Below are 57,671 nucleotides of genomic sequence, written 5' to 3'. Positions count from 1 at the left end.
GCGCAGGCCGCCCGTGTACGTCAGGTGGGACAGGTCGTCCCGGGACCATGCGGTGCCGTTCCAGCTGAGTGAGATGGGGGTGCCTTCGGTGGCGCCGTACAGGCCGTGTTCGCCCACGGCCCAGGCGAGGCCGGGCCCGGCGGCGGCCACGGACGCCAGGTGGGCGGCGGGCTCCCCGCCGGGTGCGGCGACCTCCTGCCAGCTGCCCGCCGCGGCGGCGGGACGGGCGGCGGCGGTGCCGGACAGGGGCACGGACAGGGCGGCCCCCGTGCCGGCCGCTGTCAGCCCGCAGGCCAGGCCACGGACAAAGACGCGTCTTCGCATGAGAAGAGCCTTCCTGTGCGGGGAGGGGTTCACGGTGCGTGAGATTCGGGGTGCGCGCCGAGGTGTGCAACACCCTGAACCGGGTGCCGTGCGGCGTCAATGCACGCGGATGCGTGTTTTCGCCCTGGTCCGGACCAACTACCGCCCGGTAGCCGGGAGTTGTCGCCCCGGATCTTTGCCGAATCCTCATATGGCGGGCGTGTGAACTGGGGGTAAATGTCGCTCTTTTGACTGGCAAGGCGCCCAATTCAATTGTTGACACGGAGAGTTGGTCTAGTCCATTTTGGTGATCCGGCATGGAGCCGTGCCGCCGGAAGAACAACCGAACCTTGGAGCACCACATGCCAGCGAGCGACCGCTACCTCCATCGCGCCCCCTCCGACGTCCCGTACTTCAGCTCGGACGGTGAGACGTACCTGGCGCAGACCCAGCTGCGCGACCTGCGCAAGACCCGGCCCCTGCGCGTGCTCTCCGAGGAGGACTTCGCCTTCTGGCAGACGTACGGCTACGTCGTCGTGAAGCAGGCGATCTCGTCCGAGGCCGCGAAGGACCTCCTCGACTTCGCCTGGGAGTTCCAGGGCCTGGACCGCGGCCGCCCGGAGACCTGGTACGAGGAGCGCGAGTTCCGCTCGGACCTCGACCGCGAGCTGCACGTCTACGGCTTCGTCGAGGCCTACCACCACCAGCTGATCTGGGACAGCCGCCAGACGCAGCGGGTCTACGACGCGTTCGTCGACGTATGGGACTGCGAAGAGCTCTGGGTGACCCTGGACCGGCTCAACCTCAACCCGCCCAACGTCAAGAACCGCTCCCGCTCGCTGATCGCGCCCACCGAGCGCGGCTTCGACATCAACCTCCACTGGGACGTCGACACCACCCTCGGCGTGCTGCCCCAGCGCGTACAGGGCATCATCGCGCTTGACGACACCCGTCACGACCACGGCGGCTTCCAGTGCTGCCCCGAGCTGTTCCGGCAGTTCGACCGGTGGAAGGCGCTCCAGCCCGACGACCGCGACCCCATACGCCCCGCGATAGACCGCGACGAGATGCCCGTCGTACGGCCGGAACTCGAAGCCGGCGACCTGCTGATCTGGAACGGCCTGCTGGCGCACGGCGTGGCCCCCAACACCTCGAAGGACGGCGTCCGGGCGGTCCAGTACCTCTCGATGATGCCCGCCCTGGAGACCCACGACGAGCTCCGCCGCTCCCGCGTCGACTCCTGGAGCAACCTCTCCACACCGGACTGGAACGCCACGCTCCTCGGCGACGCCCACAAGCACGAGTCGCTGCGGTACGGCACCGCCGCCCTCAACGACCTGGGAGCCAAGCTGCTCGGCCTCAAGTCCTGGAACGGGGAAGCCGCATGCGACGCATCTGCCTGACGCTCCCCACCAACCGGGCCTGCCCGCAGACCATCGCGGCGATCGGCGAGGAAGCGGCGTACGCCGCCGCCCACTTCGACGTCGAGGCGCACCTGCTGATCCTGGACTCCTCCGACCCGGACACCTTCGCCGAGCACAGCCGGGCCGTGCGCGCACTGCCGGACGTGCCGCGCGTCGTCGTGCACCACCTGGACGAGGCGGCACAGCGCGACTTCCTGCGCCGGGTGATCGGCGCGGCCGACGTCGCCAAGCCGGAGCTGCTCCTCGACCTGATGCTCCCGGCCGGCCTCTCCTACGGCGCCTGCACCAACCGCGCCTTCCTCGTCGCCGCCGCGCTGGGCTGCGAGTCCGTCCACCGCAGGGACTCCGACAGCCGCTACCAGACCGTCGACGGCAAGCCCGTCTTCCCCGTGCACCACGAGCTCATGTCGCTGGGCAAGACCGCGGCGCAGGCGGCGCACGGCGTCACCGAGAGCGCTCTCGAACCCCGCCACGCGGACAAGCGCGTGGCGATGGTCGGCAGCTCCTTCGTGGGGGAACTCTCCGTCGACATCGGCGAGATCCACCGCCTCGACCCCGAGGTGTACTACGACGTGGTCAGCCTCTGGGCGCCCGACCACTGGACCGAGGCCGAGAAGCGGGACCTGGTCGACGAATCCTTCCGCGGAGCGGGCTCCGACACGTTCGACCGCGACCACGCGCTGCTGACCCTCGTCGACCCGATGCGCGTCGACATGTGCAACATCAGCTTCCACGACGTGCACGAGCGCGTACCGCTGCCACCGGCCACCGACACCATCGGCAGCGACTACTTCCTCATCCACCTGGTCCACGACGCCGCCCTGCCCGGCGTCCTGCACAACCGCAACATCGTCAACTACTACACCCCGGAACGCAGGACCGACGCCGGCTTCCTCGCGTACCAGACGCGCTTCGCGAAGTTCTTCCTGTCGATGCTCTACTTCAACCACATCTACGAGCGGATGGGCGCGGCGGGCGAGGCGCTGCTCGACGACCGCGGACACGTCCGCGCCTCCGCCATCGCCGGGTTCGCCCGCGAGAGCACCGCGCTCGACCGGGCCGGGAACGTCCGGCGGCTCGACCGCCTGGACACCGCCTACCGCCGGCTCGGCGGCCGGTACGCGGAGTTCGCCGACCACCTGGCCGCGCGCCGTGAACGCCTGCTGGACGAGGCGCGCGGCGACATCGAGGACTTCGCCCTGCTGACCGAGGCGTGGGAAGCCCTGGTGGGTGCCAGCAGGGACGCCGGCCCCCTCCTGACGGCGGGAACGGCGGGAACGGCGGGACACCCGGCGTGAGCACGACGACGTACGACAGCGGCCCGCTCCTGGACGCCCTCGCGGCCGCCGCCGAGGACCGGATCGTCTTCGACCTGCCCGGCATCGAGGAACGCTACGACGCCCTGTGCCGCGAACTCCCCGACGTGGCCGTCCGCTTCGCGATGAAGGCCTGCCCGGTGGACGAGGTCCTCGCCCGCCTGGCGCGGCGCGGCTGCGGCGTCGACGCGGCCAGCCCCAAGGAGGTGGAGCAGGCGCTCGCGGCGGGCGTGCCGATCAGCAGGATGCACTACGGCAACACCGTCAAGTCCGACCGGAACATCGCCGACGCGTTCCGGCTCGGCATCAGGGACTTCGCCACCGACAGCCTGGAGGACGTCCGGGCGGTCGCCGAACACGCCCCGGGCAGCCGGGTGTTCTGCCGGCTCGCGACCACCGGCGAAGGCGCGCTCTGGGGGCTCAGCAACAAATACGGCTGCTCGCCCGACGACGCCCTCACGATCCTGGAGACGGCGCGCGACCTGGGGCTCACGCCCGCCGGTCTCTCCGTGCACGTCGGCTCCCAGCAGATGACGGCCGACGCCTGGCACGGCGCCGTCGACCGCATCGCCGATGTGCTGGCGGCCCTCGCCCGGCGCGGGATCTCCCTGGACCACGTCAACCTCGGCGGCGGGCTGCCCGCGCTCGGCTACCGCGACAAGCACGGCAGGCCCCTCGACCCGCCGCTGGACAAGATCTTCGCCGTCATCCGCGAGGGCATGGCACACCTGGCCGGGATACCCGGCCACCGGCTCCGCTTCGTCATCGAACCGGGGCGCCACCTCACCGCCGACCACGGTGCCATCCGCGCGCACGTGTCCCGGCTCGCCGCCCGCCGCGGTCCCGACGGAGAGCGCCAGTACTGGCTGTACCTGAGCTGCGGCAAGTTCAACGGCCTCTACGAAATGGACCAGTTGCAGTACCGCCTGGTCTTCCCCTCGCACCGCGACGCCGAGTCCGTCCCCGCCGTCATCGCGGGACCCACCTGCGACAGCGACGACGCCTACTCGCACGAGGACGGACTCGTCCCGGTGCCCAGGGAGCTCGCCTCCGGCGACCCGGTCTGGGTGCTCTCCTGCGGCGCGTACGCGACCAGCTACATGACGCAGGGTTTCAACGGCTTCAGCCCGCTCCCGTACACCTGGATCGACGGCGAGGCCGCATGACCGAGGAGATACACGTCCGCCCCGTCGCCGACGGCGACTGGGACGGCATCGTAGCGCTGGAGGCCGGCGCCTACACGCCCCTCGGCCTGTCGGAGGGGCGGGCCGCGCTGGAGTCCCGGGTGCGGGCCTCGCCGGAGACCTGCTTCGCGGTGGACCTCGGGCGGCGCCTCGCGGGCTACCTGCTCGCGCTGCCCTATCCGGAGTCCGCGTACCCCGAACTCGACGGTGTCGAGCCGACGGCGACGCTCCGCTCACGCAACCTGCATCTGCACGACATCGTCGTCGCGGAGCACCTGCGGCACCGGGGGCTGGCCCGCCACCTCCTGGGGCGCCTCACCGAGACGGCCCGCTCGCACGGGTACGAGCAGATCTCCCTGGTCGCCGTCGGCGGCAGCGAGACGTTCTGGTCGGGCCGCGGCTTCACGGCCCGCCGAGGGGGCCCGCCGCCGGCCGGCTACGGCCCGACGGCGGTGTACATGTCCAAAGCGGTGACGGCCGGCGCGCCGTCACCGGGAGAAACAGAAATGTGGGCTGATGCGGGTGCTCCGCGTGCATGACCCTTTCCACCGGGCCCAGTTGGCGATCGCGGCGCTGTTCTGCTCGCTCGGATTCCAGTACGCGACATGGGCGTCGCGCATTCCGGCGATCAAGGAGGACCTCGACCTGACCGCGGCGGAGGTCGGCGTGCTCCTGATGGCCGCCGGCATCGGCGCCGCCGTGTCGTTCCCCATCGTCGCCGCCCTGATGCGGCGCCTCGGCTCGCAGCGCCTCGCGCTCCTGTCCGCGCTCTGCCTCGCCCTGCTGCTCCCCGCCCTGGCCGCGGCGCCCAACTACCCGGTCGCCCTGCTCGTCATGTGCGTCGACGGCGTCCTCGTCGGCTGCCTCAACGTCGCCATGAACGCGCAGGGCGCCGAGCTGGAGAGCCGGTACGAACGCAACGCCATGGCACGGCTGCACGCCACGTTCAGCGGCGGTTCCCTGCTCGCCGCGCTGCTCGCCTCCGGGATGAACACGGTGACCTCGACGGTCGCCGTGCACTTCGGAGCGGCCGCGCTGCTGCTCCTCCTGCTGGCGGCGCTGGCCCGCACAGGTCTCCTGACCGATGACCAGGCCGCCGTACAGAAGGAGAAGACAGAGGGGGACAAGGGGGCGGAGAAGAGGGAGGCCGAGAAGAAGCGCGGCAAGTGGACCGTGCCGTCCCGCATGACGCTGTGGATGTGCGTCGCCATGGCGTTCGGCACCGTCACCGAAGGCGCCATGAACGACTGGTCCGCCCTCTACTTGGAGGACGTGGCCGAGGCCTCCGCCGAACTCGCACCGCTGGGCATCGCCGTCGTCTCCGGAATGATGGTCGTCGCCCGCCTCTTCGCCGACGGCTGGCGCAGCCGCTGGGGCGACGGCCGCGTCGTGCTCTTCGGCAGCGTGCTGGCCGGCGCGGGCCTGGCACTCGCGCTGCTCAGCGGCGGCCTGGTGCCCGCCCTGCTCGGCTTCGCGTGTGTCGGCCTCGGCATCGCGGCCGTCACCCCGTGCGTCTATGTGGCCGCCGCGGGGCAGGGCTCGGACTCGCTGACCCTGGTCGCCGCCATGGGGACGACGGGTCTGCTGGCCGGGCCGCCGCTCATCGGGTTCATCGCGAACGCGAGCAGTCTCGTGTGGGGTTTCGCCGCCGTCGCCGCGTCGGCGCTGGTCGTGTCCGCGTGCAGTACGCGGATCCGCTGGCCCGCGACGAGCGGCTGACCCGCGCCGCTCCAGAGCGGACCGGCTCCGTCCGATCTCCTGCTTACTCGAGGGTAGGCGCACCCGACCCCGTTGTTATACATTCCGTCTAACAACGGGGTCGCGGCCTGCCGTGTGACGAGGCGCCGCGCCCGCTGCCCGGACGCCCGAGTCAAGGAGCCGCAGCATGGCAAGCAGCACTGTTCGGCCGAGCACACAGGACCACTCCCCGGAGGGCGACGTCGCCCGGCGGCTGCTGGACTCGGCCGCCGTGCTGGCGTACGACCCGGCCACGGAGGTCGACTGGGAGACGCCGCTGGACCGGAACTGCCACGGCGCGAGCCCGGAGTGGTGCACGCTCTACGGCACCGCCTACTGGCGGGAGATGACCGAGGAGCAGCAGAAGGAGCTGACCCGGCAGGAGGCCGCCTCGGTGGCCAGCACGGGCATCTGGTTCGAGATGATCCTGCAGCAGATGGTGCTGCGCGACGTCTACGCCAAGGACCCGACCAGCGCCGAGGTCCAGTGGGCGCTCACGGAGATCGCCGAGGAGTGCCGGCACTCCATCATGTTCGCCCGCGGCGCCGCGAAGCTCGGCGCCCCCGCCTACCGGCCGCGCCGCTGGGCCACCGAACTCGGCAGGGTCTTCAAGTCGGTCGCCTTCGGCGAGGCCGCGTACGCCGCGATCCTCGTGGCCGAGGAGGTCCTCGACGTCATGCAGCGCGACTGGATGCGGGACGAGCGGGTCGTGCCGTTCGTCCGGACCATCAACAACATCCATGTCGTCGAGGAGTCGCGGCACATGAAGTTCGCCCGCGACCAGACACGCAAGCGGCTCGCGGGCGCGGGCCGGGTGCGCCGCGAGATCAACGCCCTGGTCATCGCCATCGCGTCGTACGTCATCGTCACCAGCATGGTGAACCGCAAGGTGTACGCGAACGCCGGACTCGACGAGGAACGTGCGCTCGCCGAGGCGAAGGCCAACGAACACCACAAGTCCATGATGCGGTCCAGCTGTTCGGGCCTCATGGAGTTCCTGGCCTCGTGCGGCCTGCTCACCAAGCCGGCCCTGGTGTTCTACCAGCGCGCCCACCTCATCTGATCCGACGCGACCCGACGCGACCCACCGAGCCGAGCAGAGTCGACGACATGACCTACGCCATCACCCAGACCTGCTGCAGCGACGCCACCTGCGTCGCCGTCTGCCCGGTCAACTGCATCCACCCCACGCCGGAGGAGCGGGCGTTCGGCAGCACGGAGATGCTGCACATCGACCCGAAGACGTGCATCGCCTGCGGCGCCTGCGCCGACGCCTGCCCCGTCGACGCGATCTTCCCGGTGGACAGCCTCCCCGTCGCGCAGCGCGAGTACGCCGCCATCAACGCGGCCTACTACGACGGCGACACGGCGGACGGGACACCCGAACCCGCCCCCGAGGGCCCCAACTTCCACACCTGGGGCGAGCCGTCCTTCCCCCGCGTCCTGCCGGCGGACTTCGCACCGCTGAAGGTCGCCGTCGTCGGCACAGGACCCGCCGGGATGTACGCCGTGCAGGACCTGCTGCTGCACACCAGTGCCGAGATCACGCTGATCGACCGGCTGCCGGTGGCCGGCGGCCTCGTGCGCTACGGCGTGGCACCGGACCACCCCGCGACCAAGAAGGTCGGCGACACCTTCGCGCGCTTCCACGCCCACCCGAGAGTGCGGCTGCACCTGGGTCTCGACGTGGGCACCGACGTCACGCCGGAGGAGATCGCCGCCCACCACGACGCGGTCGTCTACGCCGTGGGCGCCTCGGCCGACCGGCGCCTCGCGATGCCCGGCGAGGAGCTGCCCGGCAGCGTCTCCGCGAGGGCGTTCGTCGCCTGGTACAACGCCCACCCGGACGCCGCGCCGGACGGCATCGACCTGTCGGCGGAGCGCGTGGTCGTCGTCGGCAACGGCAACGTCGCCCTGGACGTGGCGAGGATCCTGCTCGCCGACCCCGACACCCTCGCCCGCACCGACATCGCCGACCACGCCCTGCGGGCCCTGCGCGACAGCAAGGTGCGCGAAGTGGTCCTGCTCGCGCGGCGCGGCCCGGAGGACGCCGCGTACACCAGGTCCGAACTGCTGGCCCTCAAGCACCTGCCGGACGTGGACCTGGTCGTCGACGACCACGATCCGCGCATCGGGTCCGCCGTCGACACCGCGGAGGCGAAGGACAAGGCGGCGCTCCTGCGAGGCGTCACGCGTACGCGCCACGACTGGGAGCGGCCCCCGGCGCCCGGCCGCAGGATCGTGCTGCGCTTCCACAGCGAACCCGCCGAAGTACTCGGCACGGAACGGGTGGAGGGTGTGCGGGTGACGGCCGAAGCGGGGGAGCGGACGATACCGGCGGGCCTGCTGCTGCGCGCGATCGGCTACCGCGGCGTGCCCGTCGCGGGACTCCCCTTCGACGAGACCGACGGCACGGTGCCCCACGAGGGCGGCCGGGTGAGCGGACAGCCGGGCACCTATGTCGTGGGCTGGATCAAGCGCGGCCCCTCCGGCGGCATCGGCGCCAACCGCACCTGCGCCGCCGAGACGGTCTCCACGCTCCTGGCCGACGCGGTCGCCGGCGCCCTGCCCACCCCGCGGCACACCCCCAGGGCGTTCCACCGGCTGGCCCGCCGCCGCAACCGTCACGTGGTCGACGCGCGCGGTCTGGCCGCCATCGAGCGCGCCGAGCTCACGCGCGGCCGCGACACCGGCCGCCCCCGGGTCAAACTGGCCACGGTCGCCGAACTCGTCGCCACGGCACGGTCGGCCCGCCCGGGCCTGCTGCGCTGACCGGCGGGGCTGTCGCGCCGCTCAGTCGACCGCCGACCTCTCGTCGACCGCGTACGCCTCCAGGCCCGGGGTCGCGAGGAGGCCCGCGACGCACTCCGCCGAGCCACCGACGTACGTGCTCACCAGGCCGACGTCGCCGCCCACGCACCAGGCCCGGTCCTCGGGCCACCACAGGTCGGGGAGTTCGGGCACGCCGTCGTGGGTGCCGGGGGCGGGCGAGTCGGCGTCGTCCAGGGGGCCTGCGAGGAGGATCTCCTCACGGCCGGGCGTCTCGAAGGCGGGCACCCCGTCCCACTCGATGTGCCCGTACCCGGCCCACAGCCCGTACCAGCAGCGGTCGGGGGTGCGGGTGTGGCGGGCGAGCACGGGGATCAGGGTGCGGGCGACGTCGGCGGGGGTCGGGCCCTCGTGCGGGTGCTCGTCCCAGACGCCGGGGACGGCCGGGGTGTCGTCGTTGCGGTACTCGAGGCGGTCCTCGGCGCCGATCAGCTCGTGCCAGCGCGTCGTCGCGCCGACCGTCGCGCCGTACGCGGTGGCGGCCCGGTCCCACCGCACCGGCGCCGCGCCGAGCCGCGCCGGGTGGAGGATCCGCGCGTACGCCTCGAAGCCGGGAACGCACACCGCCGCCACCGTGCCGAACTCAGCCATGTCGTGGAGGCTTCGCTCCAGCCAGCGGGCGGGTGCGAGGTCGTGCCGCTGGACGCGGAGACGGCCGTAGACGGTCGGGGGCGGAAGCCGGTCGGTGAACATGCCACCAGTGTCGCCTGTGACCGACAACGGCCGGAACGGCAGAAGGCCCCGGTCTCCGTGACGGAGACCGGGGCCTTCTCTGCGAGCGCTGGGCAGGCCTTGCACCTGCATCTCCCCACAGGAAGTGGGGCGCCTTTCCTTGGACCACCAACGCCGGGCCCGGCACCGTCTGTTCGGCGGCGAGCTCATGATCGACTCTACCCCACGGACCGACACGAAGGAAATCGCGTCACAACCGCTGTCCCACTCGTCCCGCTCGCCCTACGATCGTCCGTATGCTGCTGCGCCGGAAGTCGCGGATGGTCATGGCCCTCGTGGTGGCGCTCGCCGCCGCTCTCGCCTGGGTGGGCGGGGGAAGCGCCTGGGCGGCACCGCCCGGCGAGGAGGAGCCCTCGCACGGCCGGCAACTCCTCTTCTACAACCACGCCTACGGCGTGCTCGACCGGGAGACCGCCGACGCCATCGAGCACTCGGACTACCTGCGGGAGTTCGCGAACTTCCAGGTCCGCACCACGACCGGCTCCGACGGGCAGACCTGGACCGGCCGCTACCTCCTGGGCCGCGAGAGCTACCTCGAACTCTTCGGGGTCGGCGATCTGCCCGGCAAGGACGGCGAGTTCGGGGCGACCGGCATGGCCGTCTCGGTCGAGCGCGACGGTGACCTGGCGACGGTGCGCGAACGGGTGCGGGCCCAGGGGATCACTCCGGCCGACTTCCTGCAGACGCGTGACTTCGGGGACGGCGTGCCCGTGCCGTGGTTCGACGGGTTCTTCGTCATCGCCGCCAACCAGTACGACTCGTTCGGCACTTGGGCGATGGAGTACCGGCCGGAGTACTTCGCCGACCCGCGCAGCAAGACGGAGCCGCCGAGCCACCCGGGCGACGTCGGCCGCGAGCGCTACCTGAACGACGACTACCGCAAGCACCAGATGCGGGACGTGACCTCCCTCAACCTCGCGGCCACGCCCCGCGACGTCGCAAGCACCGTGCCGCTGCTGCGGGCCGGCGGCTTCGTCGTGCGGCCGCTGCCCGGGGACGGCGCCGTCGCGACGCGGGGCGGCACCACGATCCGGCTCGACGCGACGACCCGCGACGAGGCGGGCCTGCGGGAGGTCCGGTTCTCGCTCAACGATCCGGTGAAACAGCGCCATGTGGAGCGGATCGGCCGCTCGACGCTGACCGTAGGACCGGGCTCCGGAGCGGTGTGGACGTTCGACGGCGCCCGGTGACCGGGCTGCCTCAGGCGTGACCGTGGTCGTGGCCGTCCAGTAGGTTGCCCATCCACTCCTCGACCCCGGCGACGGTACGCGGCAGCGCGCCCGACAGCAGCCGGGCGCCCTCCGGTGTGATGACGAGGTCGTCCTCGATCCGGACGCCGATGCCGCGCAGCTCGGCGGGGAGCGTCTCGTCGTCGGGCTGGAGGTAGAGGCCGGGTTCCACGGTGAGGACCTGGCCCTCCTCCAGGACGCCGTCCAGATACGTCCCGGCCCGCGCCTCGGCGCAGTCGTGGACGTCGAGACCGAGCATGTGGCCGCTGCCGCACAGGGTGTAGCGGCGGTGCAGGTCACCCTCGGCGTCCTCGAGCACACCCCAGTCGGCCAGCCCTTCGGCGATGACCCGCATGGCGGCCCGGTGGAAGTCGCGGAAGCGGGCCCCGGGGCGCAGGGCCGCGATGCCCGCTTCCTGGGCGGCGAGCACCAGTTCGTACACCTGGCGCTGGACGGGGGAGAAGCGGCCGGAGAGCGGCAGGGTGCGGGTGATGTCGGCGGTGTAGAGGCTGTCCGTCTCCACGCCCGCGTCCAGGAGCAGAAGGTCGTCGCGGTGCAGCCGCCCGTCGTTGCGGATCCAGTGGAGTACGCAGGCGTGGGCGCCGGAGGCCGCGATGGTCTCGTAACCGGTGCCGTTGCCCTCGGCGCGGGCACGCAGGCCGAATACCCCCTCGATCCAGCGCTCGCCGCGCGGGTGCGCGAGAGCGCGCGGCAGTGCGCGCACCACGTCCTCGAACCCGGCGGTGGTGTGGTCGACGGCCAGTTGCAGCTGTCCGACCTCCCAGGCGTCCTTGACCAGGCGCAACTCGGAGAGCACGGCGGCGAGTTCGGGGTCGGAGGTGGCGTCGCGCCCTGTCGGGGAGCCCAGGGCGTCCAGGTGGGCGCAGCGGATGCCGGTGAGCCGCTCCGCCTCGGCGAGGTCGGGGCGGCGGCCCACCCAGAACTCGCCGTAGCGCCGGTCCCGGTAGAACTCCTCGTCCCCGTCGGCGCGCGGGGAGCGTGGCCGCAGATGGAGCACCGCCTCGTGCCCGTGCGGCCCCGAAGGCTCCATGGCCAGCACGCTGCCCGCCTGGTCCTCCCCGGTGAGCCCGGTCAGCCAGGCGTACGCGCTGTGCGGGCGGAAGCGGTGGTCGCAGTCGTTCGAGCGGACCGTGAGCTCGCCCGCCGGGACGATCAGCCGCTCGCCGGGGAAGCGGGCGGAGAGCCGGGCCCGGCGTGCCGGGGTGACGGCGTACGCGGCGACCCGCGTGGACTCCGGCAGCGCGGACGGGGCCCAGGACGCCGCCATGAAGCGGGACAGCTCGGCGGAGACGGGCAGGTCGTGGCTGCCGGTGTGGAGCGGGCGGGTGCCGGATTCGGTCACGGGGACTCCCTGGAGACGCGAAGGGGGCCGCGGACCACAGGAACCAGCGGGACCACAGGAGCACGGCCAGTAAAATGTCACATTACTATGGCGGCGCGTGCGGGGGAGTGCTTCCGCGGCTTCAACGGGTCGGTACCGGGCCGGAGTTGAGGGGCCCGCTCAGCCGAGGTAGTCCGTCCGTCCTTCGTCGTCGAGCTCGAAGGGGCCGTCCGGGATGATGCAGAACTCGTTGCCCTCGGGGTCCGCCATCACCAGGAAGCCGCCGTCGGCGTACTCCTCCAGCCTGCGTCCGCCGAGCGCCTCGACCCGGCGCTGTTCGGCGGCCGGGTCGGGCGACGCGAGGTCGAAGTGCAGGCGGTTCTTGCTCTTGCCGGACGTGGGGCTGTCGGTCCGCTGGATCCCGACACCCAGCCCGTTCTCCCGCCGCAGCCATACGTACGGTCCCGTGCGGCCCACCACGGGCCTGTCGAGCAGCTCGGACCAGAAGGCGGCGACCCGCTCGGGGTCGGTGGCGTCGATGATGAGGGCGTTGATCTGCACGGGTCGTCCTCCCAGGAGTGCGGTCGTCCACCCCACACTCGCAGACCGCGCTAGCTTTCCGGGCTCTCCGCCAGCGCGGCGATGTCGGCCAGGGACAGCCGCAGCTCGTCGTGGAGGAAGCGCACGACCGTCCAGTGCGGCAGGGCGTCCTCGTCGTACGGCCCGAACGCCTCGGTGTAGAGGGGGATCCACCGCAGCGCCTGCTCCGCGGCCGCCTCGCGGCCCGGCTCCCGCTGGTAGGTGTCGTAGGACACGCTGCGGTGGTGGATGAAGTGGCCGCCGGGCAGGCGCTGTTCGCACAGCTCCCGGTACTCGCGGGTCTGCAGGATGAGGTAGTGCCAGATCTCGTCGATGTCCTGCTCGACGGGGAGGAAGAGGCCGCCGAGCCGGTCGGGGTGGCGGGAGACCAGGTAGAGGTAGCGGAGACACTCGCGGACCTGGTGCGTGACGTACGAGGCGGCCGGGGCGCCGGGCTTCGCCGCGAAGTGCCGGACCACCTCGGTGTGCAGGTCGGTGCCGAGCAGCTCCTCGGCGGTGGGCGCGGGCGCGTGCGGTGCGGAGGCGTGCGGTGCGGGTGCGTGCATGGCGGGTTCCTGTCGGCTCTTCGCTAGGTCGTGGTCAGCCAGGCGTACTTTCCGGAACGCCCGATCGGTACGTGGACGACGTGCTCCACGCGGCAGGCTCGGCCGGTCAACTCGCCGACCGAGGTGGCGAGGTCGGCTTCCTCCGCCGGTGTGAGCGGCTTGCCGTCGAAGGTCGTGCAGCTCAGCACGCACCGGTCCTCGCCGGTCAGCCGCAGCTGGTGCAGGAAGATCCGGGCGGCGGCGGCCGCGACCCGCGCGTCCAGGTCGGCCTGGGCGACGGGGCCGCCGGGCGCCGGCAGCAGTTCCTTCTCACGGCCGCAGAAGGAGACGATCCGCTCCGGGTCCGTGCTGCCGTCGCCGGTGCGGACGCAGTCGCCGGACCGGTAGCGGACCAGCGGCATGTACGGATTGCGGATGCTGGTGACGATCAGGCTGTGGATGCCGCTGCCCGGCTCCACCGGGATCAGCTCGACGCTCATGTCGTGCAGATAGGGGCGGTAGCCGCCGTCTCCGTCGCTGTAGAAGAGGTAGCCCAGTTCGGTGCTGCCGAAGAGGTCGACGATCGGGCAGTCGAAGCGCGCGCGCAGCTGGGCGCGGACGTTCAACGGCGTGTACTCGTAGGCGTGCACGATGCCGGACGGCCGGGGGAATCTGTCCCACAGGTCCCACTCGTCGACCTTCCCGACCAGGTGCGCGAGGTGGTAGCCGGAGCAGTCCAGGAGGTACGAGCCCCGGGGGTGCGCGGCGCTCACCTCGCGGATCTCGGCGAGCATGCGTTCGACCTCGGCACGGTCCCAGTCGGCCGGGTCCAGGCGGCGGTTGAGGTACAGCGTCCGGTCGTCGAGCCAGCGCTCGCCCGGGGTGGCCCCCGGTTTGCGCGCGTTGACCCGCGCCACATGCTCGGTGGCGAGGACGGTGGTCAGCGAGACCCGCCGGCCGCCCTCGTGCCAGAGGGGGCCGAGGTCCGGGTGTTCGCTCCACAGCCGGTAGTAGGAGCGGAGCAGGAAGTACGGCGGCCGGATGAGCTGCATACGGGCGTGGTTGGTGCCGGTGGACAGCACGAACTCGGCGTCGCCCGCCTCCAGGGCGCGCTCCAGTTCCGGGGTCATCCAGTTGGCGGGGAAGTCCCGGGCGATCTCCGGCTTCTCCAGGACCGGGAAGTCACCGCGCTCGACGGACGCGCGGTAGAGGGGGATGTCCCGGACCTTTTCCAGGACGTCGGCGCTCGGCAGGCGATTCAAGAGGGCTCCGGTACGGGGCAGGGGGTGGGGGGCAGGCGGCAGTGGGCTGTGCGGGCTGCGGGGCGGTGGGCTGTGCGGGCTGCGGGGCGGTGGCCGCGGCTGGTGTCGCCGTGGCCACCGCCCCGCCGGGTCACCGCGTCAGGAGATGCAGCCGGTCTTGCCGGTGGCGCTGATGCAGCCGCTCTTCGGCGTGGCGCTGATGCAGCCCTCCTTCGCGCCCGGCGTGGCGCCCTGGGCGGAGTTGGCGGCGACCCACTTCTGCCACACGGACTCCTGCGTCATGCGCTTGATGAGCTGTTCCACGGTGAGACCTCCATGGTTGACCGGCACGCTGTGCCGGGGGGTGATGGGACACCGGGCGGCGAGCATGTGGCGCTCGCCGCCCGGAGCAGGGGAAAACGAGGGAGCGGCAGGTGATGGTGAGGGGGGCGTCAGGCCCCGGCCCCGGCCACCGGACGTGTCTTCATCCGGACGGCTTCCGTACCGCTGTCGTTGTGCCGCAGCGCCCAGTTCTCCAGCGTCGTGCGGCAGGCGTGGTCCAGGTGGCGGACGTCCGTCAGGTCCAGCTCGATGGGCCGGTCCTGCGGCATGGCTTCCAGCGTCTCCAGGATGCGGGGAAGCCGCAGGAACGTGGCGTTCCCGGTGAGGGTCACCACCATCCTGCCGTCGGTCAGCTCCCGTACGTCCAGGTGGATGTGGGAGGTCTCCCAGGCGGACTTGACCACGGCGAGGATCAGGCCGAGGACCACGCCCTCGAACATGTTGGTCACCACGATGGCGATCGCCGTGACGGAGAGGACGACGGCCTCGCCGCGGTGGGCGCGGGCGAGCGGGACGATCTCCTTGAAGGGAATCAGCTTGCAGCCCGCGTGCACCAGGACACCGGCGAGCGCCGCCAGCGGGATGATGCCGAGCGCGGCAGGCAGGAGCACCGCGAACAGCAGCAGCCACACGCCGTGCAGGATCCGGGAGAGCGGGGTACGGGCGCCCGCCTGGACGTTGGCGGAGCTGCGGACGATGACCGCGGTCATCGGCAGCGCGCCGAGCACGCCGCACACCGTGTTGCCGACGCCCTGGGCGACGAGCTCCTTGTCGTACTGCGTGCGCGGCCCGTCGTGCATGCGGTCCACGGCCGCCGCGCTGAACAGCGACTCGGCGGACGCGATCAGGGTGAACGCGAGCACGGTGCCGAGCACGGCCACGGTGCCCAGGTCCGCAAGGTCGCCGAGACCGGGCGGCTGGATCGCGTCGACCATGCCGCGCACCGACACGTTCGCCACGTCGAGGCCGAACCCGGCGGTGACGGCGGTGGCCAGGGCCACGGCGGCCAGCGGGGCGGGCACCACGCGTGCCGCGGCGGGCAGCTTCGGCCAGAGGACGAGAACGGCGATGGTGCCGAGGCCGAGGGCTGCGGCGGTCAGCGCCGTGCTGTCCTGCACGGTGTCGGCGAGCAGCCCGGGCACGCCGGTGATCTTGTCGATGCCCGAGCGCGGCTGCTCGGCCCCGGCCATGGTGTACAGCTGGCCGAAGATCAGCACGAGGCCGATGCCCGCCAGCATGCCCTGCACGACGGACACGGATATCGCGCGGAACCAGCGGCCGCAGCGGAGCAGGCCGAGGGCGATCTGGAGTGCTCCGGTGAGGAGCACGATGGCGCCCAGCATGCTGAGCCCGAACTCGCGCACCGCTTCGAAGACCAGCACGGTCAGTCCGGCGGCGGGCCCGCTCACCTGGAGGGCGCTGCCCGGCAGGAAGCCGACCACGATGCCGCCGACGATGCCGGTGACGAGGCCCAGTTCGGCGGGAACGCCGGAGGCCACCGCCACGCCGACGCACAACGGCAGGGCGACCAGGAAGACGACGAGTGAGGCGAGGATGTCCCGTCGCAGCACGCCCGGTTCGCGCAGGGCGGCGAAGGGGGAGGGGGAAGGGGGGGAAGAGGGGGAAGAAGGGGAAGAGGGAAGGGAGGACATGAGGGTGGGGGTCCTGTCGTGTGGGTGGGCCGGTCTCAGGGGGGAGCGGCGGCACTCACAGGGGACTGAACGAAGGACGGCCGGTGTCCGACGGCCGGTGGGCGGTGACGGTGCCCGTGTGCACTTCGTAGTACCAGGCGTGCAGGGTGAGTGAGCCGTCGGCGACCCGCTCAGCCACACACGGGTACGCCCGCAACTTCTCCAGCTGCGCGAGGACATGGGTCTGCACGGCTTCCGCCACGTCCGCCGAGGTCGGCGTGAGGGAGCGGAGGGCTTCGTCGGGGGCGACCGAGTGCTCCAGCCAGTCGCGCACCGCGGGCACGGCCGACAGGTCCTCGCCCCGCACCAGCGCGCCCACCGCGCCGCAGTGGGAGTGTCCGCAGACGACGATGTCGCGGACGCCGAGCACGCACACCGCGTACTCGATGGTGGCCGCCTCGCTCATGGGGCCGCTGCCGGGGTTGGTGCCGCGGGCGGGATAGGGCGGGACGACGTTGCCCGCCGTACGGAGTTCGAAGAGTTCGCCGGGGCGCGCTCCGGTGATCAGGGACGGTACGACGCGCGAGTCGGAGCACGTGACGAACAGTGCTTCCGGTGACTGCCCGGCGCCGAGGGCCTGGAAGGCCGCGGCGTTCCGGGGGTCCGCCACGTGTGTCGTGGCGAACGAACGGGCGTTGTCTATCAGTGACTTCAAGGTGGCCTGCCTCCTGCGTCGCTTCGGCGGTGCCGGGACGCGGTGTGGTCGGGTCGATGGTGACAGAGGGGCGGCACGGCCCGCCGGTGACGGCGGGCGCCTGTCGCCCCGGATCAGCCTGGACGGCTGTCGTGTCCTCCACTTTGCCATCGCATTACGGTGAGATGTCAGAGCAAAAATCTGCCAAAGAATGAGTAATAAGCGCCCCTCAACTGGGAATTGATCCAGTAATCAACCGTTGGGTAAAGATCTTGGTGGCGGTTGTGTGGGCGATGTGAAGCGATTCTGTTCGCGCCGCGTTGCAGTCGCACCGTCGCGCCGCCGCACCGGGGCGCGCTCGTACCGGAAAAATGAGGGTGAGTGGGAGAAGTCATGCCGGACACCTCGTTCCAGGGCCAGGCCGTCGACACCGAGCCGGCCCCGTACGTGTTCCTCGTCGTCGGCATCCCGGGCTCCGGCAAGAGTTCGGTCTCCGCCGGGCTGGCCCGCCGCTTCCCCCTCGGCGCGCACATCGAGGGCGACCACCTCCAGGACCTGATCGTCTCGGGGAACCGGCTGCCCAAGCCGGAGGAGGACCTGGAGGCCGACCGCCAACTCCTGCTGCGCGCACGCAACGCGGCGGTCCTGGCGCGCAGCTTCCACGCCGCCGGCGTCGTCCCGGTCATCGACGACGTCGTCGTCCGGCGCGCGCACCTGGAGTTCTACCGGGAGCACCTGAAGGGCCTGCCGCTGCGGCTGATCGTGCTCGCGCCCTCGATCGACGTCGTGTCCCGGCGGCTCACCGCACGGGACAAGGTCCTCGCGGACGACTGGTCGTTCCTGGACGAGGCGATGCGGAGCGAACTCGACGGCGAGGGCGAGTGGTTCGACAGCTCCGCCATGTCTCTGGACGAGACGATCGACGCGATCACGGCGGAGAGCTGACACGCGGACCGGCCGGGCCGGCCGGACCGCGGGCCGCGTCAGCGGACGGTGACCTGCACGGTGTTGGAGACGGCGCCCCCGCCGACGACGCGGATCTTGTTGACACCCCTGATGCCGAGCTTGACCCGCAGGTTGTACGCCCCCGCCTTGTTGGTCTTCATCCGGATGGGCAGCGACACCCAGCGCTTCTTCTGCAGCTGCTGCAGCGTGACCTGCGTGCCCGCCCGCAGGTTGGTGCTGGAGCCGTACACGCGGAACTGCTCCCACGCTCTGACCGATTTGACCGTTGCCTTCGCCGACAGGGTCGCCTTCTTGGGCGCTGCCTGCCGGCTGTGCGCGGGAGGGGCCGGATCGGCGGCCAGGGCCACGCTCACCGGGGTGGCGCAGAGCAGCAGGCCGGCGGAGAGGGCGACGGTACGGGAGACGGCGGGACGCATGAGCACTCCAGGGTGGGTTCGGTGTTCGACCCGCTCACCGTAGGGAGTAAAGAGGCTTTTGTGCTGAAATGACATGCGGAGAAACGGGTGGGGCGGCCACGCCTTCGTGGGACAGGGGGCGGCCGCTCACACGCTCGGCCGAGGGCGGCGCTCAGCGCGTGGCCCAGGCCAGTACACCGCCGAGGACGAACAGCAGACACATCGCGACGTTGGTCCGCTTGTAGGCGACGAGGACGGCCGCGAACTCGCGGATCGTCGCGTTGGGCCAGAAGTACGCCGCCGTCGGCGAGCCGACCACTTGGCCCCGGACGCCGATCCGCCGGGCGGTGAGCGCGGCGCGGAAGGCGTGGTAGTTGTTCGTGACGACCACGCACCGGTAGTCCGGATCGGACTTCTCCATGATCGCCTTGCTGAACCGCAGGTTCTCCTCCGTCGTCGTCGACCGGTCCTCGCACTCGATCAGCTCGGCGGGGAAACCGCGCTCCGTCAGGAAGTCGGCCATGGCATGGGACTCCGGCAGGTCCTCGTCCGGCCCCTGCCCGCCGGACGCGATGAGGACCGGCGGGTCACCGCGCCTGCTGAGCAGCGCGTGCACCTCCCGCGCCCGCGTGAGCCGGGCGGCAAGCAGCGGCGGCACCGTGGACCCGCCGATGAGGCCGGAGCCCAGCACGACCACGTAGTCCGCCTTGCGGCGGATGCGCAGCCGGCCGTAGAGGAACGCGTACACCACGAAACTCAGGAACAGGAAAGAGAGGTAGCAGGCGAGACCGAGCGCCGCCACGCCCACCCCGATCATCACCGGCGTCCGCAGCACCGCGGCCGTGACCACCAGGGCCACGACCGCGACGACGCACACCGCGCCCATCAGGGAGAGCAGGTTGGTGGGGCTCCTGCCCTCCCTGCGCACCATCCGCAGGCCGTTGAGGAAGAGCAGGCACACGAGCACGAGAATGCCCACGGCTCCCAGCGCGAGCACCGAGGAGGCGATGACCAGCCCCGACGTGGAGCCGGCCGACAGCAGTTCGAACATCCAGGTCGCGAGGGCGCTGAGCGCGGCGAGCCCCAGCAGCACCGCGTTGCTGAACCGGCGGCGCTCACGCACCATGCGCCAGCAGAAGACGACGAAGAGCAGGGCCGCCGGGGCGTAGACCAGATTCCGCACGGTGCGGGTCAGCGGATGACGTGGATGACGTCGAAGACGTTCTTCTGCAGGCCGTTGGCGTACGCCTCGTGCTCGACGAGCCGCAGCTTCTGGGAGTCCTTGTCCGTGTCGCTGAACAGGCGCTTGCCCGCGCCGAGCAGGAGCGGGAACACGAGCAGGTGGTACCGGTCGATCAGGCCGGCGTCCGAGAGGCTCCGGTTGAGGGCCGCACTGCCGTGGACGATGATCGGGCCGCCCTCCGTCTCCTTCAGCGCGGCGATCTCGTCGAGCGAGCGCAGGATCGTGGTATCGCCCCAGTTGTCGACCAGATCGTCCTCGCCGAGAGTGGTGGAGACGACGTACTTGGGCATGAGCTTGTACTCGGCGAAGTCCGCCATGTCCGGCCAGACCGGGCTGAACGCCTCGTAGCTCACCCGGCCCAGCAGCATCGCGGTGGCCTCCTGCTGCTCCCGGCCCTTGATCTCGAACGCCTCCGGGACGAACTCGATGTCCTTGTACGTCCACCCCGAGTTCCGGTAACCCGGTTCGCCGCCCGGGGCCTCCACGACGCCGTCGAGCGAGACGAAGGCGGTACTGATCAAGGTGCGCATCTGAGTTCTCCTGAGCTATGGGCCGTTGATTATCACTGATGACCGCGGGACGCGGAGAAACTCATCGATCTTCGCCCGGCTTTCCGGGCGCGCCGGTCCGTGCGGGCGCGCGCCGGTTCAGCGGCGCCCGCGCAGCCGGGAGAGGAGCGAGCGGGCCTGGGCGCGCTTGCGCGGGTCCGCGGCGGCCCGGCGCACGGAGCTGACGGTCCGTCGGCCCTGCGGTGTGCGGCTGTACGCCCTGATGCGTGCGAGCAGTCCGGCCATGGGATCCTCCTGGGCTGTCACCGCCGTGGCGGTGGGGTGTTGTCGGATTCCTGTTCCCCGTACCCCGAGCGGATCCATGAAACCGTGTCTGAGTGTGCGCTTTGAGGGCAGCCGGATGGCATGGCTGTTCTCAGGAAATGCGCACGCCCGATGCTCGCCTCCGTCTTCGTCACGGGCGGGCTGCACACTCTCAGGAACCCCGAGCGCGTGGCGCCGGCGGCCGAGCCCGTCGCGGCCCCGTTGAGCTCCCGGATCCCCTGGCTCCCGGACGACCCCGAGCGGCTGGTCCGCGTCAACGGCGCCGTGCAGCTGGGCGCCGGTCTGATGCTGGCGACCGGGCGCGTGCCGCGCGTCGCCGCCCTCGCCCTCGCGGGCACGCTCGTGCCGACCACCTTGGCCGGGCACGCCTGGTGGAAGGAGAAGGACCCCGAGCAACGGGACGCCCAGCGCACGCAGTTCATCAAGAACGTCTCCCTGCTCGGCGGGCTGCTGCTCGCCGCGGCCGACACCCACGGCAAGCCGTCGGTGGCCTACCGCACCCGCACCGCGGCGGCCGGCGGCAGGCGGGCCGCGCGGCGCACGCGGCGCGATGCCACGAAGGCGCTGAGCGGGGCGGCGGGGAACGCGGCGGGGACGGTCAGGTCGGCCTCCGCGAGCGCCCAGCAGGCCGTCACCCGGAGTGGTTCGGCCCTCAAGTCCTGGGCACCCGGGGCGGTATGACAATACGTGACGAGCAGAGCGGCCCGTCCGGCCCGGGACCGATGGAGCGCGGCACCGCACAGCGTGTCGAGGCGCGCCACAGGATGTGGACCCTGGCGTGGAGCGCCCTGTGCGTGCTGTTCGCCGTCTGGTCGCTGGCCTGGGGTGTCGGCGCGGCCACGGGCGCGTCCGACGCGTGGGCGTACAGCTTCGCCGGCCTCGTACTGCTGGCGTGCGCGCTGTGGGCGCGCCGCTCGGCCGTCCGCAACAGCCCGCCCCGGCATCTGTGACGGACGCGTTCGGGGCGGGCGGCCGCTCCGGAGGTGTGCGACGGGCATACACGGATACGCTCCACATATGCGACATCACGATCTCCTCGTCCTCGGCGCGGGCACCGGCAACGCGCTGATCGACGACCGCTTCTCGCACCTGGACGTGGCCCTCGTCGCGGAGGGCCCCTTCGGCGGCACGTGCCTCAACGCGGGCTGCATCCCCAGCAAGATGCTCGCCTTGACCGCCGAGGTCGCCGACACCGTGCGCGACGCCGAACGCCACGACGTACGGGCCGAGCTGGACGGAGTCTCCTGGCCCGCCGTCCAGGACCGCGTCTTCGGGCGGCTCGACGCCGTCGCGCGCGAAGGTGAGGAAGGCCGCCGCGCGTCGGGCTTCGTGACCGTGTACCGCGGGCGCGCCCGGTTCACCGGCGAGCGCGAGCTCCTGGTGGAGACGGCGGAGGGGACCGAGCGGATCCGCGCGGACCGGATCGTCGTCGCCGCGGGCGGCCGCCCCATGGTGCCGCCGGTGGTAGCTGAGGCCGGGCTGCCCTACGAGACGTCCGACACCGTGATGCGGCTCGACGAGGTTCCCGAGCGCATGGTGGTCCTTGGCGGCGGCTACATCGCCGCCGAACTGGCACACGTCTTCCACGCGGCGGGCACCGCCGTCACCATCGTGGAGAAGCAGGACCAGCTGCTCTCCGGGCAGGACGAGTCGATCGCGTCGGCCTTCACCGACATCGTGCGCGACAGCTACGACCTGCGCCTCGGCCGGGAACTGGTCCGTATGGAGGGGCGCCCGGGGCAGCTGCGGCTGACCCTCGACGACGGCTCGGTCATCGAGGCGGACACACTGCTCGCAGCCGCGGGCCGCAAGCCGAACAGCGACCGGCTCGACCTGGACCGGGCCGGCATCACCTGCGACGACAAGGGCCTGATCGAGGTCGACGCGCAGCTGCGCACCAGCGCCGCCGGTGTCTGGGCGCTCGGCGACGTCGCGGCAGGGCCGCCCTTGAAGCACGTGGCCAACCGCGAGGGCGAGGTGGTGGCCCACAACCTGCTGTACCCGGACGAGCCGCGCACGATGTCGTACGACGTCGTGCCCGCCGCCGTGTTCGCGCGCCCCCAGATCGCCCAGGTCGGGCTCACCGAGCAGGAGGCCAGGGAACAGGGTCTGGACTACACGGTCGGTTCGTGCCGGTACGAGGACGTGGCGTACGGCTGGTCGCTGGAGGACGGGCAGGGCTTCTGCAAGGTCCTTGCCGACCGGGGTTCGGGCCGTCTGCTCGGCGCGCACGTGCTCGGTCCGCAGGCCGCCACGCTCATCCAGCCGCTCGTCGTCGCCATGACCTTCGGGCTGCCGGCGCGGGAGGTCGCCGAGCGTCCGCTGTGGATCCACCCGGCGCTCACCGAGGTGGTCGAGAACGCGCTGCTCGATCTGAATCCGGACAACCAGCGGCGCCCGCCCGCCATGTGACGCGGCGACAGATGACGCCGGATTACGGGAGGCCCTCTGGCAGGCCTCCCGTTTTCACGCCACGACCAAGATTAAGTTAGGTTAGCCTTCCCTCAGTGTCGCAGGGGGTCGACGGGCCGACGTGCTGTCGGCACCCGTTCCCGAAGGAGAGCCAACCGATGAGCCAGACCCTGTCGCCCGAGCGCGTCCGCGCCGACATCGCGGAGCTGCTCGACTGCGAACCCGCGGAGATCGCGCCCGGGGAGGACCTCTTCGACCTCGGCCTCGACTCGGTGCGGATCATGACGCTGGTGCAGCGCTGGCGTGCGGCGGGGGCGACCGCGCTGGAGTTCCCCGACCTCGCGGAGCGGCCCGAACTGGGCCACTGGACGGAGCTCCTGACGGGGCGTGCCGCATGAGCCGGGTCGACCACCGGCACCGGCACCTGGACCGGATCGCCGAGGTCCGCGCGGGCCTGCACGCCGAGAAGGTGGGCTACCCGATCGGCATCCGCGAGGTCGAGGTCGTCCGCACCGCCATGGTCGGCGCCGGTCTGCTGAGGCTGACGCTGGGCGGTCCCGGCACCGAGGGGTTCGAGGCGCACGCGCCGGACGAGCACGTGAAGCTCGTCTTCCCGGAACCGGACGGTTCGCTGCGGCTGCCCGAGCGGAACGGGGCGATGCTGCGCTGGCCGCGGCCGGCCCCCACCTCGCGGGAGTACACCGTGCGCCGCTACGACCCCGTCACGGGCGAACTCGACATCGACATCGTCCCGCACGACGGAGGGCTCGCGTCGGACTGGGCGCACCGGGTCGAACCGGGCGCCGTCGTGCACGTCGCGGGCCCGCCCGGCGGCCTGATCGTCCCGCACACCTACGACCGCTACCTGCTCGCGGGCGACATCACGGCGCTGCCCGCGATCGCCCGCTGGCTCGAAGAGCTGCCCCGGACCGCGCGGGGCTGGGCGTTCGTCGAAGTCGCCGACGCCACCGAGGAGATCGAGCTGTCCGCGCCCGAGGGCGTCGAGGTGCGCTGGCTGCACCGGGGCGGCCTCCCGGCGGGCACCGGTGGCGCGCTGGAGCGGGCCGTGACCGCGGTGACCGTGCCCGAGGGGGAGCGGGTGTACGTGTGGGTCGCCGGCGAGGCGGGACAGATCAAACCCCTGCGCCGCTGGGTCCGTGACGTGCTCGGTCTCGGCAAGGCCGACCACGACATCACCGGCTACTGGAAGCGCGGCGTCGCCGACTTCGACGAAGACGACCACTGAACCCCGCCTCACCTCACCGCCTCACCTCACCGCCTCACACCAGCACTTCACGCAGGGCGGGCGGCGCAGCGCCGCCCGCCGGGTTGCCTTACCCACAAGGTCATCTACTAAGGTGAGCCTTACCTAAGTAACAAGGAGCGAAACATGTCCATACGCAGATCGTCGGCCCTGGTCGGCGCCGTGGCGCTGGCCCTGGTGGTGACCGGGTGCGGGTCGTCGGACGGCGGGTCGGACGGGTCGGCCAAGGGCAAGACCCGGGTGTTCACCGCGGACAACGGCAAGATCACCATCCCGGCCGACCCGAAGCGTGTGGTGGCCACCGGCTACGCGGTACCGGCCATGATCGAGGGCGGCGCCCCGCTCGTCGGCATCTCGTCGTGGAAGCGCGGCGAGCCGATGATGAGCAAGCAGGACCTCGCCACGTACAAGAAGACCCCCAAGGTGGCGGGCGAGCTGGCGACCGAGACCAACTACGAGGCCATCGCCGAGGCCGAGCCCGACCTGATCGTCATCGGCGTCCCCGCCCCGGTGCTCGGCGACATCGACGTCAAGCGGCTGGAGGGCATCGCCCCGGTCGTGGCGATCGGCCCGACCGTGCCGTCCGCCTGGCGCAAGCTGACGCACCAGCAGTCCGACGCGGCAGGCGCCCTCAAGAAGTTCGACGTCGCCAAGGACAAGTACGAGGCGAAGGCCGGCGAGCTGGCCAAGAAGTACAAGGGCGTGCTCCCGCAGCTGAAGCTCGGCCACGTCGGCGCGTACGGCGAGACCGCCAAGGGCACCTTCCAGCGGGAGTTCGGCGGCTCGTGGGGCACCAACATCGCCGAGGACGTCGGCGCCAAGTACTACGGCAAGGTCAAGAAGCCCGGACCCGGCTCCAAGGCGGTCAGTGAGTACCCGTCCATCGAGGAGCTCCCGGAAGCCCTCGGCAAGGCCGACGCCATCACCTACTCCGTCAACGCCGACGGCAGCGTCCCCAAGCCGGTGAAGTACGTCATGGACTCCAAGCTGTGGAAGAACCTGCCCGCCGTCAAGGCCGGCAAGACCTTCCCGATCCGCTACACCGAGGCCGCCACCTACGGGCAGGCCATGCAGACCCTCGACGCGATCGACAAGTCGTTCGCGCCGCTCCTGAAGCGGTGACCGTCGCGGGCCGCGCCTCCGAGGCGGCCGGAACCGGGCGGGCCGTCCCGCGGGCCGGCCTGCTCATCGGCGGCCTCCTGCTGCTGGCCGCCGTCGCCGTGCTCAGCATCGGCGTCGGGGCCCGGTCGGTCGCGCCCGGCGAGGTCGTGCGGGCGCTCTTCGACTACCGGGGCACCGACGACCACGTGATCGTGCGCGACGTCCGGGCGCCGCGGGCGCTGCTCGCCGTCGCGGTGGGCGCCGCCCTCGCGGTGGCGGGCGCGCTCATCCAGACGCTGGCCCGCAACCCGCTGGCCGAGCCCGGCATCCTCGGGGTCACCGCGGGCGCCGGGTTCTCCGTCACCGTCGGCTCGGCGCTCGGGCTGACCGCCGGTCAGGCGGGCGAACTGGGTTTCGCGGTCCTCGGCTCCGTCGGCGCGGCGCTCCTCGTCGCCGCCGTCGGACGGCACTCGCCGCTGCGTCTGGTGCTCGCAGGCGTGGCCCTGACCGCCGTCCTGTCCGGCGTCGCGCTGGGTCTGCGCCTCATGCTCCCGGACACCTTCGACGCGTACCGGTTCTGGTCGGTCGGCTCCCTCGCGGCCCGCGAACAGGCGCCGCTCGCCCTGCCGTTGACCGTCATCGGAGCCGCCCTGCTCGGCGCGCTGCTGCTGAGCCGGGCGCTCAACGCCCTGACGCTCGGCGAGAGTGTCGCGCACACGCTCGGCGCGAACGTCGGCCGGGTACGGGCCGCCGCACTCGTCCTGATCACCGTGCTCAGCGGGGCGGCGACCGCCGTGGCCGGACCCATCCTCTTCGTCGGGCTGATCGTGCCGCACCTGGTGCGCAGGCCCGCCGGAGGCTCGGTGCCCTGGCTGATTCTCTACACGATGGTGCTCGGCCCGATCCTGCTGCTGATCGCCGACATCGGGTCGCGGGTCCTGCTGCCCACCGGCGAGGTGCCGGTGGCGATCGTGACCGCGTTCCTCGGCGGACCCATGCTGATCTGGGCCGTGCGCCGCTACGGGGCGGGGTCACTGTGAGCACACTCGTACTGAAGGCGGAACGCCGCACGGTGGTGCTCGTCGCGGCACTGCTCGCCCTGATGCTCGGCCTGGGCCTGCTCGGGCTCTGCTACGGCGCGTCATGGTCCACGCCCGGCGAGGTGTTCGCCTCGCTGACCGGCACCGACCGCTCCGTGGTCATCTCCGACTGGCGGCTGCCGCGCGTCCTCGCCGGACTCGTCTTCGGCGCCGCGCTCGGTGTCGCCGGGGCGATCTTCCAGAACCTCACGCGCAACCCGCTCGGCAGCCCGGACGTGATCGGCCTCGACGCGGGCGCCTACACCGGCGCCCTCGTCGCCCTCACCGTCCTGTCGGGCACCTCCGCCCAGCTCGCCACCGGCTCCGTGCTCGGCGGACTGCTCGTCGCGGCCGTCATCTACCTGCTCTCCTTCGACCGGGGCTTCTCCGGACTGCGGCTCGTCGTGATCGGCATCGCGGTCAACGCGATGGTCACCGCGATCAACTCGTGGATCGTGCTCCGCGCCGACCTGGAGGTGGCGATCGCCGCCGTCGGCTGGAGCGCGGGCTCACTCGCCGGCGTGGGCTGGGAGGACCTCGGCATCCCCTTCGCGGTGATCGCCGTGCTCCTCGCCCTCATGGCATCGCGGGCGCACGCCATGCACCAGGCGGCACTCGGCGACGCGATCGCGGTGACCACCGGCGTCGGACTCAACCGGCTCCGCCTGCTGATGGTGCTCGTCGGCGTCGGCTGCACGGCCACCGTGACCGCCGTGGCGGGACCCATCGCGTTCATCGCCCTCGCCGCCCCGCAGATCGGCCGCAGGCTCGCGGGCGCCGCCGGAGTGCCGCTGCTCCCGGCCGCGCTGACCGGAGCGGTACTGCTCCAAGGGGCCGACCTGCTCGCCCAGATGCTCCTCGCGCCCGTCGCTTTGCCGGTCGGCGTGGTGAGCACCGCGATCGGCGGCTGCTACCTGATCTGGCTGCTGACCAAGGAGGTGGGGCGCGCATGACCGCACGCCTGACCGCGCGGGACATCACCCTGCGCTACGGAGACCGCGTGGTGTCCACACGGCTGAGCCTCGACGTCCCCGACGGCGCGTTCACCGCCATCGTGGGCCCCAACGCCTGTGGGAAATCAACGCTGTTGCGGGCCCTCGTCCGGCTGCTGCGGCCCGACGACGGGCACGTGTGGTTCGACGGCCGCGACGTCGGCGGCTACCCGGGCAAGGCGCTGGCCAAGGAGCTCGGCTTCCTGCCGCAGGACCCGCTGGCGCCCGAGGACATCAAGGTCCGCCAGCTCGTGGGCCGCGGCCGGTTCCCCCACCAGTCGCTGCTGGCGCTCCGCTCGCCCGGCGACGAGAAGGCCGTCGCCGACGCGATGGCCGCCGCCGGCGTCGAGGACCTCGGCGAGCGGCCCGTGCAGGAGCTGTCCGGCGGACAGCGGCAGCGGGTGTGGATGGCCATGGTGCTCGCCCAGGAGACGCCCTACCTGCTGCTCGACGAACCCACGTCGTTCCTCGACATCACCCACCAGTACCAACTGCTCGGCCTCCTCGCCCGATTGCGCGACGAGGGCCGCACGGTCATCGCGGTCCTGCACGACATCAACCAGGCGTGCCGCTTCGCCGACCACCTGGTCGCCATGAAGGACGGCCGGGTGGTCGCCGAGGGCGACCCCGGGGACATCGTGGACGCCGCGCTGATCAAGGACGTCTTCGACCTGCCGAGCGTCATCGTCCCCGACCCGGTGACCGATACGCCGATGGTCGTCCCCACACTGCAAGGAGAGTAAGTTGAGCACCGCAAGCGTCTCCTCGGACGGTCTGCTCCCCCTGACCGGCGCCCAGACGGGCATCTGGAACGCGCAGCGCCTCGAACCGGACTCGCCGTACTACGTGGTCGGCGACGTCGTGGAGATATCCGGCGGCGAACCGGTCGACGTCGACGCGCTCGTCGAGGCCGTCCGCGCGACCACCGAGGAAGCCGAGACCCTGCGGCTGCGGGTGCACGACACTCCGGACGGTCCGCGCCAGACGATCAGTCAGGAACCCGTCGCCGCGCCCGAGGTGGCCGACGTCAGCGGCGAGGCCGACCCCGAGGCGGCGGCCCACGCGCTCGTCGACGCCGAGCGGGCCCGGGTGGGCGAGGCCTGCCGGGGCATGGTGGACCGGCCGCTGTACGCGCGCACCGTCATCAAACTCTCCGACCGCGAGGTCTGGTACACCCAGCTCGGCCACCACCTCGTCTTCGACGGCTACACCGCCGCGATGCTCGCCCGCCGCACCGCCGCCCGCTACACCGCCCTGGTGACCGGCGCCGAGCCCCGCACCTCGAACTTCGGTGGATTCGCCGACCTCGTCGCCGCCGACCGCGCCTACCGGGAGAGCGACCGGTTCACCGAGGACCGGGCGTACTGGGTCGAGCGGTTCACCCCCCTGCCCGACCTGGGCGAGACCGACGCCGCCGCCGGCGCGCCCGACCGCACCCTGACCGCCCGCGCCGCCCTCTCGCCCGAGGAGACCGCCCGGCTGCGCGCCTTCGCCGACGCCGAGGGCGTCACCTGGGGCGAGGCGCTGATCGCCTGCTACGCCGCCTTCCTGCACCGCGTCCTCGGCGGAACCGACGTGGTGTTCGCGCTGCCGCTGATGTGCCGGACCGGATCGGTCGAACTGCGCACCCCCGCCATGGCGGTCAACGTGCTGCCGCTGCGGGTCACCGTGCGGCCCGGCGACGGGTTCGGCGAGCTGAGCCGCCGGGTCGCCGCCGCGATGAAGGAGATGCGCGACCACCAGCGCTACCGGGGCGAGGACCTGCCGAGGGACCTCGGCGTACCCGGCGCGGGCGCGCTCCTCCACGGACGCGGCATCAACCTCAAGGCGTTCGACCTGGCGCTCGACTTCGCCGGGTCGAGCGGCGTGATGCGCAACGTCGCGGGCGGCCCGCCGGAGGACATGGGCCTGAGCGTCCTGCCCGCCCGCGACGGCGGACTGCTGCTCGGCTTCGAGGTCGACGCCAGGACCAACGACCAGGCCTCCGTGGACGGTTCGCTGGCCGGCCTGCGAGCCCTGCTGGCCGGACTCATCGACGGCCGTCCCGTCGGCCGCGTGGCCCTCACCGAACACACGGACCGCCTCGTCGCGGACTGGTGCCCGCCCGCGCTGCCCGGCACACCCGTCGACGTACCGACCGCGTTCGACGCCATGGTGGCCGCCGACCCCGGGCACCAGGCCCTCGTGTGCGGCGCCGACCGGCTGACCGCGGCGGACCTCGCCGACCGCGTGCACCGGATCGCCCGCGCGCTGCGGGCCCGCGGCATCGGGACCGACGACGTCGTGGCGCTCGCGCTGCCCCGCTCGGCCGACTCGGTGACCGCCCTCCTCGCCGTCCTCGACGCGGGCGCCGCCTTCCTGCCCCTGGACACCGCGTACCCGCCCGAGCGGCTGCGCGACCTGATCGACGACACCCGCCCCGCACTGGTCCTGACCGCCGCCGACACGGTCGAAGGACTGCCCTGGAAGACCCTCATCGACGAGGCCGCCGCCCTGTCCGGCGCACCCCTGGCACCCGGTGAACTGGCCGCGCCCCGCCACCCCGACCACCTCGCCTACGTGATCCACACCTCCGGCTCGACCGGCCGCCCCAAGGGCGTCCTCGGCCGGACCGGCGGCCTGGCCGCGCTCCTGCACCACCAGCGGTCGACGGTCATCGCCGAGGCCGAGGGCGCCGCGAAGCGGAGACTGCGCGTCTCGCACACCTACTCCTTCGCCTTCGACTCCGCCTTCGACCACCTGATGTGGCTGCTGTGCGGCCACGAACTGCACGTCTACGACGCCGAGACCGCCCGCGACGCCGACGCACTGCTCGACGCGTACGCCCGCGACGGCATCGACATCGTCGACACCACACCGTCGATGGCCGCGCCGCTCATCGACGGCGGCCTCCTCGACCGGCGTCCGACCCTGCTCGTCCTCGGCGGCGAGGCCACCCCGCCCGCGCTCTGGCGGCGCATCGCCGAATCCGGCATCACCGCGCGCAACATGTACGGGCCGACCGAGGCCACCGTGGACGCCACCACCGCCCGCATCGACGGCGGCGAGCCGACGATCGGCCACCCCCTCTCCGGCACCCGCGTCTACGTACTGGACAGCGCCCTGCAGCCCGTGCCGCACGGCAGGACGGGCGAGCTCTACCTCGCGGGACCCCACCTGGCCCGCGGCTACCTCGGCAGACCGGGGGCGACCGCCGACCGGTTCGTCGCCGACCCCTTCGGCGGGCCGGGCGAGCGCATGTACCGCACCGGCGACCTGGCCCGGTGGGTGCCGGGCCGGGGCCTGGACTACCTGGGCCGCGGCGACGGCCAGGTCAAGATCCGCGGCCACCGGGTGGAGACCGGCGAGGTCGAGGCCGCGCTCGGCGCGGTGCCCGGCGTCACCGCGGCCGCCGCCACCGTGCGGTCGTCCCGGCTGATCGGCTACGTCGTGTCCACCTCGGTCACCGGCGACGCGGTACGCGCCCTGCTGGCGGAGACGCTCCCCGAGCACATGGTGCCCGCAGCGGTCGTCGTCCTCGACGAACTGCCCGTCACGACCAACGGCAAGCTCGACCGCGCCGCCCTGCCCGCGCCCGCCGCCGCCCGCGGCGGCCGCGAGCCCGAGACCGAGCGGGAACGCCTGCTCTGCGCCGTCCTCGCCGACGTCTTCGAGGTCGAACGGGTCGGCGTGGACGACGACTTCTTCTCCCTCGGCGGCGACAGCATCACCGCGATCACCATCAGCAGCCGGCTGCGGGCGAAGGGCCTCGAACTGCGGCCCCGCGACCTCCTCGCGCGCCGCAGCTTCGCCGCCCTCGCCGCGTCGGCCGGACTGGTGCGGGACGTGGCCGAACCGGTGGACGACCCGACCGGGCCCGTGCCCGCGCCGCCCATCGTGCGCGGCCTCCTCGACCCGCACCCGGACGTGGACGTCGTCGCCGCGTACGCGCAGTGGACCGCCCCGTACGTCGAAGGACTGAACCACGCCGACCTCACCGTGGGCGTACAGACGGTGCTCGACCACCACGACGCTCTGCGGCTGCGCGCGGGCGACGGACTCGAGATCCTGCCGCGCGGCGCGGTGCGCGCCGTCGTCGACGAGGTCCACGGCGAGGACGTGACGGCCGTGGCCGAGCGCCTCGCCGGACAGCTCGACCCGCGCTCGGGCGATCTGGTCCGGGCAGCCGTGGTCCGTACCGGCGCCGCCTCCACGGGTGGTGACACGTCCGACCTTGACACGTCCGACCGCCTTGTCATCGTCGTACACCACCTCGCCATGGACGGTGTGTCGTGGCGCATCCTGCTGCCCGACCTCCACGCGGCCTGCACGGGTGGCCCCCTCGAACCGACCGGCGCGTCGTGGCGCCGGCACGCCACACTCCTCGCCGAGCAGGGCGCGTCCGGCGCCCGACGGGCCGAACTCGACCACTGGCGGGCCGCGCTCGCCTCCGCCTCCCGGCTCGGCGCCCGGCCCCTCGACCCCGCGCGGGACACCGTGGCGACCGCCCACCGGTCGGTCACCGTCGCCTCGCCCGAGGTCACCGAGGCGCTCCTGACGACGCTGCCCAACGCGTACCGCGCCGGCGTCGACGAGGTGCTGCTCGCCGCGCTCGTGCTCGCCCTGCGCGAGTGGGGCCTCACGGGCAACGCGGTGACCGTGTCGATGGAGGGCCACGGCCGCGAACACCTCGACCTGTCCCGTACGGTCGGCTGGTTCACCAGCGAGTACCCGGTCCGCGTTCCCCTCGCCGACAGCGTGGGACAGGTGCTGCGCGCGGCCAAGGAGGCCAGGCGCGGCGTCCCCGACAACGGCATCGGCTACGGCGTCCTGCGCCACCTCGACGCCGGGACCAGCGGCGAGCTCGGAGCCGTTCCGCCGCCGGACGTCCTGCTGAACTACCTGGGCCGCTTCGGCTCGCTGCCCGGCACCGGCTGGCGGCTCCCCGAGCACGACGCCTTCTCGGTCACCGAGCCCGGCGCCAAGGCACTCGAGCAGGTCCTCGCCCTCAACTGCTTCGTCCACGAGGAGGGCGCGCCGCGGCTCGCCGTCGAGTGGACGGCCGCGACCGAGGTGCTCGGCGCCGACGCCGTGCCGGCGCTGCGCAACGCCTGGGCGGCGGCGCTGGAAGCGCTCGCCGAGCACGCACGCGTCACGACGGGCGGCCTCACCCCCTCGGACCTGCCGTTCGTCGACCTCGACCAGCCGGCCATCGACGCCCTCGAACGCACCGGCCGGATCACCGACGTACTGCCCGCCACACCGCTGCAGGTCGGGCTCTCCTTCCACACCCTGGTACGCGACGACCACGACACCGACGTCTACGTGGTGCAGGCCGTGACGACCCTGGCCGGCGAGCTCGTGCCCGACCGGATGGCCGAGGCGGCCCGCGAACTCCTGCGCAGCCACCCGGCGTTGCGCGTCCACCTCGGCACCGCCGGGGATGACGTGGTGCAGGTGATTCCCGCCGATGTGACGCTTGACTGGCGCCGGGACGACCGGTTCCCCGAGGCGGCCGGGGAAGACCTGGAGCGCCCCTTCGACCCCACCCGGCCGCCGCTGATCCGCTTCCTGCTGTCCCGCGTCGGGCCCGCCGAACACAAGCTGGTCATCACCAACCACCACGCGCTGCTCGACGGCTGGTCGATGCCGATCGTCGGCCGCACCCTGCTCGCCCTCTACGCCGAACTGAGCGGCGGCCCCGCGGCCCCCGCGGCCCCGCAGCTCTCGGAGTACTTCCGGTGGCTCGCGGGGCGGGACCACGAGGCGTCGCTCGCCGCCTGGCGCGACGCGCTCGCCGGCGTCGACGACGCCACGCGGCTCGCACCCGCGACCACCGGTACCGGCGTCGAGCGTCCCGGCCGCGAAACCGTCGCGCTGGGCCGCGAGTTCAGCGACCGGCTGCGCGCGTTCGCCCGCGACCAGGGCGTCACCCTGACCACGGTCCTCCAGACCGCGTGGGGTCTGCTCCTCGGGAAGCTCACCGGCCGCCGCGACGTCGTCTTCGGCTGCCCCGTATCCGGGCGGCCTGCCGAGGTCGACGGCGTGGAGTCGATGATCGGCCAGCTCGGCACCACGATCCCCGTCCGCGTCCGGCACACCCAGGACCAGACCGCGAGCGACCTCATGGCGCACGTGCACGCCGAGAGCGTCGCCCTCGCCGAGCACCACCACGTCGGCCTGCCCGAGATCCAGCGGACGGCCGGCGTCGGCGAACTCTTCGACACCATGCTGGTGATGGAGAACTTCCCGCTGTCCAGCCGGAAGCGCACCCCGCTCGCCCCCGGCCTCGACCTGACCGGCGTCGACATCACCGACGCCACGCACTACGCGCTCACCGTCATCGTCATCCCCGACGAAGAGATCACCATCGGCCTCGGCTACCAGCCGCGCGCCTTCGAAGCGGACACCGTGCGCGACTACGGCCGCTGGCTGCACAACCTCCTGAGGGAGCTCGTCGACGACCCGGCACGCCCCGCCCTCCGGCTCCCCGCGCTCGACCCCGACGAGCGCGAACGCATCCTGCGCACCGGCACCGAGATCGTCCCCGCCAAGGAGCGCGGCCACTGGCTGGACGAGTTCGCCGCCTGGGTCCGGCGCAAGCCGGACGCCGAGGCTCTGGTCTGTCGCCAACGCAGCCTTACTTACACCGAGTTGGACCGGCAGGCCAACCGGCTCGCCCACGCGCTCATCGCGCGCGGCGTCCGGCCCCAGGACCCGGTCGCCGTGCTGCTCGGCCGCGACATCGAGATGACCGTCGCGCTGTTCGGCGTGGCCAAGGCGGGCGCGGTGTACGTGCCGATGGACGCGAGCTACCCGCGCGAGCGGCTCGCCTTCATGTTCGACGACATCGCCCCGGCCGCCGTCGTGTCCACCGGCGCCGACCTGCCCGTGGACCGCGACATCCCGGTCCTGCGCCTCGACGACCCGGCCACCCTCGCCTCCGCACCGGACACCGACCCGGCCGAGGCCCGCGCCGGGCTGACCGAGGACGCGCTCGCGTACGTCATCTACACCTCGGGCACCACCGGGCGGCCCAAGGGCGTCGGCGTGACCCACCGGGGCGTGCCCGACCTCATCGCGCTCCAGGAGGAGGTCGTCGGCGTCACCGAGCACGACCGGTACCTGCACTTCGCCTCGACCAGCTTCGACGTCGCGTTCTGGCAGACCATGGTGCCGCTCCTGTCCGGCGGCACCTCCGTGATCGCACCCGAGGAGGTGCGCGTCCCCGGCGACGAACTCCTCGACTACATCGTCGAACACCGCGTGACGGGCGTGAACCTGCTCCCGTCGTTCCTCGCCGCGATGCCCGACGACCGCACCGTCCACCCCGACGTGTTCTTCGTCGTCGGCGCCGAACGCCTCGACCCCGAACTGGCGCGGCGCTGGGGCAAGGGCCGCCGGGCGCTCTTCAACGCCTACGGCCCCACCGAGGTCACCATCAACTCCGTGACCTGGCACTACGACCCGGACGACGAGGGTCCGCTACCGATCGGCCGCCCCGACCCCAACGTCCGCGCGTACGTTCTCGACGGCGGGCTCCAGCCGGCCGGCGTCGGCGTGACGGGTGAGCTGTACCTCGGCGGGCCCAGCCTGGCCCGCGGCTACCTCGGCCGCCCCGGGCTGACGTCCGAGCGGTTCGTCGCCGACCCGTTCGGCCCGCCGGGGGAGCGGATGTACCGCACGGGCGACCTCGTGCGGTGGCGGCCCGACGGGCAGCTGGTGTTCCTCGGCCGCGTCGACCACCAGGTCAAGGTGCGCGGTTTCCGCGTCGAGCTGGGCGAGATCGAGTCCACGCTGACCGGCCACCCCGACGTCCGCGCCTGCGCCGTGATCGTCCGTGAGGGGCGCCTCGTCGGCTACGTCATCCCGACCGACGGCGCCGACCTGGACACCGCCCGCGTACGCGAGTTCCTCGCCGCGGAGCTGCCCGACCACATGGTGCCGACGGCGCTCGTCCCCATCGACCGGCTGCCGCTCAGCCCCAGCGGCAAGCTCGATCCCACCGCACTGCCCGCCCCCGAGACCGCGGCCACCGCCCGGCGTGAACCCGCCACCGAGGCCGAAGCCGTGCTCCTCGGCGTCTTCCGCGACGTCCTCGGCACCGAGGCCATCGGCCCCGACGACGACTTCTTCGCCATCGGCGGCGACAGCATCGTGTCGCTGCAAGTGGTCTCCCGCGCCCGGCGCCAAGGCCTCGGCCTGACCGCGCGGGACGTCTTCGAAGGAGCGACGGTCGCCGGCATCGCGGCACGGGCCCGCGCCCTCGACGGCGGCGCGGCACCCGCGACCGGCGACGCGCCGCTGACCCCGATCATGCGGGACCTGCTGCACCGTGCGGGTACCGCGGCCGACGGGTTCTGCCAGTGGGTGGAGATCTGCGTCCCGCCGGGCGGCGACGAGACCACCTGGCAGGCCGTACTCGACGCGCTCCTGGCCCGGCACGACGTGCTGCGAGCCCGCCTGACCGACGACGCCCTGCACATCCCGCAGGCCGGCGCGGTCACCGGCGCCGACGTCCTCACCGCCGTCCGCGCCACCGACGACGACCTGCGCACCCTGATCGACACCTGCGTCACCGGCATCCGGGACGCGATGGACCCGCGCACCGGCCCGCTGCTGCGCGCCCTGTGGGTGGACGCCGGACCCGAGCGGCCCGGCAGGCTCGTCCTCGTCGCCCACCACCTGGTCGCCGACGGCGTGTCCTGGCGCATCCTCGTCGACGACATCGAGCACGCCTACACGGGCGGCGAGTTGACGCGGCACGGACAGTCGTTCCTCGGCTGGGCACGGTCCCTGCGCGAGGCCGACCGCCGGGCCGAACTCCCGCACTGGCGGCGGATGACCGCCACCCCGGCCCTCACCGCCCCCCTCGACCCCGCCAGGGACACCGTGGCCACCGCCCGGCACCACGAGATCCGGCTCGACGCCGCGGCGACCCGCGCCCTGATCACGACCCTGCCCGCCGCCTACCGCAGCACCCCGGACGCCGTGCTCCTCACCGCGCTCGCGAAGGCGGTACGGGCCTGGCGCGGCACGCCGGAAGTCCTTGTCGCGCTGGAGAGCCACGGCCGCCCGCAGCACGTCGACCTGTCCCAGACCGTCGGCTGGTTCACCGCCGTGCACCCCGTGCGGCTCGACGCCGACGACGACGTGAAGGCGGTCAGGGAGCGGCTGCGCGCCCAGGGCGACGGCCTCGGACACGGCATCCTCACCTCGGCGGGCCTCCTCGACCAGGTGACACCGGAGATCGCCTGGAACTACCTCGGTCAGTTCCCCGGCGCCCCGGCGGACGAGACGCCGTGGCAGGCGCCGCCGGACGCCGACCCGCTCGGCTCGGGCGGCACCGACGCGCTGCCCCTGCCGCACAGCCTGATGGTCAACGCCCTGGTGCGCGACGACGAGCTCGGGGTCCGGATCACCTGGCCCGCGGCGCTGTTCACCGCCGTCGAGGTGGCGGACCTGGCCGCGTGCCTGCGGAGCGCGCTGCGGGAGCTCGCCGCCGCACCGGAGATCAGCGCACTCGACCACGACCGGCCGATCGCCGAGATCCAGCCGCTCACGCCGCTGCAGGAAGTGATGCTGCGGCACTCGCGCACCGAACGACCCGACCCGTACACCGTGCAGTCGACGTTCTCCCTCGCGGGACCGCTGGACACCGACGCGCTGCGCGCCGCGGGCGCCGACCTGCTGGCCCGGCACCCGAACCTGGGCGCCGTGTTCCCCGCCGGCCTGGCGGTGATCCCCAAGGCGCCGCGGCCGGACTTCCGTGTGGTCGAAGGGCCTGCCGAGGAGGTCCTCACGGCCGACCTGGCCGAACCCTTCGACCTCGCCCGCGGCCCGCTCCTGCGCCTGACCGTGATCCGGGACGGCGTCGACCGCGCCCACCTGGTCATGACCAGCCACCACGTGCTCTCCGACGGCTGGTCGGCCCCGCGCATCCTCACCGAACTGTTCGACCTCTACACGGCACACGTGCGCGGTACAACAGCCGACCTGCCCGCCCCCGTGCCCTTCGGCGACTACCTGCGCTGGCGCGCCGAGAACGAGCCCGACCTCGACCTGTGGGCCGCCGAACTGGACGGTCTGCCCGAGGGCGACCACCTGAGCGACGGCGGCGAGCCGGGCCCCGCCTGGCAGCAGCCGACGCTCATCACGTTCGACGCGGAGCTGGTCACCGGCCTCACCCGGCTCGCGGCCCGGCGCGGACTGACCCGCAACACGCTGGTGCAGGGCGCCTGGTCGGTGCTGCTCGCCCGGCGCTCGGGCCGCGCGGACGTCTGCTTCGGCGCCATGGTCGCCTGCCGTCCCCCGGAGCTCGAGGGCGTCGAGGAGATCGTCGGTCTGCTCGCCAACACGGTGCCCGTACGCGCACGGCTCACCGGCACGCTCGCCGACACGCTCACCGGACTGCAGGCAGGGCAGCGCGCCCTGGTCGAGCACCAGCACGTCGCCCTCTCCGACCTGGAGCGGCTGACCGGGCGGCGCAGGCTCTTCGACAGCCTGGTGGTGTTCGAGAACTACCCGGTCGACCCGGACCGCCTGCGCGAACCCGCCCCCGGGCTCACGGTCGTCGGCACCCGCTTCCGCGAGTCCACGCACCACCCGGTGACCCTCACGGTCATGCCGGACGGCGACGGCTGGACCGGCGTACTCGCCCACCGGGAAGGGGTGGCCGTCGACGGTCTCGCCGACGAACTCCTCGAAATGCTCCGCACGCTGGACCAGCACCTCGACGACGACGTGCGCACGCTCCTGGGGGACCGATGACCAAGGACGCCGCACCACCCGCCGAGCGGCAGCGGGTGGACGGACAGCTGCTGCGCGTCGCGTTCATCCTGGTGCTCGGCACCTTCATGGCGACGCTGGACGCCACCATCGTCAGCGTCGGCATCGACCGGCTGACCGACGAGTTCGACGCCTCCGTCGCCGACATCCAGTGGGTCAGCACCGCCTATCTGCTCGCCGTCGTCGCCGCCGTGCCCGCGTCCGGCTGGCTGGCCGACCGGTTCGGCGGCCGACGGACGTGGCTCGCCGCCGTGGGCGTGTTCCTGGTCGGCTCGGTGCTGTGCGCGCTGGCCTGGTCGGCGGCAAGCCTCGTCGTGTTCCGGGTGATCCAGGGGCTCGGCGGCGGGCTGCTTCCCGCGACCGGGCAGGCCCTGCTGGCCCGCGTCGCGGGCCGCGAGCGCACCGGCCGGGTGATCAGCGTCGTCGCGGTCGTCCCGCTCCTGTCCCCGGTGTTCGGCCCGCTCGTCGGCGGTGCGCTCCTCGGGGCGGCGTCCTGGCAGTGGCTGTTCCTGGTCAACCTGCCGATCGGCGCGGCCGCCGCCCTCCTCGCCCGCCGCCACGTCCCCGACGTACCGCCGTCGACCCGGCGGACGGCGTTCGACCTGCGGGGAGCCGCGCTGCTCTCACCCGGCCTCGCCGTGCTGGTGTACGGACTGACCGAGGTCGCCCACGGCCGCACCGTGCCGGCCGTGCTCGGTGTGACGGCGGGCGTCGCGATGCTGGCCGGCTTCGCCGTGCACGGGCTGCGCACGCGCGGCACCCCGCTGGTCGACCCGCGCCTGTTCACCCGGCCGCCCTTCGGGGCCGCCGCCCTCGCGCTGCTCGTCCTCGGCGCGTCGGTGTTCGGCACGACGTTCCTGCTGCCGCTGTACTTCCAGACCGGCCGCGGCCTCACGGCATGGGAGGCCGGACTGCTGCTGGCCCCGCAGGGCATCGGCGCGGCGGTCGGCTCCGTCCTGGTCAACCGCACCATCGACAAGGTCGCACCACGGACCCTGGTGGTCACCGGCATCGTGCTGATCCTCGCGGGCACGGTCCCGTTCACCCAGCTCGGCCACGAGCCCCCGGACGCGCTGATCATCGCCGCGCTCACGGTCCGCGGCATCGGCATGGCGATGATCGGCGCGCCCGTGATGAACATCGTCTACAGCCGCATCGAGCCCGAACACCTCCCTCGTGCGTCGGGAGCGCTCAACCTGCTGAACACGGTGGGTGGTTCGGTCGGCACGGCCGCCCTCGCGGTGGTCCTGGAGAACCGGCTGTCCACCCGGGGCGCGGACGTCTCCTCGGCGTTCGCCGACACCTTCTGGTGGGTGCTCGGCTTCTGTCTGCTCGCCGCCGCGGGGGCCACCCGGCTGCCCGCGACCCGGGCGGTCAGCCGGTGAAGCTGTCCGGATCCGCCGTGCGCCAGTCGGCGGCCCAGCCCGGGGGCGGCGCCGCGAGCAGCTCCCCGGGGGAGAGCCAGTCGTACAGCTCGGCGTAGGACCGGAACCTGCCGTGGTCCTCGCGGCGCCGCAGGTGGTGCGGGCCGAGCTCCGAGGGGTCGCGGACGCCCATCGCCGCCATGATCTGCAGCGCGCTGTGGACCGTGGCCCGCTGGTACCGGGTGACGCGGGCGGACTTGTCCTCGACGTCGAGGGCGCGGGCGCGGTGCGGGTCCGTGGTGGTGACGCCGGTCGGGCAGCGGTTGGTGTGACAGCGCTGGGCCTGGATGCAGCCGGCGGCGAACATCATCGCGCGGGCCGCGTTGGTGTAGTCGGCGCCCATCGCGAGGCGCTTGACGATGTCGGTGCCGGTCGCCACCTTGCCGCTGGCACCGACGCGGACGCGGTCCCGCAGTCCGCTGCCGACCAGGGCGTTGTGGACCGTGATGAGCCCCTCGGTGAGCGGCATGCCGAGGTGGTCGGCGAACTCGAGGGGTGCCGCGCCCGTACCGCCCTCCGCGCCGTCCACCACGATGAAGTCGGGAGTGATCCCCTCCGCGTCCATGGCCTTGCACACGGCGAGGAACTGGGGCCGGGAGCCGGGGCACAGCTTGAAGCCGACCGGTTTGCCGTGGGTCAGTTCGCGCATCCGGGCGAGGAATCGGACGAGTTCGCGGGGCGTGGAGAAGACGCGGTGGTACGGCGGTGAGATGACGGTCTCGCCTTGCGGGACGCCGCGTACCGACGCGATCTCGGGGTTGACCTTGCCGCCGGGCAGGACGCCGCCGATCCCCGGTTTCGCGCCCTGCGACAGTTTGAGCGACACGGCCCGCACGGCGGGGTGGGCGGCCTTCTCGGCGAACTGCCCCGCGTCGAAGCCGCCGTCGCGGGTGCGGCAGCCGAAGTAGCCGGTGCCGATCTCCCAGATCAGATCGCCGCCGGGCCGCAGGTGGTATTCGGAGAGGCCGCCCTCACCGGTGTCGTGCGCGAAGCCGCCGCCCGCCGCGCCGGTGTTCAGGGCCAGGATGGCGTTGGCGGACAGCGAGCCGAAACTCATCGCCGAGACGTTGAGGAGCGCCATGTCGTACGGCTCGGCGCAGTCGGGGCCGCCGATCCGTACCCGGGGCGGCTCGTCGCGGACCTCCACCGGCGCCATGGACGGCACGAGGAACTCGTAGCCGCGGTCGTCCATGTCGCGCTCGCTGCCGAAGGGTTCCTCGGCGGCGACGCCTTTGGCGCGTTCGTAGACGATGCTGCGGGTGTCCCGGTCGTAGGGCCTGCCGTCGTAGTTGCGCTCCACGAAGTACTGCTGCAGCTCCGGGCGCAGCGCTTCCATGAGGAACCGCATGTGGCCGAGTACGGGGTAGTTCCGCAGCACGGAGTGCCACGGCTGGACGAGGTCGTACACACCGGTCAGTGCGACGGCCGCCAGCGGGCCGGCGGCCAGCCACCACCACGGGGACACCAGGAGGGCGAGCAGTACCCCGCCCACCGCGCAGGCCGTCAGCAGGCCCACCGTTGCGAAACGCGTCATGATCCTTGCTTCGTGGGCCGTTCGGTGAACACGATCTCGCCGCCGTGGGCGAGGCGGGCTCCCAGGTTGATCCGCATCATCTCCAGGGCGGCATCGGCGAGGTGCGGATGGATGTGGGCGACCGCGTCGACCACCACCGTCACGCCGAGGTGCCGGATGTGGGCGTCCAGCGCGGAGTACAGCACGCACTGCTCGGTCACCTGACCGCACAGCGTCACGTGCCGCACGCCCAGTTCCCACAGGAGATAGGTGAGCGGGGTCTCGTAGAAGATGGAGTGGCGGGCCTTCACGACGAACAGCGAGTCGTCGTCCGGCAGGATCGGCTCGACCAGCTCCGCGTGCGGCCCCGCCATCGCGGCGTCGATCAGCTCTCCCTGGTGGGAGCGCCACTGGCCGAAGTTGTCGTTCACGTAGATCACCGGGACGCCGCTCGCGCGGGCCGTCGTCAGGAGCTCCGCGAGCACCGGCACGGCCTTGCGCGCCGAGGGCAGCAGCAGCTCCGCGTCCCGGTGGTCGTACGTGTTGATCATGTCGATCACGACCAGCGCGCTGCTCCGGGCGTCGTGCCGTTCCGTCATGGCTTCAGCAGCGTCTTGACCATGCCGTCCTCCTTGGCCTGGAAGGTCGCGTAGGCCGCCGGGGCGTCCTGGAGGGGCAGGTGGTGGGTGGCGAAGGTGTCGACGCCCAGCGGGTCGTCGTCCGTGAGGTGCGGCCGGATGTCCTCGACCCAGCGCCACACGTTGGCCTGGCCCATGCGCACCTGGATCTGCTTGTCGAACATGGTCAGCAGCGGCATCGGACTGGCCGCCCCGCCGTAGACACCGCTGATCGAGAGGGTGCCGCCGCGCCGGACCGCGTCGACCCCCGCCAGCAGCGCGCCCATGCGGTCGACACCGGCCTTCTCCATCAGGGGCCGGGCGAGCTTGTCGGGCAGCAGTCCGGTCGCCCACTGGGCGGCCTTCGCCACCGGCGCACCGTGCGCTTCGAGGCCCACCGCGTCGATCACGGCGTCCGTGCCGCGCCCCTGGGTGAGCTCGCGGACGGCGTCCCCCAGGTCCTTCTCGTGGTGCCGCAGATCGATGACGGTGACGCCGTTGCGCCGGGCGCGTTCGAGGCGGGTGTCCACCAGGTCGACGCCGATCACCAGCTCCGCCCCGCGCAGCCGCGCGATGCGGGTGGCCATGTCGCCGATGGGGCCGAGGCCGAGCACCGTGACGCTGCCGCCGGGCGGGATGTCGGCGTACTCGACGGCCTGCCAGGCGGTGGGCAGCACGTCGGACAGGTACACGAACCGGTCGTCCGGCGGGCCCTCGGGCACCTTGATCGGCAGGGTGTTGCCGAAGGGGACCCGCAGCAGCTCGGCCTGCCCGCCCGGGACCTGCCCGTAGAGCTTGGTGTAACCGAACAGGGAGCCGCCGCTGCCCATCGACGTGACCTGCGTCGTCTCGCACTGCGACTGCAGCCCCTGCCGGCACATCCAGCAGGTGTTGCAGGAGACGTTGAACGGAATCACCACACGGTCGCCTACGGCCAATTCGGTGACGCCGGGTCCCTTCTCCGCCACGACACCCATGGCCTCGTGGCCCAGGATGTCGCCGGCGTCGAGGAACGGCCCGAGGACCTCGTAGAGGTGGAGGTCCGATCCGCAGATGCCGGTCGACGTCACCTGGACGATCACGTCGTCCGGCTTCTCGATCCGCGGGTCGGGCACCTCGTCGACGCGTACGTCGCGTTTGCCTTGCCATGTGAGAGCACGCATGGGGGGACGTACCTTCCTTGCTGGCTTGCGTCTGGCCGGTGTGGGCCTCCTCCCAGGCTGCCCACACAGTGCGCCGGTCCGCCACATGGGGGAGGACGGCCCGTGACGTGTACCCGGGATCTTCGGCGTAAGCCCCGGGGCGCCCGAATCCGTGGACGGCGTCTGCTTCCATGCGCTCCCGGGGCGGTCTTGTGCACCGTGGTCCCGTCCGGTGGAGTGGCGTGGACCCGAGCCGACAGGGATGGGACGACCATGACCAGGAACCAGCACAGCTCGCCGCCCGGGACCCGCTGGGGGCGGGCTGTCGTCGTCGGCGGGGGGTACGCGGGACTCGTGGTCGCGCGGGTCCTCGCCGACCACTTCTCCGAGGTGCTGGTCCTGGAGCGGGACCCGGTGCGGCCGGACACCGGAGTCCACCCCCACGCCCCGCAGGGCCACCACGCGCACGCGCTGCTCGCCCGGGGCAGTGAGGCGCTGGAAGGCCTCTTCCCTGGGCTCCGCGCGGAGCTCGCGGAGCTGGGCGCGCCCGTCTTCGACTACGGCGAACGCATCAACTTCCTGCTGCCCACCGGTTACGCCGCGGCCACCCGGACCGGCGTCCCCGTCCAGACCTGCACCCGCGAAGAGCTCGAACGGCGGCTGCGGCAGCGCGTGGCGGCCCTCCCCACCGTGCGCGTGCTCGCGGCGACCCGCTGCGAGACGGTGACCGCGAGCGCCCCCGGCCGCCTCGACCGGGTCCGCTACCGTCCCGAGGGCGCCGACGAGCCCACCGACGTCACCGCCGACCTGGTCGCCGACTGCTCGGGCCGCGCCACCTCCGTCGACCGCTGGCTCACCGACGCGGGCCTGCCCGTCTCCGCCAGGACGGTCATCAAAGCGAAGATCACCTACACCTCGGCGCTCTACGAACGCCCGCCGGACGACCGGCAGGACTTCGACGTCGCCTACCAGATGACCTTCGCGCCCGACGTCACGCGCGGCGGTGTGGTCCTCGCCGTGGAGCACCATCGCTGGATGTGCTCACTGCTCGGCTTCGACGGCCAGGCGCCGCCCACCGACGACGAGGGCTACCTCGACTTCGCCCACACCCTCGGCAACCCCCGCCTCGCCGAACAGATCAAGCGCGGTACCCGGCAGGGACCGATACACCGCTACACCAACCCCGGGAACGAGTGGCGCCTGCACCACAAGAACGCCCGCTGGCCCGAGCGGCTGATCGCGGTCGGCGACGCGCTCTGCCTGTTCAACCCGGCGTACGGGCAAGGGCTCACGGTCGCCGCGCTCGAAGCGGAGCTGCTCGGCCGGCTGCTGGGCCGCCGCCGGGCCGGGGCGGCCGGACTCGACGGACTCAGCCGCGCCTACCAGCGCGCGGCCGCCCGCGTCATCCAGGTCCCCTGGACCATGGCCACCACCTCCGACCTCATGTGGGCACCCGGCAGGCAACCGCTGCCCGCGCGCTTCGCCCACTGGTACAACCAGCAGGTGTTCGCCCTCGCCGTGCACGACCCGGACGTCTGGGCCCGCTTCGTGCGGGTCCTCAACATGACGGCCCCGCCCTCCCTGCTGTTCCGTCCGGCCGTGCTCGCCAAGGTGGTGCGCGGCGTCCTGAGGCGCCGCCGCGCACGCTGAGACGGGCCCCGACCGGGTCCCCGACCGGCGGTGTCCGGTCGGGGCCGGGACCGTCGCCCGGCCGCCCGCCTCCTCTGTGAGCATCGGGCCCCCAACGGTGGGGCGCGGTGGAGGAGGCCGGTATGCGGGTGTGGCAGGAGTGGGTAGCAGCGGTGCGGCTGCTGTGGCGGGCCGGTCCCCGGCACACGGCCGCGCTCGCCGGGACCGTGGTCTGCGAGGCCCTCGCGGGGCCGTTCGTCGTGGTCGCCACCGGGCACCTCGTGGGCGCGCTGCCCGGAGCGGTCGCGGCGGGCGCCGGGTCCGCCGAGGCCCGCCGCGTCCTGCTCGCCCTCACCTGGTTCGGCGCGCTGATCCTCGTACGCACGGGACTGCGCGCCCTGGACAGCGGGCTCGCCGCGGTGCTGCGGCTGCGCGCGGCCGGCGTGGTGGAGGACCGGGCCATCGCGGCGGGCAACGGACCGGACGGCATCGGACACCTCGAAGAGCCCGGCTACGCCGACACCCTCCGCCTCGCCACCGAGCCGGGCACCCGGCCCGACCAACTGGCCACGCTGCTCCCGGAGATCGTGCGGCCCAGGCTCGAAGGGCTCGGCCTCCTCGTCCTGCTGGCCCCCCTGGCCTGGTGGGCGCCGCCGCTGCTCGGACTCGCGGCGGTCCTGACCTACCGCTCCTACCTGCGCCTCGCGCGGAACGTGCACGGCAGCATGGAGGCGGCGAGCGCGGTGCTGCGCGGGGCGGGCTACCTGCGGTCCCTGGCCGTGGACCCCGAACCGGCCAAGGAGATACGGGTGTTCGGGCTCGGCGACTGGCTCGCCGACCGGATGACGGCCGTCTGGCGGTCGGGCATGGCCGGGGTCTGGGCCACCCGCGGCCGGGCCGCGCGGCGGGCGGGCGGCGCGGTGGGGTTCGTGGTCCTTGCGGAGGGCGCGGTCCTGGGATACGCGGCCTTCGCCGCCGCACGCGGCGACGTGGGGCTCACCCAGCTCGTGATCAGCGTCCAGGCGGCGCTCGCCGTGCCCGCGCTCGGCTGGGTCGGCGACGACGACCTGGTGGTGCGGGACGCGCTGCTTGGGCTGCGGTCGCTCGCCGCGCTGGAGCTGCGGGGCACCGCGGGCGACGACCGGAAGGCGGCCCTCGACGGCGGCGCTCCGGAAGTCCGCCGCGCCCTCGCCCTCGAATCCGTCGACTTCACCTACCCCGGCACGGCCGAACCCGTCCTCCGCGGGCTCGACCTGGAGATCCCGGCCGGCACCTCCGTGGCGCTCGTCGGGGCGAACGGCTCCGGCAAGACGACCCTGATCAAACTCCTCGCGCGGCTGTACGAGCCGGACGCGGGCCGTGTGACGGCGGACGGCACGGACATACGGGAGTACGACGCCCGGCAGTGGCGCCGCGGCATCTCCGTCGTCTTCCAGGACTTCGTGAAGTACCCGCTGACGCTGCGCGAGAACGTGGCGATCGGCGCCCCGGACTCCGGCTGCGACCCGCACGAACCGGAGCGCGCCCTGGAACTGGCCGACGGCGCCGAGCTGCTCCGTACGCTCCCGGCGGGCTGGGACACCGTGCTCTCCCGGCAGTTCGCGGGCGGCGCCGACCTGTCCGCCGGCCAGTGGCAGCGGGTCGCGCTCGCCCGCGCGCTCCTCGCCGCACGCTCGGGCGCCGTACTCGTCCTCGACGAACCCACCGCGCACCTCGACGCCCGCGCGGAGGCGGCCTTCTTCGACCGGTTCCTGACGGTCAGCCGGGGCGCCACCACGATCCTGGTGTCGCACCGCTTCTCCGGCGTACGCAAGGCCGGCCTCATCCACGTCCTGGACGGCGGACGGATCGTCGAGAGCGGCACCCACGACGCCCTCATGGCGCTCGACGGCAAGTACGCGCGGATGTACCGGCTCCAGGCCGATCGATTCGCCGACGGCGGGACGGAAGAGTACGCCTCGGACGCGGCGCCTGCGGAGGGCGCCGACGACACACGGCCGCCGAGGCGCGAGACACCGACGGGCCCCGCCGAGGCAGACGTGCCTGAGGTCCCCGAACGCGGCGCGCGCGGAGTCCTCGCCGCACTGCGCACCCTGGTCGTCGGCTCCTTCCGGGAGTCCTGGAAACTGGCCGTCCTCGGGCTGTTCCTCGTGCCCGCCGCGGCCGGACTCGCCGCCCTGCAAGCCCTGTGGCTGAGGTCCCTGGCCGAGGGCGCGCACCAACGGGTCCTGGAGACCACGCTGTCGGCGGCGCTCCTGCTCGTGGTGAGCCTCGGCGTGTGGGAGGCGGTCGAACTGGCGGCCGTCGGGGCGAGGATCGGGCTCAGTGAGCGGGTGGGCTTCGCCTTCGACCGGCTGCTCGCCCGGCTCGCCGCGGGCATCCCCGGACTTCGCCACCAGGAGTCGCCCGCGTTCCAGGACCGGCTCCACCTGCTGCGCGACCGCACCCTGGCCATGGGCGCGCTGCTCAACTGGGTGCTCAACCTGCTCGAACAGCTCGGCGGCTTCCTGGTGACCGCCGTGCTCCTCGCCACCGTCCACCCCGCCCTCCTCGTACTGCCGCTCATCGGGCTGCTCGCCATGCGTCTGCAGATCTCCGCGCGCGGCGTCATCGCCCGCGCCCAGGACGCCACGGCGGCCGACTACCGCCTCGCCGCGCGCCTCGCCGACCTGGCCACGTCACCGGCGGCCGGAAAGGAGCTGCGCGTCTACGGAGCGGGGCCGGAACTCCGCTCCAGGGTGAGCGCGTTGCGCCGCCGCGCCGACCGCGTGAAGACCCGGGCCCAGTGGCGGGTCACCGCGATCGGCGCCGCCGCCGGACTGCTCAACTCACTGGGCCTGCTCGGCGCGGTCGCCTTCGTCGCGCACCTCGCGGTGACGGGCCGCACCGGCCTCGGAGCCGTACTGCTCGCCGTCGTCCTGGCCGGCCGGTTCACCGGTCACGTCGTCGGACTCGTGCAGGCCACCGGGGCCGTCGTCGAACTCCTCCAGAGCGCCGAACGGCTGCGCTGGCTCCAGGCGTACGCGGAGCAGGCGAGCCCCGCGCCCACGGCGGCCGTGCCGTCGGCGCTGCGGCAGGGCATCGCCGTCGAGGGAGTCTCCTTCCGCTACCCCGGGACCGCGGCGGCCGCGCTGCGCGACGTCGAACTGCGGCTGCCCGCCGGGGGAGTGGTGGCCCTGGTCGGCGAGAACGGCTCGGGCAAGACCACGCTGGTCAAGCTGTTGTGCCGGATGTACGAACCGACCCTCGGCCACATCACGGTCGACGGCACCCGGCTCGGCGAGCTGGCCCCGGAGCGGTGGCGCGAGCGGCTCGGCGCCGCGTTCGAGGACTTCGTACGGTTCGAGTTCACCGTCCGCGAGACGGTCGGTGTCGGAGATCTGCCGCGGATCGCGGACCCGCGCGCGGTCACCGCGGCTCTGCGCCGGGCCGGCGCCGCCGACCTGCCGGGCTCGCTCCCGGGCGGCCTCGGCACCCGCCTCGGCAGCCGCTGGGAGAGCGGAACCGACCTGTCGACGGGCCAGTGGCAGAAGCTGGCCGTCGCCAGGGCCCTGATGCGTCCGGCACCCCTGCTGCGCATCCTGGACGAGCCGACCGCGTCCCTGGACGCGGAGACCGAACACCTCATCTTCCAGCGGTACATCGAGGCCGCGCGCCACCCCCGCTCGGGCACGGTCACCCTGCTGGTCTCACACCGCTTCTCGACCGTGCGCGGCGCCGACCTCATCGTCGTCCTCGACCAGGGGCGGGTCGCCGAGACCGGCAGCCACGAGGAACTGCTGGCGCGGCGCGGCCGCTACGCGCGGATGTACGACCTCCAGGCCCGCGCCTACCGGTGACGGCACACGGAAGGAGCGCCGGCCCCCCGGGCCGGCGCTCCCCGCTTTCCGGTGTCTTTCCTGTGTCCTTACGCGGCGGCGCCCAGCGGCACCAGCCACGCCGGGTCCCTGGGCTCCACCTTGTTGGCGAAGGCCACGAACTGGGCGTACGCGGCCAGGTCGGCCATCGCGGACTGGATCCGCAGCAGCGCGGTGTCCGACTCCGGGCCGTCGGCCCGCTTCAGCCACTCACTGACGAGCGTCGCCACGGCGACGGTGCGCTCCCGCATGTCGTGGCAGATGCCGACGGGGCCACCCGTCGCGGCCTGCCGGGCGAACGCCTGCCACAGCTCGGCCGCGTGCGGCACCTGGCCGAGGCCGAGGCCCGAACGGTAGAGCCGCTCGTAGTCGAGCCTGCGGTACCAGGCGGCCGTCTCCTCGGTGAGGGTGCCCGTCGCCAGGATGCCGGCCACGTCGGCCAGCATCCGGACGGCGTTGGCCAGCCGGTCCCGCGCCGCCGCGGCGTACACCACGGCACCGGCCGTCCCGTCGCCGTGCTCGGCGAGTTCGAGCGCCCGGCACAGCTCGCTGCCGGCCGCGTTCAGTTCGGTGCCCGCGGTCCGCGCGAGACGCTTCTTGTCGCGCAGGTCCTCCTCGCTGAGGCTGAGGGCCTTGTTGCAGACTGCGCTCATGTCCGGTCGCTCCTTCCGTTTCCGGCGCCGGCCACGGCGCTGGGGGTCATGCCGAGGATGTTGATGACGGCCAGCGCCTGACCGTAGATCCGGATGCGGTCGAAGGCGCTGAGGAACTGCCAGGCCAGGCGCTGCCAGTCGGCGGGACGGGCATCCGCGGCCAGCGCCGCGAAACCGTCGAGGTCCACCGAGAACCCGGTCAGCTCGGTGACGAAGTGGCCGTACGCCGCCTCGTCCCCGCCCGATTCGTAGCGCAGCGCGACAGCCTCGATGCCGGCCTCGTCCAGCTGGACCAGGTCCGTCTCACGGGCGACGCCGAGCGTCTCGCGCACCGGGGCGGTCCCGCCGCCCGCGACCCGCAGCCGCTCGTCGTGGACCGGGTAGAAGCCCAGCTCCTGGGCGACGCGGTGCGAGGTGCGGTACTCCACCAGCGCGGCCCGGACGGCCGCGGCGGCGCAGCGTACCCGCAGAGCGGCCTGGCGCGCGTCGTTCAGCTCCAGGTCGGCGTGCATCAGGTGCAGTTCGCTGCCCGCCCGCATGAAGTGGGCCGAACCCGTGGCGATGGGGCCGTCCACGCGCTCGTAGAGGGACTGTTCGGCGATGCTGCCGTCCGGCAGGCCGGGTGCTTTGTTGCAGACCCTGCTCATATAGGTCGAGTCTCCTTCGATCTCCGATGTCGGTCGTGCGGTGTTCGACGCCCGGTGCGGCCTCCGAAGGGAAACCGCGGCAAACCGGCGGGTGGAATTCCACGAATGCCGTGGTGACGGCCGACGCGGTGCCCGGTCGCCGGGACGCGGGGTCCGAGCGGTAGCTGGATGCTCGCAACGCGTTCCTGGAGCGACCCGCGAAATCGGGCACCACCGGACACATCCGGATGGTCTCGGCCAGGCGACGGCCACAGGGGGACGTGCAGCGTGACGGGGGCGACGAGGGTGACAGGAGCGGCGGGGCACCCGCCGGACGGGGAACCGAGGGAGAGTGCGGCGGGCGTCGGCCCGATCGACACCGTGGACACGGCCGACGCGCTGGCCGCGCTGCTGCGCCAGCTCCGCAGAAGGGCCGCACGCAGGAACGGCGGCGCGCAACTCACCTACCGCCAGCTGTCGGCGCGCACGGGCTGGGCGCACGGGGTGATCGGCGACTACTTCGCGGGCAAGACCCTGCCGCCGACGGACCGCTTCGACACCCTGGTCCAGCTGCTCGGCGCCACCGGCCGCGAGCTGCGGCTCCTTGCGACGGCCCGCGACCGGGTGGAGGAGGCGCGCCGCTCCCGCGCGAGCGCGGGAAGCCGCCCGGGACCGCCCGGCGCGGACGGCGCCTGCGCCGCGCCGCCCGTGCCCCGCCAGCTGCCGCCGGACATCCCCGAACTCCTCGGGCGCGGCGGCGAGCTGGCGGTCCTCGACGTGCTGCGTCCGGGGCCGCGGGGCAGCGGGCCCGTCGTGGTCGCGCTCGACGGTCCCGGGGGCGTCGGCAAGTCGGCGCTCGCCGTGCACGCGGCCCACCGGCTCGGCGAGCGGTTCCCCGACGGCCAGCTCTACGCCGACCTTCGGGGCTCACACCGCGACGAGCGACCCGTGCCGCCGGCCGTCGTCCTGAGGCGGTTCCTCGGCGCGCTGGGCGCGCCGCGGCCGTTCACGGGCAGCGCGGCGGACGCGGCCGCGGCCTACCGCACCCTGCTCACCGAACGGCGGGTGCTGATCGTCCTCGACAACGCGGTGGACGCGGCCCAGGTGCGGCCGCTGCTGCCCGCCGCGCACGGCTGCGCCGTGCTCGTGACCAGCCTCGGCGTCCTCGCCACCCTGAACGGCGCGGCCCACCTCCACCTCGCGCCGCTGCCGCCCCCGGCGTCCGTCGCGGTGCTCGGCCTCTGGGCGGGCCCGGGGCGGCTCGCCGCCGAACACGGCGCCGCCGAGTCGATCGCGCGGCACTGCGGTCATCTGCCCCTGGCCCTGCGCATCGCGGGCGCCCGCCTCGCGGCGCGCCCCCGGTGGCCGGTGCGGGAGCTCGCCGACCGGCTCGCCGACCCCGCGCGCCGCCTGGCGGAGCTGTCCTTCGCGGACCTGGACATGCACGCGGCCCTGGCGGCGGGCCACCGGGATCTGCTGGCGCGCGGCTCCACCGGCCGGGCGGCGGCACTGGCGCTTCCCCTGCTGGCCGCGGGGCAGGGCGAGTTGACGGTGGCGGGGGCGGCGGCGACGACCGGCGGGGCGGTGTCGGCGACCGAGGTGATCCTGGAGCAGCTGGTCGACGTGCAGCTCCTGGAGTCCCGCGCCCCGGGCCGCTACCGCTTCCACCCGCTCACGCGGCTGTTCGCGCTGCGGTCGGCGTGCTGACCCGGACGTACCGGTACCGGTACGTCAGCGCACTCCGTGCGGCCGGAACTGGATGCTGATGCGTCCGCCGGTCGCGCGGGCCGACTTGGGGACGGCGTGCTCCCAGGTGCGCTGGCAGGAGCCGCCCATCACGATGAGGTCGCCGTGTCCGAGCGGGTGCCGGACGGTCCGGCCGCCGCGGCGCGGGCGCAGCAGCAGGTCGCGGGGCGCGCCGACGGAGAGGATGGCGACCATCGTGTTCTCCCGGGCGCCCCGGCCGATGCGGTCGCCGTGCCAGGCCACGCTGTCGCGCCCGTCGCGGTAGTGGCAGAGGCCGGCCGTCGTGAACGGTTCGCCGAGCTCGGCGGCGTAGTGCGCGGAGAGGGCCTGCCGGGCCTCGTCGAGCACGGCGTGGGGGAGCGGGTCGGCGGCGCCGTAGAAGGCGAGGAGGCGCGGTACGTCCACCACCCTCTCGTACATCTGACGGCGTTCGGCCTTCCACGGGACGTCCGTGGCCAGCCGTTCGAACAGGACGTCGGCGCCGCTGAGCCAGCCCGGCAGGAGGTCGAGCCACGCTCCGTCGCCGAGGACCGTACGGCGGATGCCGTCCAGGGAACCCAGCCGCACGTCGTCGCTCTGGTCGAAGAGCGATCCCTGGAGCTGGTGCGTTGCCGTGCGTTCCATGCGTTCACTGTACCCCGTGAATCGAACGCATGAGCTAATGCACACAGCGCGGGAGCGCGCGCCCCGACAGGGCGCGCGCTCCCGGGATGACGGCCGTGCTCACCGCTTCCCGGTGACCAGGCGGTAGGCGAACAGAACGATCACCGAGCCGACGACGGCGGCGATCCAGGTCGACAGATGGAAGAACCCGTTGATCGAGTGGACGCCGAAGATCACCTTGCCCAGCCAGCCGCCCAGCAGGCCGCCCACGATGCCGATCAACATGGTCACCAAGCAGCCTCCCGGGTCCTTGCCGGGAGTGAGGGCCTTGGCGATGGCCCCCGCGATGAGACCGATCAGGATCCAGGCGATGATGCCCACGAGCACGTTCCTTTCCTTGTGCGCCGGTCGGCTCTGGATCTCCAGGCCGACACAGATCGAATGTCCCTTCGAGAGCGGCTCACACAGGACCAAGGTCATGTTTGGCGGGGACCAAAGGCAGGGCCCGCCCCGGCAGGCGGGCGGCGCGCCCGGCGCATAGGGTGGCCGAGCGGCATACGGAGACAGCCATGACGTCAGCCAAGAAGCCACCCGTCGATCTGGAACAGCGCCTGCTCCTGACCGGTGCGGGCAGCTTCGACTGGGACCTGGTCAGCGGTGAGCTCAGCCTCGACGCCGGCTCCCTCGCGGTCCTCGACCTGCGGCCCGACGAATTCAACGGCCGCGTCGCCTCACTGCAGGGACGCCTTCCCCCCGAAGAGGCCGTACGCATCAACTACGCGGTGACGCGGGCCGTCGCCACCGGCAAGGACCTCTACGGCGTCTACTTCCGCGCCCGGCACCGGGACGGCTCGATCCACCTCAGCCACGCCCGGGGCCGCATCCTGCGCGACGGCGCAGGGCGGGCCGTGCGCGTGCACGGCATCCTGCGGACGGCCACGGACGACGGGGCGCAACTCGCCGCCATCGACCCCAGGGAAGAACGGCGCCAGGGCATCGCCCTGATGGTGCAGGGCACCACGGAGGCCCTCTCGCGGGCCGTCACCGTCGACGACGTCGTCACCGTGCTGTCCGGCGCCACCGGCCTCGACCGGTTCGCCGCCGACGGCCTCGTCCTCGGCCTGGTCGAGGGGGACAACCTGAAGCTGATCGCCCTGGTCGGCCAGACGATGCAGGCACTCGACGAACTCAAGCTGCACAAGTTCGACCAGTCGCTGCCGCTGGTCGAGGCCGTCATGACCCGCCAGCCGCGCTTCGTCGGCTCGCTGCCCGACATCGCGCGGCACTTCACCCACCTGCGGCCGTACGTGGAGCACATGAAACTGGACTCGGCCGCCTTCCTGCCGCTGGTCGCGCAGGACCGCGCCATCGGCGGACTCGCCCTCTTCTACCGCGGCCGGAAGGACTTCACCGACGCCGACCGCAACCTCTGCATCGGCCTGTCCGGGATCGTCGCCCAGTCGCTGCAGCGCGCCATGCTCTTCGACGAGGAACGCGACCTGGCCAAGAGCCTGCAGGCCACGATGTTGCCGCGCGGCATCCCCGCCGTCCCGGACTCCGAGGTCGCCGTCCGCTACCACGCCGCCTGGGGCGGCCGCGAGGTCGGCGGCGACTTCTACGATGTCGTCACCCTGCCCCGCGGACGCATCGGCCTGGTCGTCGGCGACGTCCAGGGCCACGACACGCACGCCGCCGCCATCATGGGGCAGCTCCGCATCGCCCTGCGGGCCTTCGCAGGCGAGGGACACCCGCCCGGCACCGTGCTGTCCCGCGCCTCCCGCTTCCTGGCCGAGCTGGACACCGAGCGGTTCGCCACCTGCACCTACGCCCAGTTCGACCCCGTCACCGGCATCGTGCGCGCCGTACGGGCCGGACATCTGCCGCCGCTCGTGCGGCACGTGGACGGCAGGGTGGGCGTGCCACGGGTCGCCGGCGGGCTTCCGCTGGGCCTCGCCACCGACTTCGGCATGGAGGACTACCCCGAGGTGCGCCTCGACCTCGTGCCGGGCGAGACCATGGTGCTCTGCACGGACGGCCTCGTCGAGGACCCCGCCCTCGACCTCGACACCGGCATGCGCAACCTCGCCGAGGTGATGCGCACCGGCCCCGAGTCGGCCGAGGACCTCGCGGACCACCTCTCCCGCGTCCTGTGGGAGAGGTGGGGCACCAGCGACGACGTGGCGCTCCTGGTCCTGCGCCGGCTCCCCGACCCGGGCACGCCCCAGGAACCGCGCATCCACCGGTACGTCCACCAGGCCGACCCCGAAGGACTCGCCGACGCGCGCGCCGCACTGCGCGAACACCTCGCGGCCTGGGGCTTCGGCGAGGTCGCCGACGACGTCGAGGTAGCGGCGGGCGAACTCCTCGTCAACGCCCTGGTCCACACCGACGCCGGCGCCATCCTCACCCTCGAGGTCCTCTCCGGCCCGCCGCGCCGGGTCCGTCTCTCGGTGCGCGACCGCTCAAGCGACCGGCCCCGCAAGAGGTCCCCCGGTGAGACCGCCACCTCCGGCCGCGGCCTGCTCCTGGTCGAGGCGGTCGCATCCCGCTGGGGAGTCGAGCCGCGCGGCGAGGGCAAGGCCGTCTGGTGCGACTTCGCCGCACCGGAGCCTTGACCACCCCGCGCCGGCGGGCCGGCGAGGTGTGCCTTCGGTCCCCGTCCGCCGGCTCTCCTGCGTCTAGGCTTCGCCGTATGGAGCAGCGCGAGATCATTCAACGAGTCGTCGGGATCCTGACCGAGTCGCTCGAGATGCGCCGGCAGGTACGCGAGAACCCGGACGGGGAGATCGAGAACAGCGGCGCGGTCGGTGCGATGCTCGAGGAGATGCTGCCGCGCATCGAACTCCCCGCCGAAGCCACCCCCATCGAGGTCGCCGCGGTGGTGGGCCAGGAACTGGGGCCCGTCATCGAACAGATCACGTCCGCCTTCGCCTTCTCCTTCGCACAGCTCGCCGAGGTCCACGACGAGGGACGCACCGACGTCTCGTCGGCGGATGTGCTGAGGTCCATCGCCCTGCACTTCGAGAGCGAGGAGGCGGAGGAGGAGTAGGAACCGCACGCCCGGCACCGTCGGCGTGCATCACGGGGACCGTCCCGGGTACGCGGGGTGATCCCGAAGCCACTTCACAGAAGGAAATGCCGATGCGTGCCCTTTCCCTCGTCTGCACCCTCAACGCGTCCCCCGAGCCGTCCAGCAGCCAGCTGCTCTCGGACCAGGTGCTGCGCGAGCTCGAGAAGCTCGACGTGGCCACCGAGACCGTCCGCGTGGCCGACCACAACGTGCTCCCCGGCGTCGCCGTCGACCTGGGCGGTGACGACGCCTGGCCACAGCTGCGGGAGAAGGTCCTGCAGGCCGACATCCTCCTGCTCGCCACCCCCATCTGGCTGGGCCACCCCTCCAGCATCTGCCAGCGCGTCCTCGAACGGCTCAACGCGGAGCAGTCGGAGACCGACGACCAGGGGCGGCCGTTCACTTTCGGAAAGGTCGCCGTGGTGGCCGTCGTCGGCAACGAGGACGGGGCCCACAAGGTCAGCGCCGACACGTTCCAGGGGCTCAACGACATCGGCTTCTCGCTGGCCCCCAACGCCGTCACCTACTGGGTCGGCGAGGCGCAGCACGGCACCGACTACAAGGACCTCGAAGCCACTCCCGAGCAGGTCGCCGAGACCACCCGCACGCTCGCCGCCAACGCGGTGCACCTCGCCCGGCTGCTCAACGACAACCCCTATCCGGCCGTCTGACCCCGCGTCGGCGGCGGTGTTTCGCCTGTTCAGCGGTGGGCAGGTGCGGCAGCTGAGAGGTGCGCCCGGTCCGTGCGCACCGAACGGATGGGGAGAACGACCGTGATACAGCGAGCCCGCGCCCGCTCGACCGCCCGAGCCGCCACCTTCACCGCCGCCTGCGGCGCGCTGGTGCTGGGCCTGACCGCCCCGACGGCCGCCGCGGAGAGCACCGAGCGGCCCGTCTGGGCGATAGCGCACCGGGTACTGACCGTCGACGGCGTCGACAAGGCGCTCGACCACGGGGCCAACGCGGTGGAGATCGACGCCACCGCCTGGAAGAAGGGCTGGTGGGCCGATCACGACGGGCTGCCCACCAGCGCCGGCGACACCATGGCGGCGATGTTCGACCGGATCGCCGAGCAGCGCCGGGCGGGCAAGAACATCGGGTTCGTCTGGCTGGACCTCAAGAACCCCGACTACTGCGACAGCAACGACCCGAAGTGGCGCCATTGCTCGGTCGCCGCCCTGCGCGACCTGGCCCGCACCAAGCTGGAGAGTGCCGGGGTGCGGGTCCTCTACGGCTTCTACGGAACCGCGGGCGGCACCGGCTGGAAGGACGTCAGCCGCGGCCTCACCGACCTCGAAGGCGTCGACATCAGCGGTGACTCCGAAGAGGTCCAGCGCCAGTACGGCGAGTTCGGCGGGACCATCGCCCACAACCAACGCGTCATGGACAAGGGCCTCTTCAACCTCAACCTGCCGACCGTCCTCCCCAAGGTGCGGGAGCAGCTCCGGCTCGGCTCGCAGGCGCGGGACCGCGGGGAGCTGGCGCGGGTCTTCGGCTGGACGACCGCGGCGGGCGACGCCGACGCGACACGACGTCTGCTGGAGGAGTCGGGCGGCAACGCCGACGGGCTGATCTACGGCCACCGGGCCTCCTGCTACCCCGACGGCAACACGGGCACCGACGGCTGCGGCAAGGACGAGTCGCACGCGAAGGAAGCTCTCGCCCACATCCAGGCGTTCGTCCAGGACCACGGCGACACCCGCCGCATGGCTACCACCGACGATGTCCCCTTCGGCAACTGACTGCCTGATCGGGCAACTCGTCTGCCCAGTGGTGAGCGCGATGGCCCTGAGATTCAGATGTAGCCCTCACGCAGGGCGTACGCCACCACGTGCGCCCGGTTGCGCAGGTGCAGGCGGGTGGTCAGGCCGTACATCACGTTCTTGACGGTGCGTTCGGAGTACGACAGCTTCAGGGCGATCTCCGAGGTGTCGAACCCCTCGGCCACCAGCCGCACCACGTCCGTCTCGCGCTGGGTGAAGCCCGAGAAGAACCCCGGCTCATCGGCGCCGCCCCGGTGCATGCGCCGCACCTGGCCGATGAGCTGCCCCAGGAGGTCGGCGGGCAGGTCGCCGCCTCCCCCGGCCGCGGTCAGCACCGCCTGCACCAGGCGCTGGGCGGTGGCCTCACGACGCCAGACGACGGCTTTGACGCCGCACTCGATGACGTCGATGAGCTCGTGCTCGCGGAGGGCGCCCGTGACGAGCACGGCACGCGCGCCCTCGCTGCGCACGGTGCGTCTCAGCCGGGCGAGCGCCGTCTCGTCGAGGGCGTCCTCGACGAGCAGGGCGACCGTCGCGGGCCCGGAGTCGCCGCACAGTTCGATCTCGGGGTGCCGGCGCAGCTGACCGAGGACTCCGGCGCGGCTGATGGGGTCGGGGGCGGTGACGGCGACCCGCACCCGGTTCACCTTCGGCACGGCCGCCGTCGTCGGTACGGAGACTGGTGTGGACACGCGATCTTCCTCGCTTCCGCGCCGGGGGGGGGGGGGGGCGGCCCGGCCCGGCGGGGGCGGGGGGGGGGGGGGGGGGGGGGGGGGGGGGGGGGGGGTGTGGTGGGGGGGGGGGGGGGGGGGGGGGGGGGGGGGGGGGGGGGGGGGGGGGGGGGGTGG

48 protein-coding genes (1 of these 48 running past the window's edge) are annotated in these 57,671 nt (G+C 72.8%); 27 read left to right on the top strand and 21 right to left on the bottom strand.

Annotated features, from left to right (window positions below; all coding sequences use genetic code 11):
• Positions 1–324, bottom strand: the 5' end (the start) of a protein-coding gene (locus ACI2L3_RS15160; RefSeq protein WP_404752814.1) for a hypothetical protein. It extends 801 nt beyond the left edge of the window; only the first 324 of its 1,125 coding nucleotides appear in the window; the start codon lies at positions 322–324; the stop codon falls past the left edge of the window.
• A 341-nt stretch (positions 325–665) separates the two neighbouring features.
• Between ACI2L3_RS15160 and ACI2L3_RS15155 the strand changes: the two genes are divergently transcribed.
• From ACI2L3_RS15155 to ACI2L3_RS15125, 7 genes are all read left to right on the top strand, one after another.
• Positions 666–1,706 carry a phytanoyl-CoA dioxygenase family protein gene (locus ACI2L3_RS15155; RefSeq protein ID WP_404752813.1) on the top strand — a complete coding sequence of 347 codons (1,041 nt, stop codon included), beginning with the start codon at positions 666–668 and terminating at the stop codon, positions 1,704–1,706.
• Entirely contained in the window at positions 1,688–3,025 is a 1,338-nt protein-coding gene (locus tag ACI2L3_RS15150) for a DUF6271 family protein (RefSeq protein WP_404752812.1), read from the top strand. The genes ACI2L3_RS15155 and ACI2L3_RS15150 overlap by 19 nt, the downstream gene beginning before the upstream one ends.
• A complete protein-coding gene (locus ACI2L3_RS15145) occupies positions 3,022–4,209 on the top strand; it encodes a type III PLP-dependent enzyme (RefSeq protein ID WP_404752811.1) in 1,188 nt (395 codons plus the stop codon). The genes ACI2L3_RS15150 and ACI2L3_RS15145 overlap by 4 nt, the downstream gene beginning before the upstream one ends.
• Entirely contained in the window at positions 4,206–4,766 is a 561-nt protein-coding gene (locus tag ACI2L3_RS15140) for a GNAT family N-acetyltransferase (protein WP_404752810.1), read from the top strand. Before ACI2L3_RS15145 ends, ACI2L3_RS15140 begins: the two co-directional genes overlap by 4 nt.
• Positions 4,744–5,946 carry an MFS transporter gene (locus ACI2L3_RS15135; RefSeq protein WP_404752809.1) on the top strand — a complete coding sequence of 401 codons (1,203 nt, stop codon included), beginning with the start codon at positions 4,744–4,746 and terminating at the stop codon, positions 5,944–5,946. Before ACI2L3_RS15140 ends, ACI2L3_RS15135 begins: the two co-directional genes overlap by 23 nt.
• Positions 5,947–6,112: 166 nt before the next feature.
• Positions 6,113–7,027: a diiron oxygenase gene (locus tag ACI2L3_RS15130; protein ID WP_404752808.1), complete on the top strand. Its 915-nt coding sequence runs from the start codon at positions 6,113–6,115 to the stop codon at positions 7,025–7,027.
• Between the two features lie 47 nt (positions 7,028–7,074).
• Complete coding sequence (locus tag ACI2L3_RS15125) at positions 7,075–8,736, top strand: FAD-dependent oxidoreductase (protein ID WP_404752807.1); 1,662 nt, start codon at positions 7,075–7,077, stop codon at positions 8,734–8,736.
• A 21-nt stretch (positions 8,737–8,757) separates the two neighbouring features.
• Here ACI2L3_RS15125 and ACI2L3_RS15120 read toward each other — a convergent pair whose 3' ends face one another.
• A complete protein-coding gene (locus ACI2L3_RS15120; protein ID WP_404752806.1) occupies positions 8,758–9,486 on the bottom strand; it encodes a hypothetical protein in 729 nt (242 codons plus the stop codon).
• A 299-nt stretch (positions 9,487–9,785) separates the two neighbouring features.
• On the opposite strand from ACI2L3_RS15120, the gene ACI2L3_RS15115 reads away from it, so the two are divergent.
• A complete protein-coding gene (locus ACI2L3_RS15115; RefSeq protein WP_404752909.1) occupies positions 9,786–10,715 on the top strand; it encodes a DUF5829 family protein in 930 nt (309 codons plus the stop codon).
• Positions 10,716–10,725: 10 nt separating this feature from the next.
• Here the strand turns inward: ACI2L3_RS15115 and ACI2L3_RS15110 are convergent, their stop codons facing one another.
• From ACI2L3_RS15110 to ACI2L3_RS15080, 7 genes are all read right to left on the bottom strand, one after another.
• Positions 10,726–12,117: an aminopeptidase P family protein gene (locus ACI2L3_RS15110; RefSeq protein WP_404752805.1), complete on the bottom strand. Its 1,392-nt coding sequence runs from the start codon at positions 12,115–12,117 to the stop codon at positions 10,726–10,728.
• A 159-nt stretch (positions 12,118–12,276) separates the two neighbouring features.
• Positions 12,277–12,657, bottom strand: a complete 381-nt coding sequence (locus tag ACI2L3_RS15105) for a VOC family protein (protein WP_404752804.1) — start codon at positions 12,655–12,657, stop codon at positions 12,277–12,279.
• Between the two features lie 50 nt (positions 12,658–12,707).
• Entirely contained in the window at positions 12,708–13,241 is a 534-nt protein-coding gene (locus tag ACI2L3_RS15100; protein ID WP_404752803.1) for a hypothetical protein, read from the bottom strand.
• Between the two features lie 23 nt (positions 13,242–13,264).
• Entirely contained in the window at positions 13,265–14,482 is a 1,218-nt protein-coding gene (locus ACI2L3_RS15095; RefSeq protein WP_404752802.1) for a hypothetical protein, read from the bottom strand.
• 138 nt (positions 14,483–14,620) lie between these two features.
• Positions 14,621–14,785, bottom strand: a complete 165-nt coding sequence (locus tag ACI2L3_RS15090) for a hypothetical protein (RefSeq protein WP_404752801.1) — start codon at positions 14,783–14,785, stop codon at positions 14,621–14,623.
• 128 nt (positions 14,786–14,913) lie between these two features.
• A complete protein-coding gene (locus ACI2L3_RS15085) occupies positions 14,914–16,455 on the bottom strand; it encodes a SulP family inorganic anion transporter (protein WP_404752800.1) in 1,542 nt (513 codons plus the stop codon).
• A gap of 55 nt (positions 16,456–16,510) precedes the next feature.
• The gene (locus ACI2L3_RS15080) at positions 16,511–17,149 is read right to left on the bottom strand and encodes a carbonic anhydrase (RefSeq protein ID WP_404752799.1); all 639 of its coding nucleotides are present in this window, start codon (positions 17,147–17,149) and stop codon (positions 16,511–16,513) included.
• A gap of 372 nt (positions 17,150–17,521) precedes the next feature.
• Here ACI2L3_RS15080 and ACI2L3_RS15075 point away from each other — a divergent pair, with 372 nt between their 5' ends.
• On the top strand, positions 17,522–18,073 hold the full coding sequence (locus ACI2L3_RS15075) for an AAA family ATPase (RefSeq protein ID WP_404752798.1): 552 nt from the start codon (positions 17,522–17,524) through the stop codon (positions 18,071–18,073).
• 38 nt (positions 18,074–18,111) lie between these two features.
• On the opposite strand, the gene ACI2L3_RS15070 is transcribed toward ACI2L3_RS15075, so the two are convergent.
• The 4 genes from ACI2L3_RS15070 to ACI2L3_RS15055 all read right to left on the bottom strand — a co-directional run bounded on the left by ACI2L3_RS15070 (position 18,112) and on the right by ACI2L3_RS15055 (position 20,526).
• Positions 18,112–18,510 carry a hypothetical protein gene (locus ACI2L3_RS15070; RefSeq protein ID WP_404752797.1) on the bottom strand — a complete coding sequence of 133 codons (399 nt, stop codon included), beginning with the start codon at positions 18,508–18,510 and terminating at the stop codon, positions 18,112–18,114.
• A 151-nt stretch (positions 18,511–18,661) separates the two neighbouring features.
• Positions 18,662–19,615, bottom strand: coding sequence for a YdcF family protein (locus ACI2L3_RS15065; protein ID WP_404752908.1), 954 nt, complete (start codon positions 19,613–19,615; stop codon positions 18,662–18,664).
• Positions 19,616–19,680: 65 nt separating this feature from the next.
• Positions 19,681–20,262, bottom strand: coding sequence for a dihydrofolate reductase family protein (locus ACI2L3_RS15060; RefSeq protein WP_404752796.1), 582 nt, complete (start codon positions 20,260–20,262; stop codon positions 19,681–19,683).
• A gap of 117 nt (positions 20,263–20,379) precedes the next feature.
• Positions 20,380–20,526, bottom strand: coding sequence for a hypothetical protein (locus ACI2L3_RS15055; protein WP_362989886.1), 147 nt, complete (start codon positions 20,524–20,526; stop codon positions 20,380–20,382).
• Between the two features lie 120 nt (positions 20,527–20,646).
• On the opposite strand from ACI2L3_RS15055, the gene ACI2L3_RS15050 reads away from it, so the two are divergent.
• The 11 genes from ACI2L3_RS15050 (at position 20,647) to ACI2L3_RS15000 (ending at position 39,565) form a co-directional block, all read left to right on the top strand.
• A complete protein-coding gene (locus tag ACI2L3_RS15050) occupies positions 20,647–21,246 on the top strand; it encodes a DoxX family protein (RefSeq protein WP_404752795.1) in 600 nt (199 codons plus the stop codon).
• Complete coding sequence (locus tag ACI2L3_RS15045; RefSeq protein ID WP_404752794.1) at positions 21,243–21,515, top strand: hypothetical protein; 273 nt, start codon at positions 21,243–21,245, stop codon at positions 21,513–21,515. The genes ACI2L3_RS15050 and ACI2L3_RS15045 overlap by 4 nt, the downstream gene beginning before the upstream one ends.
• 67 nt (positions 21,516–21,582) lie before the next feature.
• Positions 21,583–22,977, top strand: a complete 1,395-nt coding sequence (locus ACI2L3_RS15040; protein WP_404752793.1) for a mycothione reductase — start codon at positions 21,583–21,585, stop codon at positions 22,975–22,977.
• A 158-nt stretch (positions 22,978–23,135) separates the two neighbouring features.
• Positions 23,136–23,375 carry a phosphopantetheine-binding protein gene (locus tag ACI2L3_RS15035; protein ID WP_404752792.1) on the top strand — a complete coding sequence of 80 codons (240 nt, stop codon included), beginning with the start codon at positions 23,136–23,138 and terminating at the stop codon, positions 23,373–23,375.
• Positions 23,372–24,223 carry a siderophore-interacting protein gene (locus ACI2L3_RS15030; RefSeq protein ID WP_404752791.1) on the top strand — a complete coding sequence of 284 codons (852 nt, stop codon included), beginning with the start codon at positions 23,372–23,374 and terminating at the stop codon, positions 24,221–24,223. The genes ACI2L3_RS15035 and ACI2L3_RS15030 overlap by 4 nt, the downstream gene beginning before the upstream one ends.
• Positions 24,224–24,367: 144 nt before the next feature.
• The gene (locus ACI2L3_RS15025; protein WP_404752790.1) at positions 24,368–25,363 is read left to right on the top strand and encodes an ABC transporter substrate-binding protein; all 996 of its coding nucleotides are present in this window, start codon (positions 24,368–24,370) and stop codon (positions 25,361–25,363) included.
• A complete protein-coding gene (locus ACI2L3_RS15020) occupies positions 25,360–26,382 on the top strand; it encodes a FecCD family ABC transporter permease (protein ID WP_404752789.1) in 1,023 nt (340 codons plus the stop codon). The genes ACI2L3_RS15025 and ACI2L3_RS15020 overlap by 4 nt, the downstream gene beginning before the upstream one ends.
• A gap of 62 nt (positions 26,383–26,444) precedes the next feature.
• The gene (locus tag ACI2L3_RS15015; protein WP_404752907.1) at positions 26,445–27,374 is read left to right on the top strand and encodes a FecCD family ABC transporter permease; all 930 of its coding nucleotides are present in this window, start codon (positions 26,445–26,447) and stop codon (positions 27,372–27,374) included.
• On the top strand, positions 27,371–28,156 hold the full coding sequence (locus tag ACI2L3_RS15010) for an ABC transporter ATP-binding protein (protein WP_404752788.1): 786 nt from the start codon (positions 27,371–27,373) through the stop codon (positions 28,154–28,156). Before ACI2L3_RS15015 ends, ACI2L3_RS15010 begins: the two co-directional genes overlap by 4 nt.
• Before the next feature lies 1 nt (position 28,157).
• Complete coding sequence (locus tag ACI2L3_RS15005; protein ID WP_404752787.1) at positions 28,158–38,162, top strand: amino acid adenylation domain-containing protein; 10,005 nt, start codon at positions 28,158–28,160, stop codon at positions 38,160–38,162.
• The gene (locus ACI2L3_RS15000; protein ID WP_404752786.1) at positions 38,159–39,565 is read left to right on the top strand and encodes an MDR family MFS transporter; all 1,407 of its coding nucleotides are present in this window, start codon (positions 38,159–38,161) and stop codon (positions 39,563–39,565) included. Before ACI2L3_RS15005 ends, ACI2L3_RS15000 begins: the two co-directional genes overlap by 4 nt.
• Here ACI2L3_RS15000 and ACI2L3_RS14995 read toward each other — a convergent pair.
• From ACI2L3_RS14995 to ACI2L3_RS14985, 3 genes are read right to left on the bottom strand one after another with little or no spacing between them, the layout of a single operon-like run.
• Positions 39,555–41,138 carry an FMN-binding glutamate synthase family protein gene (locus ACI2L3_RS14995; RefSeq protein WP_404752785.1) on the bottom strand — a complete coding sequence of 528 codons (1,584 nt, stop codon included), beginning with the start codon at positions 41,136–41,138 and terminating at the stop codon, positions 39,555–39,557. The two genes, ACI2L3_RS15000 and ACI2L3_RS14995, sit on opposite strands and share 11 nt — an antisense overlap.
• On the bottom strand, positions 41,135–41,716 hold the full coding sequence (locus ACI2L3_RS14990; protein WP_404752784.1) for an isochorismatase family cysteine hydrolase: 582 nt from the start codon (positions 41,714–41,716) through the stop codon (positions 41,135–41,137). Before ACI2L3_RS14990 ends, ACI2L3_RS14995 begins: the two co-directional genes overlap by 4 nt.
• Complete coding sequence (locus ACI2L3_RS14985) at positions 41,713–42,897, bottom strand: alcohol dehydrogenase catalytic domain-containing protein (protein ID WP_404752783.1); 1,185 nt, start codon at positions 42,895–42,897, stop codon at positions 41,713–41,715. Before ACI2L3_RS14985 ends, ACI2L3_RS14990 begins: the two co-directional genes overlap by 4 nt.
• Positions 42,898–43,149: 252 nt before the next feature.
• Here ACI2L3_RS14985 and ACI2L3_RS14980 point away from each other — a divergent pair, with 252 nt between their 5' ends.
• Together ACI2L3_RS14980 and ACI2L3_RS14975 are read left to right on the top strand one after the other, a co-directional pair.
• Entirely contained in the window at positions 43,150–44,526 is a 1,377-nt protein-coding gene (locus ACI2L3_RS14980; protein ID WP_404752782.1) for an NAD(P)/FAD-dependent oxidoreductase, read from the top strand.
• A 122-nt stretch (positions 44,527–44,648) separates the two neighbouring features.
• Positions 44,649–48,344: an ATP-binding cassette domain-containing protein gene (locus ACI2L3_RS14975; protein ID WP_404752781.1), complete on the top strand. Its 3,696-nt coding sequence runs from the start codon at positions 44,649–44,651 to the stop codon at positions 48,342–48,344.
• 68 nt (positions 48,345–48,412) lie between these two features.
• On the opposite strand, the gene ACI2L3_RS14970 is transcribed toward ACI2L3_RS14975, so the two are convergent.
• Positions 48,413–49,015, bottom strand: coding sequence for a hypothetical protein (locus tag ACI2L3_RS14970; protein ID WP_404752780.1), 603 nt, complete (start codon positions 49,013–49,015; stop codon positions 48,413–48,415).
• Complete coding sequence (locus tag ACI2L3_RS14965) at positions 49,012–49,662, bottom strand: hypothetical protein (protein WP_404752779.1); 651 nt, start codon at positions 49,660–49,662, stop codon at positions 49,012–49,014. Before ACI2L3_RS14965 ends, ACI2L3_RS14970 begins: the two co-directional genes overlap by 4 nt.
• Positions 49,663–49,929: 267 nt before the next feature.
• Here ACI2L3_RS14965 and ACI2L3_RS14960 point away from each other — a divergent pair, with 267 nt between their 5' ends.
• Entirely contained in the window at positions 49,930–51,348 is a 1,419-nt protein-coding gene (locus ACI2L3_RS14960; protein ID WP_404752778.1) for a helix-turn-helix domain-containing protein, read from the top strand.
• A 24-nt stretch (positions 51,349–51,372) separates the two neighbouring features.
• On the opposite strand, the gene ACI2L3_RS14955 is transcribed toward ACI2L3_RS14960, so the two are convergent.
• Together ACI2L3_RS14955 and ACI2L3_RS14950 are read right to left on the bottom strand one after the other, a co-directional pair.
• A complete protein-coding gene (locus ACI2L3_RS14955) occupies positions 51,373–52,011 on the bottom strand; it encodes an alpha-ketoglutarate-dependent dioxygenase AlkB (RefSeq protein WP_404752777.1) in 639 nt (212 codons plus the stop codon).
• Between the two features lie 99 nt (positions 52,012–52,110).
• The gene (locus tag ACI2L3_RS14950; RefSeq protein ID WP_362989855.1) at positions 52,111–52,371 is read right to left on the bottom strand and encodes a GlsB/YeaQ/YmgE family stress response membrane protein; all 261 of its coding nucleotides are present in this window, start codon (positions 52,369–52,371) and stop codon (positions 52,111–52,113) included.
• Between the two features lie 188 nt (positions 52,372–52,559).
• On the opposite strand from ACI2L3_RS14950, the gene ACI2L3_RS14945 reads away from it, so the two are divergent.
• From ACI2L3_RS14945 to ACI2L3_RS14930, 4 genes are all read left to right on the top strand, one after another.
• Positions 52,560–54,605: a SpoIIE family protein phosphatase gene (locus ACI2L3_RS14945; protein WP_404752776.1), complete on the top strand. Its 2,046-nt coding sequence runs from the start codon at positions 52,560–52,562 to the stop codon at positions 54,603–54,605.
• 77 nt (positions 54,606–54,682) lie between these two features.
• Complete coding sequence (locus ACI2L3_RS14940; RefSeq protein WP_404752775.1) at positions 54,683–55,039, top strand: hypothetical protein; 357 nt, start codon at positions 54,683–54,685, stop codon at positions 55,037–55,039.
• Positions 55,040–55,131: 92 nt separating this feature from the next.
• Complete coding sequence (locus tag ACI2L3_RS14935; protein WP_404752774.1) at positions 55,132–55,731, top strand: flavodoxin family protein; 600 nt, start codon at positions 55,132–55,134, stop codon at positions 55,729–55,731.
• 102 nt (positions 55,732–55,833) lie between these two features.
• Entirely contained in the window at positions 55,834–56,802 is a 969-nt protein-coding gene (locus ACI2L3_RS14930) for a phospholipase (protein WP_404752773.1), read from the top strand.
• A 53-nt stretch (positions 56,803–56,855) separates the two neighbouring features.
• Here the strand turns inward: ACI2L3_RS14930 and ACI2L3_RS14925 are convergent, their stop codons facing one another.
• Positions 56,856–57,515 carry a response regulator transcription factor gene (locus ACI2L3_RS14925; RefSeq protein WP_404752772.1) on the bottom strand — a complete coding sequence of 220 codons (660 nt, stop codon included), beginning with the start codon at positions 57,513–57,515 and terminating at the stop codon, positions 56,856–56,858.
• Positions 57,516–57,671 lie beyond the last annotated feature (156 nt).

This window comes from Streptomyces sp. NPDC029674, assembly GCF_044903205.1.
Taxonomy (GTDB): Bacteria; Actinomycetota; Actinomycetes; order Streptomycetales; family Streptomycetaceae; genus Streptomyces.
This window is presented reverse-complemented; position numbering and strand designations above follow the sequence as displayed.

Excerpts from the sequence above, each read along its gene's own strand:
- ACI2L3_RS15155 (WP_404752813.1), top strand. The coding sequence starts at position 666 with ATGCCAGCGAGCGACCGCTACCTCCATCGCGCCCCCTCCGACGTCCCG.
- ACI2L3_RS15150 (WP_404752812.1), top strand. The coding sequence starts at position 1,688 with ATGCGACGCATCTGCCTGACGCTCCCCACCAACCGGGCCTGCCCGCAG.
- ACI2L3_RS15140 (WP_404752810.1), top strand. The coding sequence starts at position 4,206 with ATGACCGAGGAGATACACGTCCGCCCCGTCGCCGACGGCGACTGGGAC.
- ACI2L3_RS15135 (WP_404752809.1), top strand. The coding sequence starts at position 4,744 with ATGCGGGTGCTCCGCGTGCATGACCCTTTCCACCGGGCCCAGTTGGCG.
- ACI2L3_RS15130 (WP_404752808.1), top strand. The coding sequence starts at position 6,113 with ATGGCAAGCAGCACTGTTCGGCCGAGCACACAGGACCACTCCCCGGAG.
- ACI2L3_RS15125 (WP_404752807.1), top strand. The coding sequence starts at position 7,075 with ATGACCTACGCCATCACCCAGACCTGCTGCAGCGACGCCACCTGCGTC.
- ACI2L3_RS15120 (WP_404752806.1), bottom strand. The coding sequence starts at position 9,486 with ATGTTCACCGACCGGCTTCCGCCCCCGACCGTCTACGGCCGTCTCCGC.
- ACI2L3_RS15115 (WP_404752909.1), top strand. The coding sequence starts at position 9,786 with ATGGTCATGGCCCTCGTGGTGGCGCTCGCCGCCGCTCTCGCCTGGGTG.
- ACI2L3_RS15100 (WP_404752803.1), bottom strand. The coding sequence starts at position 13,241 with ATGCACGCACCCGCACCGCACGCCTCCGCACCGCACGCGCCCGCGCCC.
- ACI2L3_RS15085 (WP_404752800.1), bottom strand. The coding sequence starts at position 16,455 with ATGTCCTCCCTTCCCTCTTCCCCTTCTTCCCCCTCTTCCCCCCCTTCC.
- ACI2L3_RS15075 (WP_404752798.1), top strand. The coding sequence starts at position 17,522 with ATGCCGGACACCTCGTTCCAGGGCCAGGCCGTCGACACCGAGCCGGCC.
- ACI2L3_RS15070 (WP_404752797.1), bottom strand. The coding sequence starts at position 18,510 with ATGCGTCCCGCCGTCTCCCGTACCGTCGCCCTCTCCGCCGGCCTGCTG.
- ACI2L3_RS15065 (WP_404752908.1), bottom strand. The coding sequence starts at position 19,615 with ATGGTGCGTGAGCGCCGCCGGTTCAGCAACGCGGTGCTGCTGGGGCTC.
- ACI2L3_RS15060 (WP_404752796.1), bottom strand. The coding sequence starts at position 20,262 with ATGCGCACCTTGATCAGTACCGCCTTCGTCTCGCTCGACGGCGTCGTG.
- ACI2L3_RS15055 (WP_362989886.1), bottom strand. The coding sequence starts at position 20,526 with ATGGCCGGACTGCTCGCACGCATCAGGGCGTACAGCCGCACACCGCAG.
- ACI2L3_RS15050 (WP_404752795.1), top strand. The coding sequence starts at position 20,647 with ATGGCTGTTCTCAGGAAATGCGCACGCCCGATGCTCGCCTCCGTCTTC.
- ACI2L3_RS15045 (WP_404752794.1), top strand. The coding sequence starts at position 21,243 with ATGACAATACGTGACGAGCAGAGCGGCCCGTCCGGCCCGGGACCGATG.
- ACI2L3_RS15040 (WP_404752793.1), top strand. The coding sequence starts at position 21,583 with ATGCGACATCACGATCTCCTCGTCCTCGGCGCGGGCACCGGCAACGCG.
- ACI2L3_RS15035 (WP_404752792.1), top strand. The coding sequence starts at position 23,136 with ATGAGCCAGACCCTGTCGCCCGAGCGCGTCCGCGCCGACATCGCGGAG.
- ACI2L3_RS15030 (WP_404752791.1), top strand. The coding sequence starts at position 23,372 with ATGAGCCGGGTCGACCACCGGCACCGGCACCTGGACCGGATCGCCGAG.
- ACI2L3_RS15025 (WP_404752790.1), top strand. The coding sequence starts at position 24,368 with ATGTCCATACGCAGATCGTCGGCCCTGGTCGGCGCCGTGGCGCTGGCC.
- ACI2L3_RS15015 (WP_404752907.1), top strand. The coding sequence starts at position 26,445 with ATGCTCGGCCTGGGCCTGCTCGGGCTCTGCTACGGCGCGTCATGGTCC.
- ACI2L3_RS15010 (WP_404752788.1), top strand. The coding sequence starts at position 27,371 with ATGACCGCACGCCTGACCGCGCGGGACATCACCCTGCGCTACGGAGAC.
- ACI2L3_RS15000 (WP_404752786.1), top strand. The coding sequence starts at position 38,159 with ATGACCAAGGACGCCGCACCACCCGCCGAGCGGCAGCGGGTGGACGGA.
- ACI2L3_RS14995 (WP_404752785.1), bottom strand. The coding sequence starts at position 41,138 with ATGACGCGTTTCGCAACGGTGGGCCTGCTGACGGCCTGCGCGGTGGGC.
- ACI2L3_RS14990 (WP_404752784.1), bottom strand. The coding sequence starts at position 41,716 with ATGACGGAACGGCACGACGCCCGGAGCAGCGCGCTGGTCGTGATCGAC.
- ACI2L3_RS14985 (WP_404752783.1), bottom strand. The coding sequence starts at position 42,897 with ATGCGTGCTCTCACATGGCAAGGCAAACGCGACGTACGCGTCGACGAG.
- ACI2L3_RS14980 (WP_404752782.1), top strand. The coding sequence starts at position 43,150 with ATGACCAGGAACCAGCACAGCTCGCCGCCCGGGACCCGCTGGGGGCGG.
- ACI2L3_RS14975 (WP_404752781.1), top strand. The coding sequence starts at position 44,649 with ATGCGGGTGTGGCAGGAGTGGGTAGCAGCGGTGCGGCTGCTGTGGCGG.
- ACI2L3_RS14970 (WP_404752780.1), bottom strand. The coding sequence starts at position 49,015 with ATGAGCGCAGTCTGCAACAAGGCCCTCAGCCTCAGCGAGGAGGACCTG.
- ACI2L3_RS14965 (WP_404752779.1), bottom strand. The coding sequence starts at position 49,662 with ATGAGCAGGGTCTGCAACAAAGCACCCGGCCTGCCGGACGGCAGCATC.
- ACI2L3_RS14955 (WP_404752777.1), bottom strand. The coding sequence starts at position 52,011 with ATGGAACGCACGGCAACGCACCAGCTCCAGGGATCGCTCTTCGACCAG.
- ACI2L3_RS14945 (WP_404752776.1), top strand. The coding sequence starts at position 52,560 with ATGACGTCAGCCAAGAAGCCACCCGTCGATCTGGAACAGCGCCTGCTC.
- ACI2L3_RS14940 (WP_404752775.1), top strand. The coding sequence starts at position 54,683 with ATGGAGCAGCGCGAGATCATTCAACGAGTCGTCGGGATCCTGACCGAG.
- ACI2L3_RS14935 (WP_404752774.1), top strand. The coding sequence starts at position 55,132 with ATGCGTGCCCTTTCCCTCGTCTGCACCCTCAACGCGTCCCCCGAGCCG.